This is a genomic window from Burkholderia sp. BCC0398 (genome assembly GCF_902833245.1).
Classification (GTDB): Bacteria; Pseudomonadota; Gammaproteobacteria; order Burkholderiales; family Burkholderiaceae; genus Burkholderia; species Burkholderia sola.
In genome coordinates, this window is sequence record NZ_CADFEM010000019.1 from 1 (window position 1) to 57,379 (window position 57,379).

General features: G+C 62.8%; 53 protein-coding genes (1 of these 53 cut by a window edge). 23 read left to right on the top strand and 30 right to left on the bottom strand.

The features are described 5' to 3' along the window. Positions 1–85 precede the first annotated feature (85 nt). Positions 86–1,036: an IS481-like element ISBcen26 family transposase gene (locus HWX76_RS31310; protein ID WP_089487672.1), complete on the top strand. Its 951-nt coding sequence runs from the start codon at positions 86–88 to the stop codon at positions 1,034–1,036. Between the two features lie 90 nt (positions 1,037–1,126). On the opposite strand, the gene HWX76_RS31315 is transcribed toward HWX76_RS31310, so the two are convergent. Continuing rightward, on the bottom strand, positions 1,127–1,831 hold the full coding sequence (locus tag HWX76_RS31315) for an IS110 family transposase (protein ID WP_175810128.1): 705 nt from the start codon (positions 1,829–1,831) through the stop codon (positions 1,127–1,129). Positions 1,832–1,985: 154 nt separating this feature from the next. On the opposite strand from HWX76_RS31315, the gene HWX76_RS31320 reads away from it, so the two are divergent. After that, a protein-coding gene (locus HWX76_RS31320; RefSeq protein WP_085962303.1) for an IS3 family transposase occupies positions 1,986–3,073 on the top strand; the annotation gives its coding sequence in 2 pieces (ribosomal slippage) (positions 1,986–2,247 and positions 2,247–3,073; 1,089 coding nt in all). An 846-nt stretch (positions 3,074–3,919) separates the two neighbouring features. Here HWX76_RS31320 and HWX76_RS31325 read toward each other — a convergent pair. Next, positions 3,920–4,792, bottom strand: a complete 873-nt coding sequence (locus HWX76_RS31325; RefSeq protein WP_089484717.1) for a slipin family protein — start codon at positions 4,790–4,792, stop codon at positions 3,920–3,922. A 327-nt stretch (positions 4,793–5,119) separates the two neighbouring features. Between HWX76_RS31325 and HWX76_RS31330 the strand changes: the two genes are divergently transcribed. From HWX76_RS31330 to HWX76_RS31345, 4 genes are all read left to right on the top strand, one after another. Continuing rightward, on the top strand, positions 5,120–5,572 hold the full coding sequence (locus tag HWX76_RS31330; protein ID WP_089484734.1) for a type II toxin-antitoxin system HicB family antitoxin: 453 nt from the start codon (positions 5,120–5,122) through the stop codon (positions 5,570–5,572). 60 nt (positions 5,573–5,632) lie between these two features. Continuing rightward, on the top strand, positions 5,633–14,257 hold the full coding sequence (locus HWX76_RS31335) for a glucoamylase family protein (RefSeq protein WP_089484718.1): 8,625 nt from the start codon (positions 5,633–5,635) through the stop codon (positions 14,255–14,257). A 155-nt stretch (positions 14,258–14,412) separates the two neighbouring features. Then, positions 14,413–14,637: a glycine zipper 2TM domain-containing protein gene (locus HWX76_RS31340; RefSeq protein ID WP_012328540.1), complete on the top strand. Its 225-nt coding sequence runs from the start codon at positions 14,413–14,415 to the stop codon at positions 14,635–14,637. Between the two features lie 88 nt (positions 14,638–14,725). After that, complete coding sequence (locus HWX76_RS31345) at positions 14,726–15,907, top strand: fatty acid desaturase (protein ID WP_089484719.1); 1,182 nt, start codon at positions 14,726–14,728, stop codon at positions 15,905–15,907. A gap of 64 nt (positions 15,908–15,971) precedes the next feature. Here HWX76_RS31345 and HWX76_RS31350 read toward each other — a convergent pair whose 3' ends face one another. Together HWX76_RS31350 and HWX76_RS31355 are read right to left on the bottom strand one after the other, a co-directional pair. Further along, entirely contained in the window at positions 15,972–16,151 is a 180-nt protein-coding gene (locus HWX76_RS31350; RefSeq protein ID WP_080001072.1) for a hypothetical protein, read from the bottom strand. A 67-nt stretch (positions 16,152–16,218) separates the two neighbouring features. Beyond that, positions 16,219–16,491 carry a hypothetical protein gene (locus HWX76_RS31355; RefSeq protein WP_089484720.1) on the bottom strand — a complete coding sequence of 91 codons (273 nt, stop codon included), beginning with the start codon at positions 16,489–16,491 and terminating at the stop codon, positions 16,219–16,221. Positions 16,492–17,018: 527 nt separating this feature from the next. On the opposite strand from HWX76_RS31355, the gene HWX76_RS31365 reads away from it, so the two are divergent. After that, positions 17,019–17,354 carry a hypothetical protein gene (locus tag HWX76_RS31365; RefSeq protein ID WP_089484735.1) on the top strand — a complete coding sequence of 112 codons (336 nt, stop codon included), beginning with the start codon at positions 17,019–17,021 and terminating at the stop codon, positions 17,352–17,354. 115 nt (positions 17,355–17,469) lie between these two features. On the opposite strand, the gene HWX76_RS31370 is transcribed toward HWX76_RS31365, so the two are convergent. Beyond that, positions 17,470–17,646, bottom strand: a complete 177-nt coding sequence (locus tag HWX76_RS31370) for a CsbD family protein (RefSeq protein WP_012328536.1) — start codon at positions 17,644–17,646, stop codon at positions 17,470–17,472. Between the two features lie 314 nt (positions 17,647–17,960). On the opposite strand from HWX76_RS31370, the gene HWX76_RS31375 reads away from it, so the two are divergent. Further along, positions 17,961–18,548: a YSC84-related protein gene (locus HWX76_RS31375; RefSeq protein ID WP_089448655.1), complete on the top strand. Its 588-nt coding sequence runs from the start codon at positions 17,961–17,963 to the stop codon at positions 18,546–18,548. Positions 18,549–18,609: 61 nt separating this feature from the next. Further along, positions 18,610–18,756 (top strand): DUF3096 domain-containing protein, encoded by a 147-nt coding sequence (locus HWX76_RS31380; protein WP_006413561.1) that lies wholly within the window; start codon positions 18,610–18,612, stop codon positions 18,754–18,756. Here the strand turns inward: HWX76_RS31380 and HWX76_RS31385 are convergent. Further along, positions 18,705–19,049 (bottom strand): DUF2252 family protein, encoded by a 345-nt coding sequence (locus tag HWX76_RS31385; RefSeq protein WP_089484721.1) that lies wholly within the window; start codon positions 19,047–19,049, stop codon positions 18,705–18,707. The genes HWX76_RS31380 and HWX76_RS31385 overlap by 52 nt on opposite strands. A 43-nt stretch (positions 19,050–19,092) precedes the next feature. After that, entirely contained in the window at positions 19,093–19,299 is a 207-nt protein-coding gene (locus tag HWX76_RS31390) for a hypothetical protein (protein ID WP_089484736.1), read from the bottom strand. A gap of 559 nt (positions 19,300–19,858) precedes the next feature. Here HWX76_RS31390 and HWX76_RS31395 point away from each other — a divergent pair. After that, positions 19,859–20,017 (top strand): DUF3309 family protein, encoded by a 159-nt coding sequence (locus HWX76_RS31395; protein ID WP_089448652.1) that lies wholly within the window; start codon positions 19,859–19,861, stop codon positions 20,015–20,017. Between the two features lie 127 nt (positions 20,018–20,144). Here HWX76_RS31395 and HWX76_RS31400 read toward each other — a convergent pair whose 3' ends face one another. Continuing rightward, entirely contained in the window at positions 20,145–21,434 is a 1,290-nt protein-coding gene (locus HWX76_RS31400) for a cation:proton antiporter (RefSeq protein WP_089484722.1), read from the bottom strand. A 382-nt stretch (positions 21,435–21,816) separates the two neighbouring features. On the opposite strand from HWX76_RS31400, the gene HWX76_RS31405 reads away from it, so the two are divergent. Both HWX76_RS31405 and pgm read left to right on the top strand, forming a co-directional pair. Beyond that, positions 21,817–22,035: a hypothetical protein gene (locus HWX76_RS31405; protein WP_089484737.1), complete on the top strand. Its 219-nt coding sequence runs from the start codon at positions 21,817–21,819 to the stop codon at positions 22,033–22,035. A gap of 166 nt (positions 22,036–22,201) precedes the next feature. Next, positions 22,202–23,878 (top strand): phosphoglucomutase (alpha-D-glucose-1,6-bisphosphate-dependent), encoded by a 1,677-nt coding sequence (gene pgm, locus HWX76_RS31410; protein ID WP_089484738.1) that lies wholly within the window; start codon positions 22,202–22,204, stop codon positions 23,876–23,878. 23 nt (positions 23,879–23,901) lie between these two features. Here pgm and tkt read toward each other — a convergent pair whose 3' ends face one another. The 5 genes from tkt to HWX76_RS31435 form a co-directional block, all read right to left on the bottom strand. Beyond that, entirely contained in the window at positions 23,902–25,977 is a 2,076-nt protein-coding gene (gene tkt, locus HWX76_RS31415) for a transketolase (RefSeq protein ID WP_089484723.1), read from the bottom strand. Between the two features lie 80 nt (positions 25,978–26,057). Next, complete coding sequence (locus HWX76_RS31420; protein WP_089484724.1) at positions 26,058–26,843, bottom strand: PRC-barrel domain-containing protein; 786 nt, start codon at positions 26,841–26,843, stop codon at positions 26,058–26,060. Positions 26,844–27,193: 350 nt separating this feature from the next. Continuing rightward, entirely contained in the window at positions 27,194–27,457 is a 264-nt protein-coding gene (locus HWX76_RS31425; protein WP_226248740.1) for a hypothetical protein, read from the bottom strand. A gap of 133 nt (positions 27,458–27,590) precedes the next feature. Beyond that, positions 27,591–28,079 (bottom strand): Spy/CpxP family protein refolding chaperone, encoded by a 489-nt coding sequence (locus tag HWX76_RS31430; protein WP_089484725.1) that lies wholly within the window; start codon positions 28,077–28,079, stop codon positions 27,591–27,593. 742 nt (positions 28,080–28,821) lie between these two features. Continuing rightward, on the bottom strand, positions 28,822–29,541 hold the full coding sequence (locus tag HWX76_RS31435; protein ID WP_089484727.1) for a Crp/Fnr family transcriptional regulator: 720 nt from the start codon (positions 29,539–29,541) through the stop codon (positions 28,822–28,824). A gap of 859 nt (positions 29,542–30,400) precedes the next feature. Between HWX76_RS31435 and HWX76_RS31440 the strand changes: the two genes are divergently transcribed. From HWX76_RS31440 to HWX76_RS31475, 8 genes are all read left to right on the top strand, one after another. Beyond that, on the top strand, positions 30,401–33,337 hold the full coding sequence (locus HWX76_RS31440; protein WP_089484728.1) for a Tn3-like element ISBusp1 family transposase: 2,937 nt from the start codon (positions 30,401–30,403) through the stop codon (positions 33,335–33,337). Positions 33,338–33,717: 380 nt separating this feature from the next. After that, a complete protein-coding gene (locus tag HWX76_RS31445) occupies positions 33,718–34,350 on the top strand; it encodes a hypothetical protein (RefSeq protein ID WP_143750924.1) in 633 nt (210 codons plus the stop codon). Positions 34,351–34,416: 66 nt separating this feature from the next. After that, positions 34,417–37,197, top strand: coding sequence for a type VI secretion system Vgr family protein (locus HWX76_RS31450; RefSeq protein WP_176016859.1), 2,781 nt, complete (start codon positions 34,417–34,419; stop codon positions 37,195–37,197). Positions 37,198–37,218: 21 nt separating this feature from the next. Continuing rightward, on the top strand, positions 37,219–39,447 hold the full coding sequence (locus HWX76_RS31455; protein WP_089484730.1) for a DUF3274 domain-containing protein: 2,229 nt from the start codon (positions 37,219–37,221) through the stop codon (positions 39,445–39,447). Then, complete coding sequence (locus tag HWX76_RS31460) at positions 39,444–40,943, top strand: virulence factor (RefSeq protein ID WP_176016860.1); 1,500 nt, start codon at positions 39,444–39,446, stop codon at positions 40,941–40,943. Before HWX76_RS31455 ends, HWX76_RS31460 begins: the two co-directional genes overlap by 4 nt. Positions 40,944–40,960: 17 nt before the next feature. Beyond that, positions 40,961–41,278, top strand: a complete 318-nt coding sequence (locus HWX76_RS31465; RefSeq protein WP_143750925.1) for a hypothetical protein — start codon at positions 40,961–40,963, stop codon at positions 41,276–41,278. A gap of 100 nt (positions 41,279–41,378) precedes the next feature. After that, the gene (locus tag HWX76_RS31470) at positions 41,379–41,636 is read left to right on the top strand and encodes a PAAR domain-containing protein (RefSeq protein WP_089484732.1); all 258 of its coding nucleotides are present in this window, start codon (positions 41,379–41,381) and stop codon (positions 41,634–41,636) included. Between the two features lie 64 nt (positions 41,637–41,700). Continuing rightward, positions 41,701–42,441 carry a CPBP family intramembrane glutamic endopeptidase gene (locus tag HWX76_RS31475; protein WP_176016861.1) on the top strand — a complete coding sequence of 247 codons (741 nt, stop codon included), beginning with the start codon at positions 41,701–41,703 and terminating at the stop codon, positions 42,439–42,441. 297 nt (positions 42,442–42,738) lie between these two features. Here HWX76_RS31475 and HWX76_RS31480 read toward each other — a convergent pair whose 3' ends face one another. From HWX76_RS31480 to ligD, 17 genes are all read right to left on the bottom strand, one after another. After that, complete coding sequence (locus HWX76_RS31480) at positions 42,739–42,942, bottom strand: hypothetical protein (RefSeq protein ID WP_089487601.1); 204 nt, start codon at positions 42,940–42,942, stop codon at positions 42,739–42,741. Between the two features lie 289 nt (positions 42,943–43,231). Beyond that, a complete protein-coding gene (locus HWX76_RS31485) occupies positions 43,232–43,903 on the bottom strand; it encodes a DUF2971 domain-containing protein (RefSeq protein WP_089487602.1) in 672 nt (223 codons plus the stop codon). A 500-nt stretch (positions 43,904–44,403) separates the two neighbouring features. Next, positions 44,404–45,288: a DUF4238 domain-containing protein gene (locus HWX76_RS31490; RefSeq protein ID WP_089487604.1), complete on the bottom strand. Its 885-nt coding sequence runs from the start codon at positions 45,286–45,288 to the stop codon at positions 44,404–44,406. 115 nt (positions 45,289–45,403) lie between these two features. Beyond that, a complete protein-coding gene (locus tag HWX76_RS31495; RefSeq protein ID WP_176016862.1) occupies positions 45,404–46,096 on the bottom strand; it encodes an ATP-binding protein in 693 nt (230 codons plus the stop codon). Then, positions 46,093–47,949, bottom strand: coding sequence for a phage integrase family protein (locus HWX76_RS31500; RefSeq protein ID WP_089487605.1), 1,857 nt, complete (start codon positions 47,947–47,949; stop codon positions 46,093–46,095). Before HWX76_RS31500 ends, HWX76_RS31495 begins: the two co-directional genes overlap by 4 nt. A gap of 3 nt (positions 47,950–47,952) precedes the next feature. Beyond that, a complete protein-coding gene (locus tag HWX76_RS31505) occupies positions 47,953–48,294 on the bottom strand; it encodes a hypothetical protein (protein ID WP_089487606.1) in 342 nt (113 codons plus the stop codon). Positions 48,295–48,340: 46 nt separating this feature from the next. Then, complete coding sequence (locus HWX76_RS31510) at positions 48,341–49,018, bottom strand: hypothetical protein (RefSeq protein ID WP_089487607.1); 678 nt, start codon at positions 49,016–49,018, stop codon at positions 48,341–48,343. Between the two features lie 9 nt (positions 49,019–49,027). Next, on the bottom strand, positions 49,028–49,282 hold the full coding sequence (locus tag HWX76_RS31515) for a hypothetical protein (RefSeq protein ID WP_089487608.1): 255 nt from the start codon (positions 49,280–49,282) through the stop codon (positions 49,028–49,030). Positions 49,283–49,317: 35 nt separating this feature from the next. After that, the gene (locus HWX76_RS31520) at positions 49,318–49,935 is read right to left on the bottom strand and encodes a hypothetical protein (protein ID WP_089487609.1); all 618 of its coding nucleotides are present in this window, start codon (positions 49,933–49,935) and stop codon (positions 49,318–49,320) included. Between the two features lie 100 nt (positions 49,936–50,035). Next, positions 50,036–50,503: a hypothetical protein gene (locus tag HWX76_RS31525; RefSeq protein WP_089487610.1), complete on the bottom strand. Its 468-nt coding sequence runs from the start codon at positions 50,501–50,503 to the stop codon at positions 50,036–50,038. Positions 50,504–50,526: 23 nt separating this feature from the next. After that, complete coding sequence (locus HWX76_RS31530) at positions 50,527–50,733, bottom strand: hypothetical protein (RefSeq protein WP_089487611.1); 207 nt, start codon at positions 50,731–50,733, stop codon at positions 50,527–50,529. A gap of 26 nt (positions 50,734–50,759) precedes the next feature. After that, complete coding sequence (locus tag HWX76_RS31535; RefSeq protein WP_244138041.1) at positions 50,760–51,458, bottom strand: helix-turn-helix domain-containing protein; 699 nt, start codon at positions 51,456–51,458, stop codon at positions 50,760–50,762. 140 nt (positions 51,459–51,598) lie between these two features. Beyond that, positions 51,599–51,772, bottom strand: coding sequence for a hypothetical protein (locus HWX76_RS31540; RefSeq protein ID WP_176016863.1), 174 nt, complete (start codon positions 51,770–51,772; stop codon positions 51,599–51,601). Positions 51,773–51,817: 45 nt separating this feature from the next. Next, on the bottom strand, positions 51,818–52,177 hold the full coding sequence (locus tag HWX76_RS31545) for a hypothetical protein (protein ID WP_244138042.1): 360 nt from the start codon (positions 52,175–52,177) through the stop codon (positions 51,818–51,820). Positions 52,178–52,476: 299 nt separating this feature from the next. Further along, on the bottom strand, positions 52,477–52,887 hold the full coding sequence (locus HWX76_RS31550; protein WP_006482112.1) for a type II toxin-antitoxin system VapC family toxin: 411 nt from the start codon (positions 52,885–52,887) through the stop codon (positions 52,477–52,479). Further along, positions 52,884–53,126 carry an AbrB/MazE/SpoVT family DNA-binding domain-containing protein gene (locus HWX76_RS31555; protein ID WP_089487614.1) on the bottom strand — a complete coding sequence of 81 codons (243 nt, stop codon included), beginning with the start codon at positions 53,124–53,126 and terminating at the stop codon, positions 52,884–52,886. The genes HWX76_RS31550 and HWX76_RS31555 overlap by 4 nt, the downstream gene beginning before the upstream one ends. A gap of 123 nt (positions 53,127–53,249) precedes the next feature. After that, positions 53,250–54,218, bottom strand: a complete 969-nt coding sequence (gene ligD, locus HWX76_RS31560) for a non-homologous end-joining DNA ligase (RefSeq protein ID WP_244138043.1) — start codon at positions 54,216–54,218, stop codon at positions 53,250–53,252. A 516-nt stretch (positions 54,219–54,734) separates the two neighbouring features. Here ligD and HWX76_RS31565 point away from each other — a divergent pair. The 3 genes from HWX76_RS31565 to trfA all read left to right on the top strand — a co-directional run. Next, positions 54,735–55,406, top strand: coding sequence for an AAA family ATPase (locus HWX76_RS31565; protein WP_089430219.1), 672 nt, complete (start codon positions 54,735–54,737; stop codon positions 55,404–55,406). Further along, entirely contained in the window at positions 55,406–56,371 is a 966-nt protein-coding gene (locus HWX76_RS31570; protein WP_089487616.1) for a ParB/RepB/Spo0J family partition protein, read from the top strand. The genes HWX76_RS31565 and HWX76_RS31570 overlap by 1 nt, the downstream gene beginning before the upstream one ends. Positions 56,372–57,127: 756 nt before the next feature. Further along, positions 57,128–57,379: the start of a plasmid replication initiator TrfA gene (gene trfA, locus HWX76_RS31575; protein WP_089487617.1), read on the top strand. 606 nt of this gene lie beyond the right edge of the window; only the first 252 of its 858 coding nucleotides appear in the window; it begins with the start codon at positions 57,128–57,130; its stop codon lies beyond the right edge, outside the window.

Genomic DNA, 57,379 nt, shown 5'->3' on the forward strand with positions numbered 1-57,379 from the left:
CAATAGGTTGTATCGATGGTTCATCCGGACTGAGTCTGGGAGACTGGAAGTCGCCAAACACCCAACCTTCCAGGAACCCAGCCGGATGAACACCCATAAGAATGCCCGACTCACTTTCGCACGTCGACTTGAGATGGTTCAGGAGATCACCGAATCCGGTTCGAGCGTGTCGCAAGCGGCGGCCGATCACGGCGTGACAGCACCGACTGTGCGCAAATGGCTTGGACGCTACCTAGCCGGCGGTGCGGTTGCGCTGGCTGACGCTTCTTCTCGACCGGCTCGCTCTCCACGCGCCATCGCCCCGTCGACGGCCTTACTGATCGTGGAATTGCGCCAGCAGCGCTTGCTGCAACGTCAGATCGCTCGACAGGTGGGAGTGTCGGCCTCGACCGTCAGTCGGGTGCTGGTGCGTGCCGGACTGTCTCGGTTGAGCGACCTGCAACCGCGTGAACCGGTTCAGCGCTACGAGCACGAGGCGCCGGGCGATTTGCTGCACATCGACATCAAGAAGCTTGGCCGTATCGCGCGTCCTGGCCATCGTGTCACCGGCAATCGGCGCGATACAGTGGACGGCGTTGGCTGGGAGTACCTGTTCGTCGCAGTGGACGATCACGCCCGGATTGCCTACACGGCAATGCATCCAGACGAGACGAAACGCAGTGCCGTGCAGTTCCTGCGCGATGCAGTGGCTTGGTACGCCGGACTCGGCGTGCGTGTGCATCGCTTGCTAACCGACAACGGTTCGGCGTTTCGCTCACACGAGTTTGCGCGAGCCTGTCAGGAACTGGGTATCCGGCACAAATTTACGCGGGCGTATCGTCCGCAGACCAACGGCAAGGCCGAACGCTTCATCCAGTCAGCGTTACGCGAATGGGCCTACGCATGGACATACCAGAGCTCGGCCCATCGCATCGAAGCCTTGGCGAGTTGGCAGCACCACTACAACTGGCATCGTGCCCATAGCGCCATCGGCGGCGTTGCGCCGATGGCCAGACTTCCCGCGTCGAGAAACAACCTCTTGACGCTTCACACCTAGCCCGCTTTTTTGACCAAGGCTTACAGCACGCCAGTCAACTGTTGCGTCATCTCGATTCCACGTCCCTGCAAACTTGAGGTCGGTTCGGTTCTAAAAGCGAGGATCCATTTTTTCGTACAGGGCCCCCGGACGCGTGAGCACAACCCACGCGACGCGAGCAAGTTTGTTCGCCAGCGCTATCACGACCTTGTTGTGATGCATCCTGCTCTCGAGCGTATCGATCCATCGCCCGAGCCGATCTCTTGAGCGATCCAGATGCATCAGACAGGACTGAGCGCCCAATACAAGTAGGCGGCGCAGGTACGTGTTGCCGCGTTTGCTGATGCCCAAGAGCGTTGGCTTGCCGCCGGTCGTATGCTGACGCGGAACGAGGCCGATCCACGCAGCCAAGTCACGTCCGCTGCGGAACTGCTTGCCGTTTCCAACGGCTGCGCACAGAGCGCTTGCCCCAAGCGGGCCAATTCCCGGAATCGTCGTGAGGCGCTGTACAACGTCATCGTGCTTGGCGGAGGCTTCGATCTGACTGGAAAGTGCGATGACGCGCTCATCGATACGCAGGAAGTCAGACCACAGATCCGTTAGCAGCTGTCGCATACTCGGCGTCAGATCGTTGGAATCGTCCGCGAGAATGCGAATCGCATCGCGTCGGAACATGCCGATGCCGGTGTGGATTTCGCATCGTTCGCTCAACGACGACCGACGAAGTGACATCTTTCCTTCGCAAACGGTGACAACTTTCCTTTGGTCTACGAGTTTCGCGAGCGCGGCCCTCTCTAGGGGATTGACAGCTCCCACCGCGGCGATCGAAAAGCGGTGCGGTCATCGTTGCGGCGCCCTGTGTTTCTGGCGCGGGCGAGGACATGCCGGTGGGCGGATTCATTGGGGGTAATCCCCCCGCAGAACCGGCGGGATCAGAAGTAGAATTTTCTCGTTGAGGGAGTTCTACAGAATGAAGAAGTCGAGATTCACGGACAGCCAGATCATGGATGCGCTCAAGCGCGTGGAGGCGGGGCTGGCGGTACCGGACCTGTGCCGGGAACTGGGCATCAGCACGGCGACGTTCTACAAATGGCGCTCGAAATATGGTGGCATGGATGTGTCGCTGATCGCACGGATGAAGGAACTGGAGGCTGAGAATGCCCGGCTGCGCAAGATGTACGTCGAGGAGAAGATCAAGGCAGAGATCGTCGCGGAGGCACTCGCAAAAAAGGACTGAGGCCATCTCGCCGGCGCGAGATGGCCAAGCATGCGGTGTCCAGTCGAGGCGTGTCGATCCGGCTGGCATGTGAGGCGTTCGGGATCAGCCAGACTTGCTATCGGTACGCCAACGTGCGCGATGCCGAGAACGACGAGATTGCGAACTGGCTGCTGCGTCTGACCGACAACCACCGGAACTGGGGCTTCGGGTTGTGCTTCCTGTACCTGCGCAACGTGAAGGGCTTCGGCTGGAATCACAAGCGGGTGTACCGGATCTATCGCGAGCTGGAGTTGAACCTGCGGATCAAGCCGCGCAAGCGGCTGGTCAGACAGGTACCTGAGCCGCTGGCGGTACCGTCTGCCGTCAACCAGGTCTGGTCGATGGACTTCATGCACGACCAACTGGCCGATGGGCGCAGCATCCGGCTGTTCAACGTGATCGACGACTTCAACCGCGAAGCGCTCGGAATTGAGATCGACTTCTCCTTGCCGTCGGAGCGGGTGATCCGTGCGCTACGGCAGATCATCCGTTGGCGTGGCAGGCCGAAAGCGATTCGGTGTGACAACGGCCCCGAGTACCTAAGTGCAGCGATCACCGAATGGGCCCGGCAGTACGACATCAAGCTCGACTACATCCAGCCGGGGAAGCCCCAGCAGAATGCGTATGTCGAGCGATTCAACCGGACCGTGCGATACGAATGGCTGTCGCAGTACCACTGGGAAGACTTGGACCACGTGCAGCGCTTCGCGACCGACTGGATGTGGACTTACAATCACGACCGCCCGAACATGGCCCTGGGCGGATTTACGCCGAAGCAGCGGCTGGCCATGGCCGCTTAGTTTCTACTTCTGAACCCCGTGGAAAACGGGGGGATTACCTGCGGACGCGTTGTACTAGAAAATCGACGATCGCGAACAATTCACATGCAGCGCGTCGACACGCTCGCTTGGATGCTAATTTTATAGACCGTCTTGATGCTCCGGCTCATGGACATCGAGGATTGAAGGTGACACGATCGCGGCGCGCAAGACAAACGCGGTGAGCTCGCGCGCCCGCTCGGCATCGATCGTTCGGGGTAACCTTGATTTCCGTGGAGTTCTCCGGTTAGAGCGCACTAGACTGCATGCGGGTTTGCGACCCAGCCCCATTAAATATTGGTTTAAAATCAAATGATTGTTGTCTGGGTGCCATGCTGGCGGGTTCGAGGCATACCGTCAAACAAACCGTGAATAAGAAATGAAAGCCCGGAAAAGGGCGCGCGAGTCGCCCGCAAGGTGATGCACCGTCATCGCAGTGCATGTCGGGTCAGTTGCCGACGCGAACCAGGCGAACTTCGTAGCAGCAGTCGCATGGCGCGTCGGCGGCACCGTCTCGGTGACGAACCAGATGCAATTCGAGGATCAGCCTTTGCGATATGAGCGCGGCCACTACCTTCTTGCCATGACACGTTCACGCAGGTTCAGCAATCGACGCTATATCAGGATCGACGGCCGATCTGGAATGAGTGTCGGACTGACCTTCGCCGCGACCATCCCCGCGTTGTAACGTGGTGAAGCGATTTCTGCCTCCTGCCCATGGTGGAGTATTCGCAACAGACTCGTCATCAAATTGTCGGTGAACCCCGTTCTGGCAATGTCCGGGCGATCTGTGCAAGGCGTCGCAGGGGAGTGAATACGAGCTAGCGATTACGCCGCTGTCTTGAGCGCAGGCACGGGCGCGGCGCCCGCCGCCTCATGCCCGGCAATCGCAAGCGCGAGCACAGGATTCAGGCTGTCCACCATGGCACTGGGAATCAGGATCGTCGCTCCGCGTTCCTTCGTCGTTTCGTAGATGATGTTCATCGCCCGCAACTGAAGCGCACCTGGATGATTTTCGTAGACCTGCGACGCTTCGACGAACTTGGCGGCGATTTCGGCCTCCGCCGAGCCGAGGATCACCCGTGCCTGCTTTTCGCGCTCGGCTTGCGCCTGGCGCGACATCGAATCCTGCAGCGCGACCGGGATCGCGACATCGCGGGTCTCGACCGAGCGGACGGTCACGCCCCATTCCACGGTCTTTCGGCCAATCTCGTCGCGCAAATGCATGTCGGCCGCCTTGCGATCCGACAACAATGCAGCCAGCATCGATGCCCCGATCATTTCCCGCAGGGAGGTTTGTGCAACGCGGTCAATGGCTTGCCGGTAGTCGGTGATGGCGAGCGCGGCTTTCTGCGCGTCATGGACGTGCCAGAAAATCACGGCGTCGACGTTGACAGGAACGGTGTCTTTGGTCAGCGCTTGTTCGGCGTTGAAGGCGGTGGTTTGAATACGTTCGTCGATGATCGCGACAACGTTGTCCAGGATTGGAATGATCATGAAGAAACCGGCACCCTTGACGCTTTGCAACTTGCCAATCCGAAGGATCACGAATTTTTCCCAGACGTTGGCGACCCGCACGGACAACGCGATCAGGACCGCGACGATAAAAAGGGAGACCGCGAGATACAGGTAGCCCCACGCGCCGGCGGCGAATGCCGCGAGGACGAACGCAGCCGATAAAACGAGTGTGATGGGATTCATGGTGAGGCTCCGTTTGGGTGACAACGACCTGTCGGATGAGCGATGAAGCGCGCCGCATTCAGGTCGTCTTGGGCATTCTGGCAACAGGGACAGAGGCCCTTGATGTGAGTGTGCGCGCCATTGCAGTGCCGATCGGTACGGTGCCGTACCTCGATCGAGCGAGTTGTGCCTGACTGACCGGGTGGCGAGGCATCGGGCGATCCGGGGTGTGAACGGCGGGCAGGTCACCACGAAACGTGCCCCGCAGACTGTTCTTCAGCGTACCGACTCGTCGGGCCGCCGCGACGCATGATGACGTTCGTCGTCATTTTCTGTCGGGAGCGGTTCATGAAATATCCGGTCTATATCACGCATCACGGGAATCCCCGCTATCGCGGCGCGCTTCCGGATTTTCCGGAAATCGATGTGGAGGGTGACTCGTATGGCGAGTTGCAGGCGGCTGCGGCGCGACAGGTCATGGCCTGCTATGACCGCTCCGCGCGTCTCGTGCCGCCGCCGACCACGGACATGGCGATGTTGCAGGCGTCGGATGTCGACCTGGGTAACGGAATCTGGCGGTTCTTCGATATCGACCTGACCGGCGTGACCTCGAGTTCCGTGCGGATCGCGCTGTGCCTGCCGAAGCGCATCGTGCGCGACATCGACATGACGGCGAGCGCGCTGCGCATGACTCGCGATGCGTTCGTGTCGATGGCGTGCACGAACGCCGCCGATCGATCCGCGCAGCATCGCGACGTGCGTTTTGAACCCGTCGCGAAATCGCTGTCGGAAGCGGGTTGATGGTGCGACGCACCGGGTATGACGCCGGACGGGTGGTGCGGTCATTGGGGAGAAGGTGCCTTGAAGATTCACGTTGCGCGTGTTTCGCGACGCCGGACATCGCCATGGAGCAATGCACGGCCGATTCGCGAGGAGTTCTTCGGCGATGAACGGCTTGCGCAGCATGCGGGCAGTCTGGCGCGTGCGCAGAAGGTACTTCCCAGTGCGCCCTCTGGCCCGTCTTTGGCGACGCGGCTGAAGGACAACGCGGATCATCTGCTGAAGGCGTACCGGAACACGGTGGCCGCGGATGCGCGCGGCGAGGAAATCACGCCGGCAGCGGAGTGGCTGCTCGACAACTACTATCTCGTCGCGGAGCAGGTGCGGCAGATCCGCGACGATCTTTCTCCGCGCTATTACCGGCAACTTCCCAAGCTCGGCAACGGGCCGTTTGCCGGTTATCCGCGCGTATTCGAGATCAACTGGTCGTTCGTCGCCCATACGGACAGCCGTTTCGATCCCGATATGCTATGCCGCTTCATGCTCGCCTATCAGGCCGTGGAACCGCTGACGATCGGCGAACTGTGGGCAGTGGCGATCACGCTGCGGATCGTCTTGATCGAAAACCTGCGGCGGCTCGCGGATCAGATCATCGACGACCGGCGCGCGCGACTCGACGCCGACGCGCTCGCGGATCGCCTGCTCGGCGAACGCGGGCAGGCGCGGGTGGAAACCGAGCCGCTCGTCGCCCGTTATGAGCAGGCCGTATTGCACGATGCGTTCGCGGTGCAATTGATTCAGCGGCTGCATGATCCCGATCCGGCCGTCGCGCCGGCGCTGGCGTGGCTGCATCGGCACCTGGCGGCGCGCGGCGCGACACCGGACCAGATCGTCACCTCCGTCAACCATCAGCAGGGCGCTGCCAGCCTGACCGTGCGCAACGTGATCACCAGCATGCGGCTGATTTCGGAGGTGGACTGGACCGATCTGTTCGAGCGCATCAGCCTGGTCGATCAGGTGCTGCGCAGCCATCCGGGCTTCGCGGAGATGGATTTCCCCACGCGCAACCTGTATCGCGACGCGGTGGAAGCGCTTGCCCGCGGCGCGCCCGTCAGCGAACTCGAGATTGCCCGCCGCGCCGTCGCCGATGCAGCGGCGCAAGGGGCGAGCCGCGTGCCGGCCGCCGGCGCGGTGCCGGCCCGCGAGACGGACCCCGGTTACTACCTGCTGGCGGACGGCCGCACCGCGTTCGAGGCGGAGATCGGCTATCGGCCGCCCGTTGCGTTGTGGTTGCGACGCCTGACGCGCCACGCCGGTCTCGGCGGCTATCTCGGCCGTATCGGGCTGATTGCGGCACTGCTGCTCACGGCCATGCTGGCGTGGCTCACTCGCATCGAGCCACCCGGTCACTGGTTGATCTGGCTCGGCGTCGCCGGCCTGCTACCCGCGCTCGATGCCGCGGTCGCGCTCGTCAATCGCGGCGTGATGCGCGATGTCGGCGCGAAGATCCTGCCCGGCCTCGCATTGCGCGACGGCATTCCGCCAGGCCTGCGCACGATGGTCGCCGTGCCGGTGCTGCTGACGACGGAAGCGGCGCTCGGCGAGCAGATCGAGCAACTGGAAATTCATCATCTGGCGAGCCCTGACGGCGCGCTTTACTTCGCATTGCTTTCCGACTGGGTGGACGCGCCCACCCCGCACGCAGACAGTGATGACGAACTGCTGGCATCCGCGACGGCGGGCATCGACCGGTTGAATCGCCTTTATCCGGCGGCGCCTGGCGAGGGCGAGCGCTTTCTGCTGCTGCACCGCAAGCGCGTGTGGAACGGCGGCGAACGGTGCTGGATGGGCTGGGAGCGCAAGCGCGGCAAGCTGCACGAGCTGAACCGGTTGCTGCGCGGGTCGTTGGACACGACGTTCGTCGCGCTGGCAGGCAGGCCGCCGCGCGTGCCGCCTGACGTGCGCTACGTGATCACGCTCGATGCCGATACGCGGCTGCTGCGCGATACCGTGCGCCGCCTGATCGGCAAGATGGCGCACCCGCTCAACCGGCCGATATTCGATTCGGCGAGCCGGCGCATCGTCGAAGGCTACGGCGTCCTTCAGCCGCGCGTCACGTCGTCCCTCGCAAGCGGCGACGAGGGGTCGCTGTTCCAGCGCGTGTCGTCGAGCGCGCACGGCATCGATCCCTACGTGTCGGCCGTATCGGATGTCTACCAGGACCTGTTCGACGAAGGCTCCTATGCGGGCAAGGGCATCTACGACGTCGATGCGTTCGAGGCGGTGCTCGCCGGCCGCGTGCCGGAGAACACGGTGCTCAGTCACGATCTGTTCGAAGGCATTTTCGCGCGGGCCGGGCTGGCGTCGGATGTCGAGGTCGTCGAAGCGTCGCCGTCCCGCTACGACGTCGCGGCGGGACGCCTGCACCGGTGGGCGCGCGGGGACTGGCAGCTCCTGCCTTGGTTGATTTTCGGCCACGAACGGCTGACGGCGGTCGGCCGCTGGAAGATGCTGGACAACCTGCGCCGCACGCTCACGGCGCCCGCCATGCTGATCGCGCTACTGGTCGGATGGATGCTGCCGCTCCCCGTATCGCTCGGCTGGAGCGCCTTCGTGCTGGTGACGATCGCGTTGCCGTTCCTGTTGCCCGTATTGAGCGGACTGGTGCCGCGCTGGCGGCGCGCGCATGTCAGGATGACGACGCGCAGCGTGCTCCATGCGTGGTCGATGGAGCTACGCTTCGCGTTGACGCGGTTCGGCCTGTCGATCGTCATGCTGCCGCAGCAGGCGTGGTCGATGGGCGACGCGATCGCGCGCACGCTGTTTCGCTTGGGGATCAGCCGTCGCCACCTGCTCGAATGGACGACAGCGGCCGCAGCGGGCGCGAGCGACCGTCGGACCCTCGCGTCCACCTATCTGCAAATGCGCGGCGGCGTGACGCTCGCGCTGCTTGCCGCGGCTGCCAGCCTGACGGCGGGCTGGCGCTTCGATCGTCATACGGGCTGGCTGGCCGTGCCGTTCGTACTCATCTGGCTTGCCGCGCCGGCGGTCGCGTATTGGCTGAGCCGTGCACCACGGCCGGCAGGCGAACTGGCGGTGACCCCGCACGATGCGCGTCAACTGCGGCGCGACGCGCGCCGGACCTGGCGTTATTTCGAGACGTTCGTGACGGCGGACGAGCAGATGCTGCCGCCGGACAATTTCCAGGAGGACCCGAAGCCCGTTTGCGCGCACCGGACATCGCCCACCAATATCGGGCTGTACCTGTTGTCCGTCGTCAGCGCCCGCGAGTTCGGCTGGCTCGGCACGCTGGACGCGGTGTCGCGGCTGGAGGCGACGCTCGCGACGATGCGGCTGATGTCGCGCTATCGTGGCCATTTCTACAACTGGTACGACACGCGCGACCTGCGGCCTCTCGAGCCGCGGTATGTATCGTCGGTCGACAGCGGCAATCTTGCCGGGCACCTGATCGCGCTCGGCAACGGTTGCCGGGCGTGGGCGAATCAGCCCGCTGGCGTGGGACGGCAGGCCGCGCACGAAGGGATCGGCGATACGCTGGCGCTGTTGCGCAAGGCCGTGTGCCGAAATGGCAACGCCCGGACGGCCTTGCACGGCGAATTCGAGCGGGCCGCGACCGAGCTTGAGGACACGCTCGCCGCGACGGATGGCCGCGCCGCGACGGAATGGAACGCGATCACGATCCTCGCTGCGACAGTCGCCGACGTCGCGCGCGCCCTGATGGACGAGGTCGGCCGGGTGCGGGGCGGCGACGTCGACGACGTGCTGTTCTGGGCGCAGGCGCTGGAGCACGGGGTGCAAGGGCATTGTCGTGACGCGACGCGCACGCCGGACGAAGCGGACGTGCTGAACAAGCGTCTTCAGGTGCTGGCCGATTCCGCGTTGCAGATGGCCTATGCGATGGAGTTCGGCTTTCTGCTCGACCCGGTGCGGAACCTGCTTTCGATCGGCTACGCCGTGGCCGACGGGCAGCGCGATCCGGGCAACTACGACCTGCTGGCGTCGGAGGCTCGCCTGGCGAGCTTCGTCGCGATCGCGAAAGGGGATGTCCCGGCGCGCCACTGGTTCCGGCTAGGCCGCCTGGCGACGCCGATCGGGCACGGCGCCGCGCTGGTCTCGTGGTCGGGATCGATGTTCGAATACCTGATGCCGTCGCTCGTGATGCGCGCGCCGGACAGCAGCCTGCTCGCGCGGACCAACCACCTGGTGGTGCGTCGGCAGATCGCCTACGGCGACGGGCTGCGGCTGCCGTGGGGCATGTCCGAGTCGGCGTACAACACGCGCGACATCGAGCTGACCTATCAGTATTCGAGTTTCGGCGTGCCGGAGCTGGGGCTCAAGCGCGATCTCGACCAGAATCTGGTGGTCGCGCCCTATGCGACCGCGCTGGCGGCGATGGTCGCGCCGCATGCCGCCGCGTGCAACTTCGAACGGCTGCGCACGGCCGGCGCGTGCGGGCGCTTCGGCTTCTACGAAGCACTCGACTATACGCCCGCGCGCGTGCCGGAAGGCGTGCCGGTTGCCATCGTGCAGGCGTTCATGGCGCATCACCAGGGCATGTCGATCGTGGCGATCGCCAATGCGTTGCTGGGCGGGCGTATTCGCACCTTCTTCCATGCGGAACCGGCCGTTCGAGCCACCGAGCTGCTGTTGCAGGAGCGGGTGCCGGGCCGGGTCGCGGCAGGGCGGCCGCGGGTCGACACGCGCCCCGCCGGCAGGATGCATGGGATCGATGCCGGCGTCGCGCGGCGCCTGCTGTCCGCGAACGATCCCGCCCCCGTCACGCATCTTCTGTCCAACGGCCGCTATGCCGTGATGCTCACGGCCGCGGGGTCCGGCTACAGCCGTCGCGACGATCTGGCCGTTACGCGCTGGCGGGAGGACGCGACGCGCGACGATTGGGGCAGCTATCTGTATCTGCGAGACGCCGAGAGCGGCGACGTGTGGTCGGCCACGTGGCAGCCCACTGGTGTGGTGCCGGACAGCTACGACGTGACGTTCACCGAGGATCGCGCCGAATTCGTGCGTCGCGACGGCACCTTGACGACGTCGCTCGAGGTGGTGGTATCCGCCGAGGACGACGCAGAGGTGCGTCGGGTGTCGGTAGCCAACACGGGCACCCGGCCGCGCGTGATCGAATTCACGTCGTACGCGGAAATCGTGCTCGCGCCGGCCGCCGCCGATCACGCGCATCCCGCATTCTCGAAGCTGTTCATCGAGACCGAGTACATGCCGGCGTCCGGCGCCATCCTGGCGACGCGCCGCAAGCGCGCGCCGAACGAGGCGGAGGTTTGGGCCGCTCATCTGGCGGTGACTGCCGGCGAAACCGTCGGCGCGGAAGAATTCGATACCGATCGATTGCGTGTCATCGGACGCGGACGCAGCGTTCGCTTGCCGCTTGCGCTGACTGAACGGCGTGCACTGAGTGCTTCCGAAGGCGCGGTGCTGGACGCGGCGTTCACGTTGCGGCGGCAACTGCGCATCGAGCCGGGCGCGAAGGCGAGCATCGTCTACTGGACCATCGTCGCGGATTCGCGCGCGCAGTTGCTCGATCTGGTCGACAAGCATCGCGACGGCGAATCGTTCGCGCGTGCGGCGATGCTCGCGTGGACCCAGGCGCAGGTGCAGCTGCGGCACAGCGCGGTGAGCCTCGACGAGGCCGCGTTGTTCCAGCAGCTGGCCGGATACATGCTCTACAGCGATGCGTCGATGCGGCCGGGCTCCGCGGCGCTGCTGCGCCATGCGGCGGCGATATCGGCGGCGGGAGGCGTGGGCGCGTCGCCGTTATGGACGCATGGCGTATCGGGGGATCTGCCGATACTGCTGGTCCGGATCGACGACATCGAGCACATCGCCATGGTGCGGCAGTTGATTCGCGCGCACGAGTACTGGCGGATGAAGCGGCTCGAGGTCGATCTGGTCATCATTAACGAGCGCGCGGCGTCGTATGTGCAGGATTTGCAGGCGGCGCTCGAGGGGCTGGTGCGGCCCCGGCAGCCGTCGGGCGAAGCCGGACGCGGCAGTATTTTCGTGCTGCGCGAGGACCTGATGGCGGTGGCGGCGCGCGCGCTGTTTCCCGCCGTTGCGCGGGCCGTGCTCGCCGCGCGCAATGGCCGGCTGGTGGATCAATTGCGGCGCCTCGGGGCTTCGCCGCTGCCCGCGCGCCCGGATGCCGCGAGCCCGCCGCTGCTACTGCCCGCGATTCCGTCACCGAATGGCGCACAGGCCGGCGCCGGTCTCGAATACTTCAACGGCATCGGCGGTTTCGCGCGCGGCGGCCGCGAATACGTCGTGATCCTGCAGCCCGGTCAATGCACGCCGATGCCGTGGGTCAACGTCGTCGCGAATCCGTCGTGCGGCTTCCTGACATCGGCGGAGGGGGGCGGCTATACCTGGGTGACGAACAGCCGCGAGCATCCGCTGACGCCGTGGTCGAACGACCCGGTCACCGATCCGCCGAGCGAAGTGTTCTACATCCGCGACGACGAGACGGGCGTGCGCTGGGGGCCGCAGGCGGGTTCGATCGGCGACGACGCGCCGAGCGCGAGCGCTTTCGTGGCGAGTCATGGCCAGGGCTACAGCCGGTTTGCGCATTCCGCCGTCGACGTCGCCGTCGAGTTGCTGCAGTTCGTGCCGCTGGCCGATCCTGTCAAGATTTCCCGCCTGACGTTGCGCAACCTGTCGAGTCGGCGCCGCCGGCTGTCCGTCGCCACCTATGCGGAGTGGGCGCTGGGGGCGTCGCGCAGCGCCGCGGCGCCACACACCGCGAGCGAGATCGATCCGCCGACCGGCGCGCTGTTTGCCCGCAACGACTGGAGTCAGGTGTATCGCGGCAGAGTGGCGTTCGTCGATTTATGCGGGCTGCAAACCTCGTGGAGCGCGGACCGGCGCGAGTTCATCGGCCGCAATGGCGTCCTGAGCGATCCCGCCGGTTTTCCGGGCAGGGCCGGCGCGTCGCCGTTGTCGGGCCGCGTCGGCACCGGGCTCGACCCGTGTGCCGCGTTGCAGACCACGGTCGATCTCGAACCCGGCGGCAGCGTCGAAATCGTCTTGCTGCTCGGCGAAGGCGCTGACGCGGCAACGGCGCGACAGTTGATCGCGCATTACCGTCAGGCGGATCTCGACGCGATATTCGCCGCCGTGACGGCGTTCTGGGACGAGACGCTCGGCGCCGTTCAGGTCGAAACGCCCGATCGCGCGATGGATCTGATGCTGAATCGCTGGCTGCTGTACCAGACGCTGTCGTGCCGGATCTGGGCGCGTGCGGGCTTCTATCAGGCGAGCGGCGCGTACGGTTTTCGCGACCAGCTGCAGGACGGCATGGCGCTCGCGGTCGCCCGCCCAGCCCTGACGCGCGAGCATCTGCTGCGGGCGGCGGCGCGCCAGTTTCCCGAGGGCGACATGCAGCACTGGTGGCTGCCCGAAAGCGGCAGCGGCGTACGCACGCGGATCTCCGACGATCGCGTCTGGCTCGCCCATGCGGTTGCGCACTACGTCGACGTCAGCGGCGACCGCGCGATTCTCGATGCGTCGATCCCGTTCATCGACGGGCGACCGCTGGCCGCCGACGAGCACGACGCGTTCTTCATTCCACGCGTCTCGGAAACGAGCGCGTCGCTGTTCGAGCATTGCGTGCGCGGGCTGGAGTCGAGTCTCGCGCAGGTCGGCGAGCATGGCCTGCCGCTGTTCGGCACGGGCGACTGGAACGACGGCATGAACCGGGTCGGCGAGGCCGGGCGGGGCGAAAGCGTCTGGCTCGGGTGGTTCCTGCATGCGACGCTCACGGCGTTCGCTCCGCTCGCCACGGCGCGCGGCTCGGGCGAACTGGCGGCGCGCTGGCTGACGCGCGCCGGCGTGTTGCGCGAAGCGCTTGCCGATGCGGGGTGGGATGGCGAGTGGTATCGGCGTGGCTACTTCGACGACGGTACGCCGCTCGGCTCGGCCGGCAACGCCGAATGTGCGATCGACGCGATCGCGCAGTCGTGGAGCGTGCTGTCGGGCGCGGCGGACCCGGCGCGCGCCGCGCAGGCAATGGACGCGCTGGAAGCGCGGCTGATCCGCCGCGACGATGGCTTGGCATTGCTGTTTGCGCCGCCGTTCGATCAATCGCCGGTCGATCCCGGCTATATCAAGGGTTATCCGCCGGGCATCCGGGAAAACGGTGGCCAGTACACGCATGCGGCCACGTGGTCGGTGCTTGCGTTTGCGCAAATGGGTGACGGAGATCGCGCCGCGAAGCTGTTCGCGCTGCTCAATCCGGTCAATCGCAGTCGCACGCGCAGCGGCGCGAATCGTTATCGGGTGGAACCGTACGTGGTCGCGGCCGACGTCTATTCGGTCGCGCCGCATGTCGGCCGTGGCGGATGGACCTGGTACACCGGCTCGGCGGGCTGGCTATATCGTGCGGGCATCGAAGGCCTGCTCGGCCTGCGCAGGCATGGCGACATGCTGTCCATTCAACCGTGCATACCGCGATCCTGGCCGGGCTTCAGGGCAACGCTGCGCCACGGGGCGTCGCACTACGACATCGTCGTCGAGAATCCGGACGACGTCAGCGGCGGCGTGTCCCGCCTCGTCGTGGATGGCGTGCGGCTCGCCGCCGGAGAAGCGATGGTGCGACTCGTGGACGACGGTCGGCGTCACAGCGTGGTCGTGACGCTGGGGGCGGCGCAAGCGGTGCTTCTGTGAGGCGCCGGGGCGGCATCCGGGCCGGTACGTTAGCGGACGGACTGCGCGCGATTCACCGCCCATCATGAACCGACGTCCCGAATTTCATCGGGATGTCAGCGCATGGGCTTCCGTGCGTCGTGCCGGATCGGACGGCGCGGCGGCAACCCGAGGGGATGATCATGAGAAAGCTACATTCCATGGCAGTCGAGATGGCGATCGTCACGTTGACGATCGTCGTGCTGGCGGGTTGCGGCGGTATGTCTCGCCGCGGAACGGATACCGTGATCGGGGCGGGTGTCGGTGGCGTCGCCGGCGCGGTCCTGACGGGCGGCAGTGCGTTGGGCACGGTGGGCGGCGCGGCCGTCGGCGGCGTTGTCGGCAACCAGGTCGGGAAATAGGCCGGCCGACGGGTAGGGAATCGGCACGCGCACTCGCCGTCGCGGCGAAGCGCGCGCGGATACATGCGTGACCCGGAGTGCGACCGGTATGTCGGCATTTCTCCTGAACGGCGAGCTGAGGCTGTCCTGGTGGCAGCTTGCGGGGGTCGTGTTCGTGCTCACGCATGTCACCATCATCAGCGTGACCGTGTACCTGCACCGCTGTCAGGCGCATCGGGCGCTGGATCTGCGCCCGTGCGCCAGCCACTTCTTCCGGTTCTGGCTGTGGTTGACGACCGGCATGCTGACCCTGCAGTGGGTCGCGGTGCATCGCAAGCATCACGCGAGAAGCGAGACCCCGGAGGATCCGCATAGCCCGCGAACCCGTGGCCTCGCGACCGTGCTGCTTCGCGGCGCGGAACTGTACCGGGAGGAAGTGCGGAACGAGGAAACGCTGCGCCGGTATGGATCGGGTACGCCCGACGACTGGCTCGAGCGCCACGTCTATGCCCGCTATCCGAATCTCGGCGTCGGGCTGCTCGCCGTGATCGACGTCGGGTTGTTCGGGCTCCCCGGCGTGGCGGCGTGGGCGATCCAGATGATGTGGATTCCGTTCTGGGCCGGTGGCGTGATCAACGGTTGCGGCCACTTCGGCGGTTATCGGAATTTTGCGACGCCCGATGCGAGCACCAACATTTTCCCGCTGGGCATCCTGATCGGCGGGGAAGAACTGCATAACAATCACCACGCATACGTGACGTCCGCCAGGCTGTCGAACCGATGGTTCGAGTTCGACATCGGCTGGCTGTACATCCGCCTGCTGGCGGCGTTGAGACTGGCGACCGTTCGGCGCGTCGCTACGAAGCCGCGCCTGCTCCCGAACAAGGCAGTGGTCGACGACGCAACGCTGCAAGCGGTCATCCGCAACCGGCATGCGGTGATGGCAGCCTATGCGCGCATGCTCGAACCCGCCTGCCGGCGCGAACTGCGCCGCATCAAGGACATGAGCCGCGACGACAAGCGCGCGTTCGCGCTCGCCATGAAACGCTGGTTGCGCCAGGCCTGGGGCCATCGGGGCAAGCCCGATCTGCGGCCGCTGACGAGCCAAAATGCCAATCGGCGAATGCGCGTGTACGTCGATATGTACGAGGCGTTGCTCGAGCTATGGACGTGGTCGCACGCATCGCACGAGCAATTGCTGGTTCAGTTGCAGGATTGGTGCCGTTGCGCGGAGCAGAGCGGCATCAAGGCGATTGCCGATTTCTCGATGCGCCTGCGCCGGTATGCGTGATCCCGGCATGCCGGTGACCCGCCATGCGGGACCGGCATGCCACAGCGTGCGGCGCAAGCGCCGCTCATCTCGCCCGATTGTCTGGGTGCGAATAACGCCACTTGCTTGCATTGGAATTGATGCCGGCATCCTGGCGGATGCGCTTTTCGGCGCGTTCGACGTCGGCACGGGCCAGATCATCCCGCTGCTTTTGCCGGGTCGCGTCATCGCGCCGATCGATTGAGGTGCCTGAGTGATATTTCATGGATCGCTCCTGAGTGAGGTGTGCTCGCGTCGCAAGACGTCGCGTCGAGCCGGATGTGGCGGACGGATCAGATCGCCGTGGGGGCGATCTTGCCGTCCACGATGTCCTTGCCGAATTGCATCGCCAGGTCGAGTGCGAGCGCCGCCGTTTGCGGAGCGCCATGCTCGAAAATGGTCGAGTAACGCGGTGCCGTTGCGGAGGTTGCCGGAATCGTGTCGATGCGCACGACTGAAGCAAAACGCTTCGGGCCGGGAGCGTGGGGATCGCCGAACGGCGGGAAAAGCATTTGTGAATAGACGCGGAGTTCATGTCCGCGATATTCGAGCGTGGGGATGGTCATGATTTGCTCCTGACAGAGCAACGATTGGCGCCGAAGGATTCAAGGGCGCCGATGCCTTGACAACAAACCGGCAGGTATCTTCAGTGTGCGCGCTCGACAATGGTTTCGCAATAACAATATCGGATACCGAAGCATATTTTCGATGCGGGTCAATCAGCGAGTTGCGGTGCGGTTGCGGAAGAATTCGCTTCCAAATAGTCGATACCGTACAGACCGACGCGCGTCGCCCGGGTCACGATGAACTCAACACCGAGGAGGCCGCCATGTGCATCCCACTTTCACCCGAGGTCGTCGAGACCCTCAAATCGCTTGATCGGGTTCGCGATTGCCAGGCTGATATTCCACGCGCCATAGCCGATGAACTGCTGACCCACGGGCTTGCATACGAGTTGCGCACCGGCGGTTCGATCAACATGACGGCGGCAGGCCGTCTGTGGCTGAATCGGTGTGCGGATTTGCGCGCATGCGTTGACCAGGCGAGACCGGATTTTGTCCTGTACAACGATCCATGGATCCATGAGGCAATGATGAAAACCCAATCTACACGATGGTTTGCGCTGGACCAATACGCGCCCATTCGCGACGGATGGTATGAAGTGCGACTGGTGAGCGGCGACACGGCGTTTGCGAAGTTTGGCGATGGCGAATGGACGGAAAAGCCGATGCTTACCTTTACGCGCTGGCGAGGCTTGCGCTCCGATCCAGCCAAGTCGGGCGATGCAGTGGATGCGACCGCAGATGCGACCGCGGCGAAAGGTGTCCGGGACGCGTGGGACGCGTTCTTTCCCGGCGTGGGAAACGAGCAGCACAAGCCGCTTGCCGCTGCGCATGGCGACCACCCCCGACGCATTGAGGCATCGTGACGGTCAGTCGGGAAGCGGGTATCGCCGGATGTTGCCTGCACGCGCCGTCAACATCCAGTGAATCCGCATCACGTTGCCCGATCGCGCGGCGCTACGGAACCGTTCGAGCGCCCCCCTACGGCCGCTTCCTGAATTGCTCTTTCGCGTCACCGAATGACGCTTGTGTCTTTCCGACGACCTGCTCGACCGTGCCCTGCATTCTGGTCGATCGATTTCCCATGATCCTGCCGACCATTTCCTTCAGTCTGCCTTTCGCTTCCGCGATGCGGCCTCTCACCTGATCCCTGTTCATCACACTGCTCCTTGACATGGGTCGCCTGCTTGATCGGTACGAAACCTGGAACCATCGAAGCGTCGTATCGGGCGCTTTACGCGGAACAACCGGTGCGCCCGAAGACACACTGAGCGCAATCGCGATGGAAGTCGGTACGATGCCGTACGCGGATCGCCGCCGGTGCGCCAGCGTATGCATGCGGGCGGCGGTTGGATCGATCGCCGCGAAGCCAGGTTGAGAAGGTTGTCTGTTTTTGCAGGCTTGGTACGCTTTCGTACCGCATTCGCCTGTGTGTAGCGTCAGGGGTATCCACGAACAACCTGGGGTGAATCATGCAGCGACGAACATTTCTATGGGGTACGCCGGGATCGATCCTGGCTATCGGCCTCGCGGTCTCGGGATGCACGACGACCGGTACATCCGACGCCAGTGGTCACCAGACCGACAAGCGCCACACCATCGATGCAGGCGTCGACTCGACCCTCGCACGCCTTTACACGACCGCCAAAGGCTCGCGTGAACTCGTCGGCAAGGCGCGCGGCGTGCTGGTATTCCCGTCGGTCATCGCGGCCGGCTTCTTCGTCGGCGGCCAGTACGGCGAAGGCTCGCTGCGCGTTGCCGGCAGCACGGTCGGTTACTACAGCACCACGACCGGCTCGATCGGCCTGCAGATCGGTGCGCAATCGAAAGCCATCATTTTCCTGTTCATGACCGAGGATGCGCTTGGTCGCTTCCGTAACAGCGAAGGCTGGTCGGTGGGCGGCGACGCATCGGTGGCAGTACTGAAAGTCGGCGCGAACGGCAATGTCGACACCAGCACCGCGACCGCGCCGATCGAAGCATTCGTACTGACGAACAACGGATTGATGGCCGGCGTGACGCTGGAAGGCACGAAGGTCACCCGGCTCAAGTCGCTGTAACGAGCGGCGGACGCGGGGCGGCTTGGTCTTCATTGGTTGTTTTCATTCTTGCGGAGGGCGTATGCACATTCTCACGAGCGCGGGCCCACTGGTTTCGCTGATCGCCGGCATTCTGATTCTGGTGGTGCCCCGTCTGTTGAATTACATCGTGGCGATCTACCTCATCGTCATCGGGTTGCTCGGGCTGTTCGGAGGACATCTCCACTGAACCGAGCCTCTCGCGAAAAAGCAGGTGACGAAACTCGCGGGCGGCGCCCGCGATCTCCGACTGTCGACGTGCCCCTGAGCGTTCGCGACGGGGCCCGGATTGCCTGCGTGGCAGTTGCCGCCAATCCGGACCGGGGGTTCTTCCGGTAACGTGCGGCGCTCCAGGCTCTCGAGCCATGCGTGGAATCTGACGGTATTGCCCCGGACATAGGCGCGGGCCGACCGCGCCATCTTCACGCTCCGGAGCGCAACGAGGGCAGCCTGCCACCCGCTGACGGGCGTGGGCCGGCGCATCGCACGACTCTGAGCGCGTGGTGGCTGAAGCGGGCTGCATGCGCTATGGAGTCGATCGGCATGCCGTTCCCGGACGCGGGCTCGCGTCGGAACGCTTTTGCTCCGCGGTGCGCGGTTGCTCGCGCGCGTTCGGGTTCGTCAGCCTCGGCTTTTCGGGGGCAATGGGCATTCCGTCATCGGTCGCGGTATCTTGCGCATATTTCCGATGCTGTTGCGGCGTGCCGCGGGCTTTCCGAGTCAGGTCGTTCATGAGCTTCTCCGGTGAATGCCGCTTCGCATGGATCCGGCCGCTCGAACCGGAGCACGGCGAGACCATCGGCAGTGTGTCGGCGCGTTGTGGCGCCGAGCGCGTATCGGCATCGGCAGCGCATGCGCGCGTGCCGACCCAGAATGGACGAGCGAACAGCGGAAGTCGGTACAGTGGCGGCTGGCGTCGCTTCGGACCGGCACGCCGATGATTTGCGCCGATGTCCGCGATAATCCGCACGCGTCCGGTACGTTGCCGGACAGACTCCATGCGTGCGTCCGCCTACATTGATTTCGAAAGAGTCGATGCACGTCCCGAACCGGGTGCATCGAGCACGTGTCCTGCATGTAGGAGCAGGACGACTGACTCCCCGGCTCCTCCGGCATTCGAGATACGGCACCGCCCATTTCGACGCGACAGGCGGCGAACGGCGCGTGCGCGCGTCGACGTGGAAGCGCACGGGAGCGTATCGACGGACACATCGGTTCGATTGCATTCGATGGCCATCGTTGCGAGCGCACTGCGCCATGACCCGCCGGATGATTGATTGAGGAGAGACGACATGTCACTGGGACTTCTTCTACTGATCGTTGTCGTGCTGCTGATGGTCGGGGTGATCCCGACCTGGCGCTACAGCAACGGCTGGGGGTATGGTCCAAGCGGATTGCTGGGCTTGGTATTGGTCGTGTTACTCATCCTGATGCTGCTGGGCAGGCTGTGACGCGGGACATCATCGGCGCTGCAGGTTCATGGGAAGACTGCCGCCCGACACCGCGAGTGTCGGGTGTGGCATCCCGCCGAATCGTTCGACCCGCGTACGCATCGCGCCACCGCGCCCGCGCTGGATCTCACGCATAGCGACGCATGAGCGGCGCGGCTGAAATGCCGTGCAGCACGATCGACATGGCGATGATGGCCAGTACCCATGGAACCAGCGGCAACAGTTGCGCACGCGGCCCTTGCTCGAGGGCCAGCATCAGGTAATACAGGGAACCCACGCCGCGAATGCCGAACCAGCTGATCAGCCGGCGCTGGTGGCGCGACGCCTGGGATCCTATCAGCGCGAGCCCGGTGGCCGCCGGCCGGATGACGAACAGCAGGGTCGCGACCACGGCCGCGTCGGCCCAGGTGAGCATGTCAACCCAATAGCGGGAGACGAGCGCGCCGATCAGCAGGATCAGCACGGCTTCGGCGATGTGTTCGAGCTCGATCGTGAATCCCATGACCGACTCCGCGACGAAGGCATGGGCTTTGTCGGGATCGGTGGCGGTGGCCTCGACATCCTCGCTGTCCACGATGCCGACCGTCTCCTTCGACGTCTTCCGGCCGCTCGTTCGATGCTCGACACGCCGCATCGCGACGCCCGCGGCGAACACGGCCAGGAACCCGTAGCCATGAATGGCGAGCGTCACGCCGTACGACAGCATGATCAGGCCCAGCGCGAAGAACCCTTCGAGGCCGAGCGCCTGTCCGTGGCGGCTGCGCAGGAATGCGACGAGCCGGGCGGTGGCGAAGCCGAGCAGCCAGCCGGCGCCCACGCCGGAGGTGATACCCCATGCAATGCCGCCGAGCATGCTCCAGTGAAGCTCCGACATCGTGCCAGACCCGCACGCAAGCAGGCCGATCACCGCGCAAGGGTAGGCGGTGCCGTCGTTGATCCCGCCTTCGCCGGACAACGAAAAACGCACCAGTTCGACGTCACCCGCGTCGCGTACGCCGACGTCATGAGCGAGCACGGGATCCGTCGGCGCGATCATCGCGCCCAGCAGTACCGCGACGCCGAGACTCAAATGCAGCACCAGCATGCCGAGCGCGGCGATCGACGCGACGGTGAAGATCATCGCGACGACGCCAAGCCGAATCGGCAGCATCCAGCGGCGATCGGCGGGCGGGACACGCAGCCTCAGGCCGATCGCGAACAGCGAGATCAGCAAGCCGATTTCGGCCGCGATGCGCAAGTGCGTGACGTCGTCCGGCAATGTCAGCGACAAGAAGCCGAGGCCGGCCGGTCCGATCAGAAAGCCGATCCCGAGATACACCATGGCCGCGCTCAGCGGCAGACGCTTGAGCGACGACCCGATGAGTCCCATGAAAATCAGCAGGGCTCCGAAGATGAGGCATCCGATGGTTTCGGTCAATTTGAATGTCCTGCGTGGGTAACGTCGCGCTCGCCGCGCGTCGAGCGTCGAACGCAGGTCGCCATGCGGTGTCGTTCAGGCGGCACGCGGCACGCGCGGGACGGCACACACCGGACTGGGCGTCGATGCCTTGCATTCGTCGCACAATATCGCTCCGGTCGTACCACGTTCGCAGCGAGTCGATTCGGCGTCTGTCCGATGGCGGACAAAGAACCGGGCGCAACCGTCGCAACCATCGCGATCGAAATGACGCGTGGCCGCGGCTGACGCAGCCGGGAAAGTGCACACGAAGCGGCATGCACCCATGTACGGTAGCGGGCAGAGCGGTGCAGTGCTTCGTCATAGATTGTTCGCCGATCCTCGTGACAACTGGAGCATGGCCATGGCGCATACAGCAATCGAGGGAGATCTGCGTTCACTTGAACGACTCGTTGCACGCGTCACGCTCGGTGAGCCTGCGCCATGGGCTCTCTGGCGCATTCGGCTGGAATCGATCCTGGAACACGGCTGCGTGACACCCTCGGAGCGCATGCATCTCGTCAGCATCATCGCCCTTCTCCTCATGCTCGAGCGTCGAGCGGGCAAGCTGGCCGCGCATTGAGCACGGCCGCCGCGTCGCGCGTTCGAGGGGGGCGCGGCGGCGCCCGCCATCCGCCGGGCGCGTGGCGGTAGTCATGGTTCGCGCTCGAACGAGAATGGCGGCTGGGGCCCATACAGGAGGCATGTTGAATCCCGCTACATCCGACCCGCCGGGCGCGCCAGCCGCGATGCCCGTCAGTCCGCTGGCAGGCCGGCTCGCGCCTTACGCGCTGTGGATCGACGTTCCCCGCCTCGTGACCGCGTACTACACTGATATGCCGGACCCGGCAGTCCCGGCGCAACGCGTGACGTTCGGCACGTCGGGACACCGGGGTTCCGCGTTGACCCGCAGCTTCAACGAGTGGCATGTCCTCGCGATCACGCAGGCGATCTGCCGGTATCGACGTTCGCACGGCATCCACGGTCCGGTGTTTGTCGGCATCGATACGCATGCGCTTTCCGAACCGGCGCAGGCGAGCGTGCTTGAAGTGCTGGCTGCCAATGGCGTCGAGGTCATGCTGGCGCCACCGGGTGAATACACGCCCACGCCGGCCGTTTCGCGCGCGATCCTGACGTACAACCGGGGACGCAATGCCGGGTTCGCCGACGGCGTCGTCGTGACGCCGTCGCACAATCCGCCGGACAACGGCGGCATCAAGTACAACCAGGCGACCGGCGGCCCGGCCGGGGAAGCCGTCACCCGATGGATCGAAGCGGCCGCGAACGATCTGCTCGAGGCGCGGCTCGCGGGGGTGAGCCGCGCCTCGTTGTCGACGGCATCGAATGCCGCCACGACGCACCGGTACGACTTCCTCGCGGCGTATGTCGACGACCTGGCCAGCGTCATCGACATGGACATCCTGCGCGGCGCGCCGATCCGGCTCGGCGTCGATCCGCTCGGCGGCGCCGGCGTGCACTACTGGGGTGCGATTGCCGAGCGTTACCAACTGAATCTCGCGATCGTCAGCGAGGAAGTCGATCCGACTTTTCGCTTCATGAGCGTCGACTGGGACGGGCGGATCCGCATGGATCCGTCGTCGCCGTATGCGATGCAGAGCCTGATCGCGCGGAAAGACCAATTCGATGTCGCGTTTGCGTGCGATACCGACCACGACCGGCACGGGATCGTCACACGCAGCGACGGTTTGCTGCCGCCCAATCACTATCTCGCGGTGCTCGTCGACTATCTGCTCGCGCATCGGCCGAAATGGCCCGCTCGCGCGGCGGTCGGCAAGTCGGTCGTCTGCAGCGAGATGATCGATCGTGTCGCCCGCGCACACGATCGCGCAATCTACGAAGTGCCCGTCGGCTTCAAGTGGTTCGTCGGCGGATTGCTCGACGGCACGCTGGGGTTCGCCGGCGAGGAGAGTGCGGGGGCCACGTGCCTGCAGCTCGACGGGCAACCCTGGACGACCGACAAGGACGGCATCGTTCCCGCGTTGCTGTCGGCCGAAATCACGATCCGAACCGGCCGCGATCCGGCGGAGCATTACCGTGACCTGGCGCACCGCTTCGGCGCGCCCGCCGAACGGAGGGTACAGGCCGCAGCCACACCTAAGCAGCGCGCGCTGCTGGCGCGGCTAACGCCGCATCAGTTCACGCAGACCGAACTGGCGGGAGAGGCGATCGTCCGGATACTCGATCGGGCGCCGGGCAATCGGGCCGCGATCGGGGGCATCAAGGTGATGACGGAGCACGGCTGGTTTGCCGCGCGGCCGTCAGGTACCGAAGATCTCTACCGGATCTATGCGGAGAGCTTCAACGGAGAGGATCACGTGGCGCGCATCGTGTCCGATGCGCAGTCGATGGTCGACGCGGTGCTCGAAGCAGGCACGCGCAATGCCGGTGGCGGCTCGAACGCCTGATACGCGCATGGGCCGCCCAACGGTCACGCGAGCAGTTTCAGTGCGCGGTCGCAGACGTTCTCGACCGTGAAGCCGAAATCGCGCATCAGCTCGGCGCCCGGCGCCGACGCGCCGAAACCCGCAATGCCGAGTACGTCGCCACGATCGCCGACATAGCGGTGCCAGCCTTGCGACACGCCCGCTTCGATCGCCAGCCGCGCACCGACCGACTTCGGTAGCACGGCGTCCTGATACGACTGGGGCTGAGCGTCGAACAATCTCCAGCAGGGCAGCGACACCACCCGAACCGCCACGCCGCGCGCGAGCAACTCGGCGTGCGCTGCCAGCGCGAGCCCGACTTCCGAGCCTGTCGCGATCAGGATCAGCGCGGGGCGACCGTCGGGGGCATCGGCGAGCACGTAGCCGCCGCGCCGCAAGCCCTCTGCCGGCGCGAACCGGAGGCGATCGATGGTCGGCACGTCCTGGCGGGTCAGGATCAGCGCGGTCGGCCGTTCTCGCGCTTCGAGCGCCACGCGCCACGCGACGGCCGTTTCGTTGGCATCGGCCGGTCGAATCACCAGCAGGCCCGGGACCGCACGCAGGCCGGCAAGCTGTTCCATCGGCTGATGCGTCGCACCGTCCTCGCCGACGGCGAGGCTGTCGTGCGTGAACACGTAGATCACCTGCAGACGCATCAATGCGGCGAGCCGGATCGGTGGACGCATGTAGTCGGAAAAGATCAGGAAGGTCGCGCCGAACGGCACGATGCCGCCGTGGGCCGCCAGGCCGTTCAGGATCGCGCCCATTGCATGCTCGCGCACGCCGAAATGCAGATTGCGGCCGCTGCGGCTCCAGCCGCCGCCGTCGGAACCTTGCCGGTCGAGCGCGTTCATGCCGGCGGCCTCGAAATCGCCGTGCCCGGTCAGCGCGGTGAAGGTGGAGGGATTCAGATCGGCGGAGCCGCCGATGAGCGACGGGACGCGGGGGGCGAGGGCGTTCAGCACCTTGCCGGATGCGACCCGCGTCGCCATGCCTTTCGGATCGGCCGGAAAGACCGGGATATCGCGGTCCCAACTGTCGGGCAGCGCGCCGCGCACCGAGCTCAGCAGCATCTCCGCCAGCTCGGGAAACGCGCGCGCATAGGCTGCGAACAAGGTGTTCCAGTGCGCTTCCCGTATTTGCCCCTCCGCCAGCGCCCGGCGAAAATGCGCGAGCGCCGGTGCGGGGATATGAAACGCGGGATCGGGCGGCCAGCCGAGGTTGTGCTTGGTCAGACGCACCTCGGCGTCGCCGAGCGGCGATCCGTGAGCCTGGTAGGTGTCTTGCCGGTTGGGCGAGCCGTAGCCGAGATGTGTGCGCACGAGGATCAACGACGGACGCCGCTGCTCGGCACGTGCGGCGAGCAGCGCCGCGTCGATGGCGGCAAGGTCGTTGCCGTCGTCGACCGTTTCCGTATGCCAGCCGTAGGCGTCGAACCGTTGCGGGCGATCTTCGGTGAAGGTGATCGCGGTGCCGGCGGATAGCGTGACGCGATTGTCGTCGTACAGGCAGATCAGCTTGCCGAGCCGGAGATGGCCGGCAAGCGATGCGGCTTCCGCCGCGACGCCTTCCATCAGGTCGCCGTCGCTGACGAGTACATAGGTGTGGTGATCCACGATCTCGAAACCGGGGCGGTTGTAGCACGCGGCGAGCCGCGTTTCCGCCATCGCCATGCCGACGGCGTTGGCGAGGCCCTGGCCGAGCGGGCCGGTGGTCGTCTCGACGCCCGGCGTGAGGCCACGCTCCGGATGGCCGGGCGTGAGGCTGCCCGATTGCCGGAAGCGGACGATCTGATCGAGCGGCAGGTCGTAACCGGTGAGGTGAAGCAGGCTGTACAGCAGCATCGAACCATGTCCGGCCGACAGGATGAAGCGATCGCGATCGAGCCACGCCGGATTGACGGGGTGATGCTTGAGATGGCGCATCCATAGCGCATAGGCCATCGGTGCGGCGCCGAGCGGCAAGCCTGGATGTCCGCTCGCTGCTTTCTGCACGGCATCGATCGACAGGAAGCGCAGCGTATTGATGCAGAGCGCATCGAGTGCCGAACCTTCGGTTGGCGGGAAATCGGTTGAGGTCATGCAGCTGCTCCCTGGCGTCCTGTCACGCGATATCCCGCATGGAAGGGGGTTGCGTTGGCTACCCGTTGCGCGGGTCAGCGTTATCGGTCTCCGTGCCAATAGCCGTGCTTGCCGTAGAACTCGTGCAACTCGATCTCGTAGCTGCGATGAACGAGCTGCGAGTCGTCGTATGGAGGGCTCTGGCGGATCGCGTCGCGCGTGAGCGTGGTCGATACCGTTTCCGTGGGCCAGTCCACCTGGTCGAGCCAGTGAGTCGCGATCAGCACTTCCTTGCCGGTCGACCACCAGCTCGACGTGTCGATTGCCAGATAGCGGATCACCCAGGCTTCATCGTCGTAAATGAAGTCGGACACGTGACCGATATGTCCGTCCTTGGCTTCGAGCCGATATCCGTCGACCTCGCCGGTGCTGCGCAGATGCGTATCCGCCGCTGTGCCGGCCGGCGCGGTGTGCGGGAGAAGCGGATCGCCCGCGTCGGCGTCCTGCGACGGCCCGGCGGGATCGAAAGCAGGGTATGCGCCCATTCCCCAAAGGTTCGGGCCACCCCAGTAGGTCGGGTAGTTGTAGTAACGCAGGTACTCGATCTCGTGCTGGCGCGATACCGGCTTGTGCGTGTCCACATTCGGACTGTCCCTCACCTGCTGTTGCGTGAGGCTGACGTATAGCGTGCGGGTCTCGGGATCGGCATGCGTGACGGAATATGGCGAGACCAGCACTTGCCTGTCGTGCAGCCAGTCGCCCGTCTCGACGACGAGGTAACGGATGCACCAGTTGCCATCGTCGAAGTAGGCCTGGTGGATGTGGCCGATATCGCCGTCCTTCGCTCGAACCGTGTCTCCGTGCAACCTTCGAATGCTTCGCAACATGATGTCCTCGCCAGAGCGATGCCCGGCACGTCGGTGATCCGGCTGAACTGCCTGTCACACCGTGGCATCCAGTCGTTCGTCCGTTGGTGCCGAGCGATTCCTGCCGATCGCGTCCCCTCGGATGGTCGGCATGGTTGAAACGCTACACGCGCCGAATGGCCGATGCGGTACGAAACCGTACAAAGCATGCACCCGCTTGAGCACGGGGGTGATCCATCCGGCGGCGAGCCGTCCTTCCCGATATGTCGCGGAACATTCTCTCGGTCTTCGTCGTCAGGATCGCGAAGCAGTTAGGATCAACACGTCGACGGGCTGCCGGGCGACCGAGGCTGCCGGATTCGGTTCGTGTCTCAGCGCAGCCGCAGCGGCATGAACAGCGAGATGCCCGGTGCCGGTACCGGCGCGTAAACCATCGGAGGCGCGCCATACGCATACTCCTCGTCGCCGTCATAACCGTCGTGGCCACCGTTCCGGTAATGGCCGTAGTGACGACCATCCTGATGTGTCATGCGCGCGTGATTGCCCTGGTCCAAACCGTGATTCATTCTCTCCGCATGCAACGGCGGTGCGGCGAAAAGGCAGCCGATCGCGACTATCAGGCCGACGAGTCGCATGCCCGATCTCGGCGCCATTGTGGTTCGACGTGCATGTCCGATAGAAACGTCCATCATGTTCTCCTGTGTACGAATCCGGAATCCGCTGGTCAGTGACTGCCATCGACAGCCGGTATCGGCGGACGGTCCGGAACTATTGTTTCTTGATCAGGTGGTGGTCGTTGCCACGGAAAATCGCATCCGCGTTCTGCTTTTGCGTATTGGACATGCTGTCGTACAGCGGCTGAAATGCCGTGGTCAGCTTTTTGACGCCATCGGCGTGCACGTTGGCGACATCGCCATAGGAGTGGAGATCGTCCATCGCGCTCATGCTGCTCGCATGATCGCTACGGATCTTCCTGAGCGTTTCCATCGCTTTCGCGTTGTCCCGCATCGCCTGCGCGACTGGCTGCCACAGGGATTCCTGGCCGGGTGTGATGCCAAGTCGCTGGTGCAGGCTCTTGATGCGCCCGTCGACCGACTTTTGTGCGGCCACGGTCATGACGTGGGGCGGTGACCGATCCGGTGCGGGTCCGGCGGCCTTCGAGAGTTGGGGGAAGACGGCTGCGCCGAGGGCGACTGTCGCCGCCAGGGAGAACGCGTAGCCAATCTTTCGGGGGGCGGCGAGGAGAGCGGGTGTCATGGCGGATCCTAATGAAATTTCTGAAGGAGTCGACGTGCCGCGACTCACTCGGTCGACGGAAAATTCGGCGCGATAGCTTAGGTATGCGCGGGACGCGTGGCTCAGTCTGTCCGATGCCGGACGGTTTGCCGGTGCGCGTGGCTCGTCTCCCGATACGCGGCGCTTCGCGGTGGCTCGCGATCCGCGTCGAGCGGCATTTTCAAATCGGGCCTATGCTGGGGTCGTAATCGGCGGGATTCCACGCTGACTGGCCGTCGATACGCCGGTCAGTCGAAGCGGCCAGCCTCGTCCGACACTCAGCGCCACGGAGGCGGTTATGCGCAGCAGGTATCGAGAGCAGCATACGAACGGCGGCAAGAGCGAACGCAATGTCGACGAGGCAGTCGAGGGGACATTCCCCGCCAGCGATCCACCGTCGGTCGGCGGTGTCACCAGGATGATTTCCCGCCCGGCCCATCGAAAGCATCACCGGAAGGTGTCGCACGTCAGGCACCGTTAGCGCGGGTTGCACGGCGCGGCGCGGGGCCGCGCCCTGCGTGACCGCGATCCATCGAGTCGTCGCCGGTATTCAGCGATATCGCTGATCGCGGAAGTAACGATCGTGGCGATGGCGCGCCGATGTACCCGGTGTACAGGGTAGCCGGATGAGACGATGTCACGGAGATATCGGGTCGCTTCCACGCCTTCGCGTGGCGCCAGGGGCACGTGCGGGAAAGGCCGGTACGATGCGGCGTAGTAGCGGCTAGAGTCGCTTCAGATCGGGAAGCAGGCGATCGAATTCGCGTTTGACCACGCTGTAGCATTCGCACACGCGTTTTTCGAGCCCAGGGCGATCCAGCACTTCGATATGGCCGTAGTTGTAGCGGATGAGGCCCGCGTCCTGCAGCTTCAATGCCGCTTCGGTCACGCCCGACCTGCGCACGCCCAGCATGTTGGCGATCAGTTCCTGCGTCATGCGCAGCTGGTTCGAAGGCAGGCGGTCGAGGCTGAGCAGCAGCCAGCGGCAAAGTTGCTGGTCGATCGAGTGATGCCGGTTGCACACCGCGGTCTGGGCCATCTGCGTGATGAGCGCCTGGGTATAGCGCAACAACAGGCGCTGCATCGCATTGCCGCGTCGGAATTCTTCTTTCAGGATACGCGCGTCGAGCCGGTAGGCCTGCCCCGCGCTTTGCACGACGGCGCGGCTCGGCGTCGTTTCGCCGCCCATGAACAGCGACACGCCGATCATGCCCTCATGGCCGACGATCGCGATTTCAGCGGATGAGCCATCCTCCATCACATACAGCAGCGACACGATCGACGTGGTCGGAAAATAGACGTGATGCATCTGGCCGCCCGACTCGTACAGCACGTTTCCCAACGGCATGTCGACAACGGTCAGGTGGGGGGCGAGGTGAGCGCGTTCGTTTTCCGGCAGTGCGGCAAGCAGGTGATTTTCGGTAATGGGCGGGTTGTCCAGCATGCGTGGCTCCTGCGCTCGCGCCCGGCAGATGATGGAGAATCCGGCCGATATGGGCGCAGCGGGAATCGGCGGGACGAGACAACGATCATACTTTACCGATCCGACGACCGGACGGGCTGCCGGCGCCAATGCGTCCTTTTTTCGACGAGTGTGGAATGACCGTTCGAATGCGAATCTGCCTTCAAAAATTATAGTGTCGGCACATGCCTCATCAAGGTGCGCGCAATCACGCGCGCTCGATATGGAACCGATATTTCACTGCGCGGTTGACGGAAAATTCCCGGCCTTGAACACGTGATGCAACGGCAGGCGCGGATTGACCCGTTCGATGAATTGCGCGGCCGAGATGACGGGCATGAACGCGGACACGTAACTTTTCCGATATGAACCGGTAGAGAGTTCGGGATGGATGAGCCCGAGGGGCCGCAGGGGATCATGCTGGCGGCATCAAAGCCTCTCGTGGGCCGTGGATGATTCGGCATTCAGCCAGTAGCCATGCTTGCCGTAAAACAGATGCAGCGCAACTCGCCTAGTATTGGTCTCGCATGGGTATGGTGGGAGGATTGAGACGGCGTGCGGTCGAAGGTTATTGGGCGCACGAGCACAACATTTGACATAAGCTAAACTAGCGACGTTTTAGGGTCGCAAGAAAATTCTGCATCGAGCAAGCTCCTTGTTGACGCACGCCACCTGGTCTCAACGACGACAGCTCGCGCAGCTTGAGCGCCTCGGCTCGTTTTCGTTCCGGCACCATTCTTAGGCGATCGACAGCTGCAGCTGCCATCCCGACTTTCCCCGTAGCACCTCATTTTTTGCCTCGCTACGCTGGGCCGCTCTCGTCATCGATGCGGAGTCGCTGATGGACCACTGGCGATTGGCTTATCTCGGGATCCGACAGGTGCCGCGCGAGCTGAGCGAATTCGAGCTCGCGACATTCTTCACGTTCTCCAAGCGCGAGCGTGTTGCCATTGATTCGAGACGCACCGATCTCTTTCGGCTCGCGGTGGCGTTGCACATCGGCTTTCTGCGCATGACCGGCCGGCCGCTCGGCTCGTACAAGCAGATCCCCACAGTTCTCTTGCGACATCTTGGCCGACAGCTGAATGTAAAGCCGCCAGACCTAGGCACGTTACGTTCACTTTACGATGGCAACCTCAAGACCTTATCCGACCACCAGCGCTTTGCTCGGGACGCCATCAATTTTCGCGCCGTCGCGGAACATCAACGTCGGTATGTCATCCGTTGGCTCAAAGAACAACTCTCCGGTCGCCCGGAACGCGGCCAGTTGACGAACGATCTCAAACGTTGGTTCTACGACCATCGCATCGTGATACCACCGGAGCGCATGCTCAGGCAGTTTGTCGTCCAGGCTGTACGCGACATTGAGGGGCAATTGCACGGCGCGCTCGAGCAGGCTGTTGGTATGGAAAAACTCGAGAGTTGGGCGCGAGTTCTGGCTCAGCCCCATGGAGAACATTCAAGTCTCCAGCGATGGCTGTGGGCCGTCCCGCTGCGCAACTCGACCCATCAGATGAGCGAGATCCTCGACAAAGTCAACTTGCTCACGATGCACGAGGTGGCAACGCGTTGGCCGGTTGAATGCAACGATGCCATGGTGCGCCACTACGCCCGCCGTTGTGCAAGCCGCCCGCCATCGATCAGTAAGCGAATCGAACCCCAAAGCCGACGAATCGAAGCCGCCTGCTTCATGCGATATTCCCTCTGTATTGCGACTGATCAGGTACTCGAGATGCTCCGGCGATGGGTACTGAAGGTTGTCAACGACACGTCACGCGAAGTGGATGCGATGCGGATGAAGGCCGCGGATCAACTCCGCGAGTTCGCGCTTGCCGTCAAAGCACTTGCCAATGATGAAACCCTCTCGCGCGAACAGCTCGGGGAGAAGCTTTGTCTGCTTGCAGACGATGTTTTGCAACCGCATCCCACCAGCCGTCGGAGCCAGATCCGGCAGTGCCTGGTCCGAAAGCGGTACTACGCCCGTAACCTTTTGAATCGGATCGTGCAGTTGCCGTTCGAGGCCGAGGGTGCTCATCCTGTAGTCGATGCTCTCTCGTTACTACGTGTGCTATATCGACGTCGCGCTTATCTCCTGCCCGACGGGGTCAATATCAGGCTTGGGCGCGCGTGGCGCGAGGCGATCGATGGTTACGATCGGCTGCGGGCCATGGTTGCTTTCGAGTGGGCCACCCTCTTTGCGCTCCGTGTCGCCCTGCGCAACGGCTCGGTTTTCATCAACCACAGCTTCTCGTTCAGAAGTCAGTCGCATATGCTGATCTCGGCCGAGCAGTGGAAGGCAAAGCGTAACAATCACTATGGACACCTCGGCCTGCCCCAAGACCCGAACGAATTTCTCGGACCAATCCTTGAACAGCTCGAACAGCGCCTCGCATTACTCGATGATGCCGTGGTCAATGGTTCGATCCGGGTTGATACTGCTGTCCACCTCGAACCGATTGCTGCGCAGGATCCAGACGCAGAAGCCGATCAACTTCGCCGTCAGATCTTCGAAGCTCATCCGCCAGGCCAATTTCCCGAGATCATCCTCGAGATCGATAGTGCGACACGCTTCAGTTGGATCCTGCTTGGACGCGAGCCGCGGTCACGCACCGAGTTACTGATGGTGTATTCGGCGATACTGGCTCACGGCACCTCGCTGACGGCAGCTGATATTTCTCGGATGGTCCCGGAAGTGTCAACTGAGGCGATTCGCCAAATGATGAAGCGTCTCGCGGACGAACGAATGCTGCGTACAGCGGCCGACGCCGTCCTTGAATTCATGCACGAACACCCGATCGCCGCCCACTGGGGTCGAGCCGATCTAGCGTCGTCGGACATGATGTCGCTGGAGACAACCCGGACGATTTGGCGAGCGCGTGCGGATCCACGTCGCCGGACTGCATCCATCGGGATGTACACGCATGTGCTGGATCGTTGGGGCATTTTCTACGACCAGCCCATCATCCTGAATGAGCGACAAGCAGGCGCAGCAATCGAGGGCGTCGTCCGGCAAAGCGCAACCAAGGACATCGCTCAACTCGCCGTCGATACGCACGGTTACACCGATTTCGCGATGGGCGTGTCCCGGGCACTTGGCTTTGATTTATGCCCTCGCCTGTCACACCTTCGTGACCGACGTTTGCACGTGCCTCGCAGTCAGGTGGTGCCGGCGCGGCTCGCAGGGGTCACGGATCGGGACGTCCGACTCGGTCTCATCGTTGACGTGTGGGACGAGTTCGTGAGGATCGCCGCATCGATTCGCTCTGGCCAATGCACGGCTGTCGAAGCGATTGCCAGATTCGGATCAGCTGCTCGAGGGCAGGCTGTGTACGATGGCGGCGTTCACATCGGCCGCTTATTCCGAAGTATTTTTTTGATCGACTACTTCACAAATGCCTCTTTCCGGTCGGAGTTGCAACATGCCCTGAATCGGGGAGAAGCGGTGCATACCGTGCAACGCGCGATTCACATCGGTCGCATTCCGGTGGAGCTAGCTCGGCGCCAAGAATCGCTCGCGGCAGTGTCATCGGCGTTGACCCTGCTCTCGAACATCTTGATGGCTTGGAACACCACCCACATGCAACGAGCCCTGGAGAACATCGAAGCTAGTCGGGGGCAGCCGATCGCGACCGAGCAACTCCGGCGAATCGCCCCAACTCATATCGAAGGCATCAACTTGCGCGGCACCTTCAATTTTCCCGTGTCACTGTACGCAAAGCGGATCTTGCCGAGCATCGCGGCCGACAACCCCATTCCGTCAACCAGTCGGAGCGCCTAACGACGGGGTGAACTTGCGCCGCCGGTGAAGGGACCTCTCATCTTCGATTCACCTCGTCCGGAGACACCCTCTGCTTCGATAGCGGAGGGTAGACACTAAGCCATTGTTTTATCGGAATTAATATTTAGGGCCGCAAGGCAAGGCCTTGCCAGGCCTAAAGGCGTCTAACCGGAAAAGCGCACGGAAATCAAGACCACCCCTCTACGGAAGGCCGGGGAGTATGGCACTGGCACCAGCGCGAGGAGCAACCGAGCGACGTAACAATGCTTGACGTTCTGTCTGGAGCTGCCCGCCTAGAATGACTTGACCAAATCGTCTTATGATCTAATGACCGAATTTCGTACGTTTTGATGTCGAGTCCGGGCCATCTGTTCGACGCCATGAAGACGCTGGAGCCGGAGCAGCCGGTTTTCGTCCTGACGACGCCAACACCGGTGGATGTCTCGTCGGTTTTGGCTGATCGCTCGAGGTTCGGCCCAGCAGTCCGCTGCTTTTTGTCGCCGTTCGACGCACTGCTGGAGATGGTGTTCCTGCGGCGCCAGGATTCCGACGCAGTCGAGTCGGTTCTGCAGTCGAGCCGCTTGCCGGTGGGCATCTTCTTTTCGAACACGTTTCGGCAGCGGCCGCTGACCGTACATGTAGCGTGGCTGGCTCACGAGAATCGGCTCGTTGCGCATCAGGATGGCCATCTCATCCGGGCGGCTCGAGACCAGGCGGCACGGTGGCGCGTGAGCCCGCGGCGCCATAAGGTGATGGCGATCGAAGCTGAGACGTGGGCGATACTCGATCGATTACACGAGCGCGCCGGGCTGTTTGCCTGGCGAGACACGTTGCAGATCGCGCGTCGGTGGCTCGCTTCGCCGACGGTCGAAGAAAGCTCGCTCCGGCGGGCAGTCGCCGCGCTCGACGCTGTCGCTCCGATAGTTGTGCCGGCTGGCGAGGCCGAGCAATTGGCGCTGTACGACCCGGAGGCCGGGTGTTGGCACTTCGTGCCGCGCGACGTAATCGCCTGACGCCTCGCAGGCCTTCGGTCGACGTCGCGATTGGCAGGACATGAACAAGAAACAGAGAGGGCCGAAGTGAGCATCAGCGAAACACTCAGTAGCTTTGCATCGGGCGCGGTCGACTGGAACCGGCGCCCGGTCGCATTGAATTTCGGGCGGCTGCAAGGAACGCTGGGGCGTCTCCTTGCGCTTCAGCACGCAAACGTTCACGAGGGGCTGATGACCGGGATTCACGGGCATCTCACCTGCGTTTCGCCCCGACACGACCTACCGCCAACACTCTTTATCGGCGTGCCGGTCTCCGTGCGACTGGTGACCGACCGCGGCCAGTTGCACACGATCAACGCGATTATCCAGAACGTGCAGATTGGCCAGAGCGATGGCGAACTTTGCGTTTACCAGCTGACCATTTGTGATGCGCTCTCGCTGATGGACAAGCGTACGAACTCGCGCGTTTTCCGAAAGCAAAGTGTTGTCGACATCCTCGCCGTGATGTTTAACGAATGGCGCCAGCGCAGCCCTGCCCTCGCCCGCGCTTTCGAGTTTGACCTGTCCTTTCTGAATCGCGATCGCTATCCGCCCCGAGAATTGACTCGGCAGGTGAACGAGTCGGACGCCGCGTTTGTGCGGCGTCTGGTGCGTCGCGAAGGGATTTCGATCTTCGCGAAGTCCGGCCCCGCAAAGGGCAGCTCGAGCGGCCAGGACGATACCCCGATCCATACGCTGATCTGCTGCGACAATCCGGACTCGCTGCAGGAAAGCGTGGCCGGAACAGTCCGTCTTCACCCGCGCGACGCCGGCACCGAAGAGCGCGATACCGTTACGCTGTTCGCGCTGCACGCGCGCCTGGTACCGGGCACCGCCAGCCGTCCTTCGTGGGACTACAAAAAGGCGCGCATCGACGAGTCGACGGTCGCCGGTAGTGTCGACCAAGGCGACGCCGGCAATGACCTCGCCAAGCTCCTGACCGACGTCGCGATCGATGTCCCGCACGCAGGAGACTCATGGGACGATCACGATCGACTCACCCGCTCACGCATGCTGGCTCATCAATTCGAAGCTGAACAGTACGATGGGGCGAGTGGGATTCGTGATCTCGCGGTCGGCACTTGGATCACGCTGACGGGCGATCCTGAACTGGACATGCAGGCGGCCGACAAGCGGCAGTTCGTCATCACGTCGATTCGCCACGACGTCTCCAACAATCTGCCAAAGGGGCTGACGGAGCGCGTGCAGATGCTGTTCGCTGCGAGCAAGAACCTGGTGTCGCCTTCGCCGGCCCAGCTCGCGCCCTCTTCCACTGAATCGGATACGCGTTACGAGAACACGTTCACATGCGTGCGGCGCGGCGTACCGATCACGCCCGCGTACGATCCGAAGATCGACCTCCCTCCGGTTCATCTTCTGACCGGCGTCATCGTCACACGGGACGGCGATGAAGTTGTGACCGACGAGCTCGGTCGAGTCTATGTGCGGATCCACGGCCTGGATCCCGCTGACCATTCGCACGCACAAGGGGCCGGCACGAACGACAATGCCGGCGACAGCGCACCGGTCCGAGTGGCGTCGAGTCTGGCGGGCACGCAGTTCGGTGCGTCGTTTCTTCCCCGCATCGGCATGGAGGTCCTGCTCGGCGCGATCGGCGGGGATCCTGACCGATTGGTGATCATTGCGGTCCTCGGCAACGGTGCGAATCCACCCGCAGCATTCACGCACACCGGTTCGCTGCCAGGCAACCGGTATGTGTCGGGTATCAAAACGAAGGAAATCAAAGGCCAGCGTTACAACCAACTACGCCTCGACGACACGCCAGGCCAGATTTCCAGTCAGCTGGCGAGCGAGCACGCGCATTCGCAGCTGAATCTGGGCTACCTGACGCAACCGCGCCAGGACGGCCAAGGAAAGGATCGTGGCGAAGGCGCGGAGTTGCGCACCGACGCGGCCGCAGCGCTGCGTGCGGCACAAGGCATCTTGCTGACGACCTACGCTCGTTCGCAGGCGAGCGGTGGCCAGCTTGATCGCGACGAGCTGCTGCAGCTGCTCGGCGAGTGCACCGAATTGTTCAAGTCGCTGGGGGACTATGCGGGCGAGCACGGCGGACAGGCGACCGACACGGCCGGCCAGCAGGCCGTCGCATCAGCGTTCAAGAGCTGGACGCCCGCGGGTGGCGCATCGGGGACTGGTGCCGGCGAAGCTGGTGGCTCGCAGGCGCTGATGGCGTTTGGCGCTCAGGCCGGCTCGGTTGCGATCACCCCGAAGACGCACGTGACGTACGCGGGCGAGAACATCGACCAGGTCGCGCAGCAACATGTCCAGTTGACCAGTGGCCAGCGCATCAACCTGCACGGTGGCCGCGGCGTTGCAATGTTCGCCCACAGCGATGGCGTATCGGCGATCGCGAATCAAGGCAAGGTCATCCTGCAAAGCCAGGCCGACGACACGCAGATCGATTCGGCCAAGAACATCCAGTTCTCGGCGGCCGACGGCAAGATCACCGGCATGGCGAACGACCAGGTGGTCTTCACGACGTCCGGCGGGGCCTACCTGAAGCTGCACGGCAGCGACATTGAGCTCGGATGTCCGGGCAAGTTCACCGTGAAATCGGCCGGCCATTCGTGGCAAGGCCCGGCCAGCATGAGCACGGACATGCCGAAATTCGACCATGCGCCGCTCGGGCGGGTGCCGAAACTGGTGCGGGCCTCCGACGGCAATCCGATCGAGGGTTACGTCGGCGAGGTCCACAAGGCGTCGGGTGAAATCGTGAACGGCCAGACAGACAGCGCCGGCACGATGCCCCCGATCGACCACAACCAGTTCGAACAGGTGGTCGTGAAATTCTTCAAGAAAGACGCATAAACGAGCTACAGGGTACGGGTCATGCCAACAACACCACGCAGTCCAGCCGCGACCGCCAAGGGCACTCTACTGCCCAACAAGAAGAAGGAACTCGTTGCAGTCAAACCGATGCCGTTGCCAGGCGTCGTGATCTTCGTGCACGGGGTCAACTCCGAGGGGGAGTGGTTCGGCCCGGCCGAAGAAGGTATCTGCCGAGGATTGAATCGGCGCCTTGGGCGGCTCGACGATCAGATGATGTTCAAAGGCCCCGAGGGCGGACAGCTTACCCCGGCTAAGTACATCAAGTTCCTGACGAATGACGGCTTCGTCAATCCGAAGATGACGCCGCAAACCTACGTGCAACCCGACCCTTCGTGGTCACCGGTCATCCATTTCCGGTGGGGACATAAGGCGAATAAGGAAGAGCTGCAGGAGTTTGGTGGGAACATTTTCCTGAACGAACAAAACTACTGGGGGGGCGGCCCATTTGCAAACGGGTGTTCGAGCCTTCCGGACTTGTGGAACGTCGGGGTCAACGACCGACTGTTTCTGTGGCTGCAGATCCAGGATTTGAACCCCGTTGCCGCGCGGATGGTGTACTCAACACCTAATCGTCATTACGGGGTAATGGCTGCCCTGCGTCTCGCTAAATTGATCGAGTCGATTCGGAAAAAGCAAGCGGATTGTCCGATCACTGTGGTTTGTCATAGCCAAGGCAACATCGTCGGGATCACGGCCGCGTTTCTGGGCGACCAATTGCCTGATGTGAAGGATGGCCAAGGGAAATCCGGCCATTGTGTCGCCGACGCCTATGTGCTGGCCAACGCGCCATACAGCTTGGTTGACGACCTCAAGACCGATTCCTGGACTCAACGCACCGCAAAGGATTCAAAAGGCCGACGCGGCCGTGAAACGTGGGAAGCTCGCGTACACACTCTGTCCAACTTCTTCGACATTATCCGGGCTCGGTTCAGCCAAGAACCGACACCAGAGGATATCGATCCGGAAATGTCGAATATGTGCACGTCGTCAAAAGGCAAACCCTACAAGGCAGCAGACGATCGACAGGCGCACGGGCTTCAGGTATGGGGTAAAACCTCCATGGGACCGACAGGTTATGGAAACACGTACCGTACCTACGGTCGGGTTACCCTCTACTGTTGTCCGCACGATCAAGTGATCTCCGCGACGACCGTCCAGGGGATCGGTTGGCGAGGATTGACCCCATATGAAATCGAAGTCACGGGCGGCGCTGATTGCTTCACGCAACGTGTATTCGCCTCGGGCTACCTTGTCGGCCAGAAGCCCGGGGAGCTTTACGATTACACCAAGAATGACTGGCGCTACAAGAAGGGAAAGACGAAAGGCTTCTGGTATCCCCCGTCGCCCGAAGCACAGTTCTCGATCATCAAATCGTTGCAAAGCCGAACGACCCTTCGAGACATGTGGGGGATCTGGAAGATGCGAGGTATTGGAACGCTCGTCAACATCGGACGGCCGGCGGTCAATGCGACGCCACCCGACTGGTGGGCGATTCCGATCGACGCACCCAAGCTGGATCACCCTTTCACCCCGGTCGCAATGAAATACGGTAGTCCGATGTCGCCCGTCCATGACGGCCCGGCAGCAACCAGCCTCTTTAACGAAGGCAATGACCCGGTCGCCGCTGCGCGCGACAAGAGCAAAACTGCTGCGGAAAAGAAGTCGGGCGATGCAATCGACAACTACGGCGGTGCCACTGCGCTGGGCAACGAAGACAGCGAAGCGGATATGCGCTACGAAATGCACGCGATCGTTCGCCAAACCGTTCGGCATAACGAAAAGACAAACAGCGCGTTGATGGACGGAAACGGCAACGTCATTTCAGAGCAACCAGGCTTCAACTCGAACGGCGAGGCAAAGCAGTACTCCGGGGCCACCGTAACGGCTTACCTTGGTGAGACGGAGAAGAACAACCCGACCAATCACTCGACGATCATGACGAACGCGATGCATGCGGAGCACGCTCTCGCCTATGATGTCGCGATCGGCTTGTGCAAGCTGACGCCGGACGACTGGAGGGATTTGCGTATTGAAGCCGACTGGCGCTTCGGAAAGGGGCTGGATAAAGCCAACCCTCACAAAAAATATGCGGAATATTTTCACGAAGGCAAGATGAACGGAAGCTTTCTTACTCGCTGGATCAAAGAAGATCCCGATGCGCACATGCCGAAGAAAATCGTTGATGAAAGAGACGGCTGGATGATTCTCGACGCGGCTCATTCCTTATGAGCGCGCTCATTTCGTCTCGGCCGCGACGTGTTGCCGTCGCGCTTGCCATCTTGCTGTTGTCGGTCGCGATAGCGGCGACCTGGACGTATCATGCTCAGCAGGCTGCACCGCAGCCGCTCTCGGTTGAGGAATGGATGAAACGATTGATTGTGTTGCCGCTGTTGGTCGTGGTCGCTGTGTTGGCGCTCTGGACGGGACTTCGAAAATCTGGCGGAGAAAAAGTCGCGGCAACCACGGTTGGCACAGGGGCTAGCGTCGCCGTGGCAGCCCCAGTCCCCAATCAACCGTTTCGCGCGCAAGTCGTTGGGCTCGCGTGGCTCAATCCGCTAGAACGGCGCGACTATCCGACCGAATGGCAGCTGCTTTGGACGATGGGTCTCGTTCAGCCCAACGAGCACGATGACATGGTCAAGGAGGATCCGAAAGGCTTCACCACCTTGCAGCCAGTCGCCGGCGTAGCCTATGGCAATGATGGCCGCGAGACGTTTGACGGGTTTTATGAGAAGTACATCGATCAACTTCTCGTTTTATTCGGCGAAATTTACGTGATGAGCCCGGTGTATTTCTACAACGTCCACTCAAAGGAACGAAAGGGGTGGCGAGAGCTGGCTGGAACCCACATCGAGTTTGCAATTCCGGAAAAACGCCTTGATCCGGAGGAATCTCGAAAGTACTTGGTCAAGCAGTTCGTGTCGATGTTTGAGATTGGCAATCAGGATGCACCAAGTTTGTGGAGCAAGGATACTCCGCCAGACGTTCACATCACGCCCGGTGGTCCGAACGCGGGCTTCACTTCGCTGAATCGCGCACTCGACTATCTGCAAGCACACCCCGACCAGAGCGTATGGGTGATGAACTGGGATGCGCCGAGCTTCCCGCCGAAAGACAACCAGATGAACGAGAACATGGTTCTGCTCGTTCTAACGGGTCCGGACTTCAAGACGGAGCGTGAACCGCTCGCATGGGTCGGGCGCGTAGCTGTCGGCAACGTGAACGACTTCGAGAAGAAGTCCGGGACGACGCGCGCAGTGCAGGCGTGGAAATCGACCATCGAACAGGCGGCCCATAATGCAGGTGTGACGACGGCGGACCTGCACTACGTGGTCCACGACGCCGGCAAGGGCAGCGACGTTGCGTCTGCACGGCTTGGTGCGCTGTCACAGACGTTGACCGAGGTGCTGCCCGAGTACGACTTCAAGAAGCAGACCTTCAACACGCCGGCGCTGCTTGGCGAGATGGGTGCCGGTACCGCGCTGACCGACGTGGCACTCGCGATCGGCCGCGCGAACCATCTCGGCGGGAATACGCTGGTTGCCGGCACGAACGATGCCGAACACCCGATGGCCGTTGTCGTTGTTCCTCCTGCGAAGCTGAATCCGGTCGATCCAAAGAAGCCATGGTTCCGCGCGGCCGGCGAAGGCAGTGCGTATCTGCCCTGGTGGGGAAAGCGGCACGACGTCGATTACAGTCGGTCCGGGCAAGGCTACAGCTTCTAAGCTAACCGCAGCGTGACATGGAGCAACGTGGACGACGCGCGGTGCGCGCGTCATCCGTTTTCGACGTGAGGTTTGCTATGGGACTGGGGGCGTACAAACCCTCACGCCATCATCAATTGTTGGGGTGGGGCGTTGGGTTAATTGGCGCGGGAATTGGCCTTTTCTCCGTTCTTATTGTGTTTCTGGCGATTGGTGCATTTGACCAGTGGCATATGCAAAGCAATGCTCAGTTGAGCTTCGTTTTCTCCATGCCGGTTCTCATCGTTGTAATCGGACTCACCCTGGTTATCGTGGGTTTGGTCAAAGCGATCAAAGCGTTCAGAGCACGCAAATGAAGCGATATGGCGTCTGCACGTGAATTGCCAGCACGATGGAAAATCGATGTGACCGTGCGGCAGAGTCTACGTCGGTCTTGAACCAGTAGCAGGAGCTTTCATGCGCGGTGTAATTCGGGTTGGAGACGTACACAGTCACGGAGGACGCGTCGAGTTAGGCGCGCCCAACAGCGAAGTCATGGGACGGCCGGTCGCACGAGTCGGCGACCGCTGCACCTGCCCTATCCACGGCGAGTGTGTGATCGTGGAGGGTGATGCCGATTTCAACGTGGAGGGTAGTTTCGCATCATTCGACGGCCACAAGACCTCATGCGGTGCGGTGCTCATCACTTCACTTCCGACATCCGGGCGCACGTAGTTTCCGGGTACAAGCATCAACCAACTAAGCAGATCATCACCTCCTACCCTAGAGACTAAACCCGATGGCCACTACGATTACTGAACCCAGCTACCCTCCCCCTCGCAGCGCGAAAGCGTTTGCCAAAAGCTGGCGCTGGGCCTTGCTGTTCGGATTTTTCGTCTATTGGGGCTATCGACTACTCGAGCTTGTTCTGCTTGGTGTGGTGGTAGAACAGTTCGGGCTGACTTCCGAAGCCAAGTCTTACACGATCCTCTTCGCATACGTCCCCGCGCTCGTATTTCTTGGCGGCATGTTCTACGTCCATCGGCGCCTGGTGTTTCCCGACATTCAATTTGTTGGGGCGTTCAAGCGGCGAGACGTGGTTACCGGCATCGCGTTGGTCACGCTCGTGTATCTCCTGGGATACGGGCTCGCATGGCTAACACACCAGCCGCGTGAACCGATCATGGCTTCGCTCTTTCAGTCCAAGACGTCCCTACAAATTGTCGTGATGATCGGTGCGATGCTTTTGCTTCCGCCGGTAGTCGAGGAGTTGGCCTTCCGCCATTTCCTGCTATCTATGCTCCCCTTCCGTGCGAGCTGGTGGGTCGCAGCGGTCGCGGTATGTGCAACCGGGTTGTTCTTCTCGTACGTCCACGCTTACCAATACTGGACGACGAACTTGACGATTTTTCTTGTCGGCGTGGTTTTCGCAGTGGCGAGAATTCGTTCGAACGGCATGACGTTGCCCATAATGCTTCACGCCTATGCGGTCGTGCTGGCGCTTGTGCTGGACCAGCTGATGGCCGCAGCTATCGGGTAGCTTGCCGCGTCGTCCGCAACGGTTCACTGCACTCGCATACCGAAGTCATCAGGAATGCCAACGTCGTGAAGCGAGGGCTGCAGCTATGGCCCACGCGGCACCCCTCTGGGTCTCAAGAGGTTCGGTTGTCCCTCGCCAAGCGAGCACAAGCGACGGACACCCTCTTGAAACTTGTCAGCATCGTAGCATGCAGGTCGCGGACGGATTGGAATCCCGTGGTCAACGAGATCGCGCTTCTCCCTTTTTGGTCAGTCATCACAGCGGTCGACCTGGTCGTGTTGTCGCCGGTGACCGGGACTACAGCAACGACAATTGATTGCCGCTGGCCGTTGAGGGTTCGCGATCATGCTCCGGTGCCGCCATTTGCGGTTGCTCCGCGACAGGCGAACTCGCAATGGCATCGCCCCCCCGCTCGTTCCGGCAGCGCTCGCGGCCCCATTCGGGGCTCAGGACATCGGACGAGAACAGTACGCCGGGGGCAATCTGAATCAGCAGCGTCATCGACGAGTCCTCCCATTGAATGCCGTGATATTCACAAGGCTGGCGTTGCGCGCCAGACTGGACCAACCACCATGCACCATCGTCGTGATCGTACGGCACTTGTGGCCGTTGCTCTACCTCGATCGCAACAGACTGCCTGCGGTCGTGGGGGTGCGTTCAGCACCATTTCTCGGCGGTCGCGTGCAGCGGTAAGCGCGTTTATCACAATGGCACGATTGTCGGCTCGCTTGCTCGCCATATCGCGTAGCGAGTGCTGACGCGTCCGCTTTGTTTGCCGTGCGTATCCATTCTATTCCGAATGGCGGCCAGTCACGAGAACAGGCATATTTCTCTGTTCGACGATTTTGAATTCTTTGAACGCCAACCGTGCTTTTCGGACCTCTACGTCGTGGCCAATGTCACCGATCCAGGACGCAACCTCCTCTTGTGGCGTTTCGCAGCGCACGCCGATGACCACCTCGCGCAACGCGAGATGGTCACCAAATTCCGCGTAGTAGTGTCCATCGTCATCCCGGTCCTGAAGGTCAGCCATTACCCGATACTCGCCTTCGTATCGCCACGCATCGAACTTCGTTAGCAGCATAGCTTTCACCATGTCGGGGGTAACCCCAGCGTTGTGCGCATTTAGGTCGATGTCGAAATTGAGTCGATTTGGTTCGTAATTGATCTTCATCGCCCATTCATCTGGTACATCGAACCCAAGACACATGCCGTAGTGTTTGTTGCCGTAATGTGCCCACATGACCGGACTTTGCCAATGCGTTGAAAAACAGATAACACCACGCTGTTTGGATAGATGCTGGCGAAGCACCTGAGCAACCCTTCGATGCTGTTGAGTAGGGAGGATGTGTGGTAACAGCTCAAAGGGGTCGTTAAGTTCTTCGAAAAGCGAGATTTTCATGCGACGTTCGTCGATAATCTTCTTCGCCCATTTTTCTGCTGTCAGGTAGTAGAGTCGCATGGTCGGTCAGGATGGAATTGACTTGTGCATTGTATCGGCTTCCGGTAATGGATCCGGTATTCCGTAGAGGTCGGCTCCCGAGCGACTGCGCGCGTGGACATGAGCCTCGGGCTTTCTGATTCGCGCTATCGTATGAGTCTCCGCTTTGGTTTCTTTGGTCAATCGTTGTTCGAAACGGCGTAGTACAGGTGCCACCACCAAGCTGTCCGCGACTTCACGGCCTTCGTGCATTTCCATGCATCAGTGTCGCCAGCACTCATGGCCTTGAGCGTTCCATTCATATTCGGACACGCTCCGAGCCAAAGCGCGTATCGCTCGTTCTCGACGCGGACAAGGGCTTTCCCAAGCGTGAAGACCACGGCCAGCAGAAGCAAGATGAGTAGATTGCGAATCGCGACTCTCCCCGTTTTCCTATGACTTTTTACATTCTCTAGCACCACGCTCGACGTGTACTCCGTCCACGTAGAAAGCTAGGTAATGAATCCAACTTAGCATAATCGTCAGGCTCGGTCGATGTAGTTCGCGGTAATGCTTGCGGCCATGCAGTCGTCAGGAAAGAGATTGACGCGGAACCGCGGTTGCAATCGCGAATGCATATATTGACGTTCGCTGTAGGCAACGAAGCAACGGGTCCAATCATGCGCGATCACGAATCGACGGCTGTGCGCCAACGCCGTCAGATTGATGATCTTCATCACGTTCGGCCGTGCGACGTCGATGTCTGACGCGCCGAGCAAGGCCAAAGTTGGAGTGAGCGGTATGTAGAAGGTCGCCGGCGTATCGGGCACGAGAAATTCCCCGGCGTCCGGGCTCGCCTGGCACAAGCGCCACTCCAACGCACCGTGCGTCCTCATGGCCATCATGATTCCAGCGTGGATATGAAGCCCGGTGGCTTGGCGACTCGGTAGCGAGTTGTCTTCGTCGATGTATGTCGTGTGGCAAGCCTCTAGACGTTCCTTAAAGTCTCGGGTGAGGTCTGGAGTGCCTCGGCCAGCATTGAACTTGACTGCTGGTTCGGGGTTGTCGGCGTATTGCGCTCGGCCTTGCCATAGTGCGTGGAACTGCGTGATGAGCCGATGATTAAAACTCAGCCACCGCGTGTCCCCCTTTATCAGCCTCTCGGCGAGGGACTGAAAATCGCGTTCGATGCTTGCACCGAATCCCCCTTCCGCCCGCTGGTCCCACACATGGTTGGCGCAAAAGAGCTTGTTTCGGGCATCGATATTTCGAATAATTTTTTTTGCAGCGAAACTTAGCGCAGACAAGCCTGTTTTCGGATTTCGGAACCGCTCAATGCTCGCGCGCGGGAAAATGTGCTGGTTTCGCGTGAGCTGGTGCGGATTTCCCGGTTGGACCGGCTCGGGCTTGTGCTTGGTCTGTTCCATGGCTAATCGATGATCGTGTGTACGGCCAAGTTTGGCGCATCGGCCTGGCATCACTGCAAAGTCTCGCGACGTGTCGGAGAGCCCCCTTAGGAGAATGTCGAGGTCCTCGCCGCAATCAAGGCTGGGGACGGAGAATCAGCATCGGCCTGTGTCGCCGCTCGTCGTGGCTGATCGTTACTCGCTCGAGCGGCTCAGCGATTGTCCAGCCAGACATGCCGGCGGCAAGCACGGTGAGTCGCACGGTGTGGGCGTCACAGTCGTGGATTCGCGCTTCGCTCTGGGAGCGCGCGCCGGGCGCGTGCGTCGGATTGTCGAAGCGTCGGCCGATTGCTTCGATGGTGATCGGCTGATCTCTCATCCGCAGGATTGCTCCGGCCTTCTCATTGCGACTCGCAATAAGCTTGTCGAATTGCTCCGCAGACGCCTTAACCGACTCCGAGCCGACTCTAACGTATGCCGGCCCGGTGAAATGAGGCCGACCGTCGCTCGAGCTGACCACGACCGCCACGATCGTCTTTTCGTCGACCGTGAATGCATGAGACTCGTAGCTACGGATTGGCGGGTAGCAGTCGTTGGCAGCCTCGCGCACGCGTTTCTGGACGCTGTCGGAGTTCGGTACGCCCGTGATCATGCCGCCTTTGTCAGCGACACCAATGAAAAGAATGCCGACGCGGCCCGCCTGAATGGTGTTGGCAAAAGCGCTCAGCGTCTGCCGCAATTCGTCTCCCTTTACGCCTTCTGATTTACGCTCTACCAGCTGATCTTCATGGTCGCCGAGGCGTTGCCGCAGTTCGTCATCGGTCATCATCGACGCTCTCCGTTGTCACGAGCCAAACGTGCATGATATTTCGCCGCCTCGCGGCGCATCCGTGCCTCTTCCGGCGACACGTAGATCGAGGTCGTGCCGAGCGACGCGTGGCCGAGCGTGCGTTGCACGACCTCGAGCGCGACGCCGGCGGCCAGCATCTGCGTGCCAACCGTGTGGCGGAATGCATGGGGCGACGTGCTGGCCAGCTTGCGCCGCTCCGGCTCCGTCAGATCGGACATCACCTCGAGCAGCTGCACGACCGCCCATTGCGTGAGTCCGCGCGCGCCGCGCACGGAATACCCGCCACCCGCTGCTGCTGCGGCTACCGCTTCGTCAGTGTCGACCGGTTCACCGAATTTCTCGCGGGCCCGCGGCGTCGGCGGGATGACCAGCGGCGCCACCAGCGGCAAACCGGGCGGCTTCGCCGCGGCCGCTGCGTCGAGATCCTGGCCGCGATCGCGCCAGTGCGCGCGCAGCGCGTCGACGCACTCGTCGCTGATCGGCACGAAGCGTTGCTTGTTGCCCTTGCCGATCACCTCGAGCAACCAGCTAGCCGGCGTGTCGTCCTCCGCCGGCATCCAGACGAGCGCCGCACGCCTCGCTGCGGCCGCCTCGGCGATCCGCAGGCCGCCATCCCCCATCATCAGCAGCAGCGCGCGCGCGGCGCGCCAGCGCGGCCCGCTCGGGCCCTGCAGCTCGCTTCGTTCGGCCAGCGTCGCGCGTACGCGCGTCCAGAGGTTGAGTGGGAGCGCTCGCTCGACCTGCAGCTTGCGTACACGCCTGACGACACTGGGGTCCGAGACGGCCGCCCAAGGGTTGCCGGCCAGATAGCGCACCGCCACCAGCCACGTGAATGCCGCGCGAATCGCGCGCACCGCATAGCGCTGGCTTTCCGGCGCCAGGCCGCCCGGCGCGAACGGCCGCCATAGGCTACTGGTGCGCGCGACCGGCGGCCCCGTGAAGCGTTCGCCCGGCGCGGCGAGAAATGCCTTGTACGCCTCGCAATCCTCGACCCGCATCGACGACAGCGCCACGCCCCGCTCGGCCACGCACCACAGCACGAGGCGCTCGAGTTCCTTCTTGTAGACCCGCTGCGTCGCGGGCCGGTCGTCGTAGCGATGCAGGTACGCCCGCACCGCATCGAGATCGTGCGCCGCGCCGAGATACGCGAACACGGGCGCCCGATTCGCCCCGTGGGCGCCGGACAGCTCGACGGGCAGCGCCAGGCGCTCGAGCGGGGCCAACTGCCCGGCGCCGACGGTGACGCCTGCCGACGTCGGCGCGAGCGCGTCGCCGGCGTCGACGTCCACCTCAACGGCCGCGCCGATCGACTCTGCGTGTCGCCGCAACCAGGCGACCAGCACACGAGCGCGGCCGACGCCGACGCGCGGCACCGATCGCCACCACTGCCCACCGCGGCGGTTCACGAACGCTACGAGCTCGCCGAGCGTGCGGATGCCCTCGCCTTCCAGGCGTGCCGCGACGAGCGAGCGGAACCATCGGCCGACCGGATGCTCGGCCCGTGGCGTCGCGACCGCCCACTGCGCGGCGACCTGCTCGATCAGCTGCAGCGACACGGGCGTCAGGCGCGGCTCGCCGTATTTCTCGATCGCCGCCTGCAGATGAGATTTCAGTACCGGCGAACCGTCGCGCAGCGCGGCCGTGACCAGGTCGTCGCGCATCGTGCGCAGCAGCTGCGCGACGTCGACCGGCTCGGCGTCTTCGCGGTCGAAGTACAGTCGCTCGATCGTCTCGATCGGCAGGCCCTTCACGCGCGCGCGCAGCGCGGTGAATTCGGTGCGACTGTAGCTGCGCAAAGGCATCTGGGCCAGCTGCTGGGGACGATTGGCCATCGTTCAGGCGGTCGCCGGTTGGAGTTCTACGCCAAAGGCCTCGGCCCACGACGCGTCCGTGACGGCATCGAGGGTTGCGATCGCCCGCGCGCGTGCCGCGTCGAGCGTTTCCGCCTCGCTGTTCGGCACATGTCGGCCCGTGAGGACGTCGGATACGGCGTAGACCGGCGCTGTATCGATCGGCAGACCGACGATCGCGTGGGTGGCCCACGTCCGGTCACGGTGTTCGAACGGAATGCCGATCACCTCGACGTCGCCGGTCTGCATCGCGACCGAAAACACGATCGCGTCGACGCGACGCGGCGCCGGCCGCGCCGGCGCTTTCTTGGAAGAGGAACGGGCCATGGTGTCTACTCCAACTGGGAATGGGATGTTCGATGAATCGCCGTGGCTACTGCTTCGCTTTGGATCGCGTTGCAACATCCTGGACCGATATCAAGCCATCGTCGGAGAACGCCCAGCCGACAAATCCGAGCAGAGAGATCGCTTGAAGCGAGAACAATTCGCTACCGTAATCCAATTGCCGCCCGTGAAGCACTTGGTGTCTGTTCAGAAAGCCGGGCCGCGGCTTTGCCATCGGGTGGCTCTCCATCAGCGCCGATAGAAATGTGATGCCGTGATAGCGCTCGGGGTTCTTATCGATCCAGCCGGCGATTTCTGGGCGGTTCCGATGAACATTGAACAACGACTTACCTGTGTCGTCCCACCCGATCCCTTCGGCGGTTGCCAGCATTAAGGGAATGCTGGCCAGATAGCGGCCTGCTCGGTGGAGTTCGAAAGCTTCGCTGACAATATGGGCACGCGGCGGAAAGTCGTGGGCGGTCCGGTGTTCGATGTCCGCGAGGAGCGCGCGAGTCGATTCGGACATCAATATGTCCAGCTCGGCCACATTGGAACGGCAGTCGTCGATTTCCTCAAACAACCGTACTTCCGACTCCGGTTGAATGAACCAGTTGTGTGCAGAGGCGTGTCGGATTGCCCGCTCGTGGGCGCCATAGAACGAGTCCCATCCCTGGCCACCCGTGAGAATCCACTCGGCTTTCGCAAATATATCGCGCGGATCAGTCATGTCGTTTTCCTATGCTCCGGGGCGCGTCATTCTCGCCGCGTTTCGAATACGCGTCGCTGCCATGCGCGGGGTATCGTTGACGCTCGTCCAGTCGTGGTGCCACCATGCAATCAGCTCCGCGGCGATGGCGATCGTTCGTGCTGCGACGACGTCGCGAACTTCGTCCGCGACCTCATCCCACCAGGCCGCGCCTGCGGAGTCGCTGGCGCTGGGATCTATTGCCTGTCGATAGATCGCCTTAGCCGTTTCGAGCGTGATTTGCATCGCGTCTCCCTATTCCGTTTCCCGTCGTTAGCGCATCACCGGCCTCGCTGAGCGTCCTCGAGGATCGCGACCACCGCAGGGCTGCGCAGCGCAGCGCCGAGCACAACGTAGTCGGGATGGTCGCCCCGGGTCTCAGAAAACACGCACTCGCTGGACAAACCCATCGCGAACGCCATCGCCTGCGCCGGCGTGCTCTGGTCGAGCACCGTGCTGGCCACGACGTCGGCGATCACCGCCTGCTCGTGCGGCAGCGGCGCACGGCCCAGCTTCGGCTTAACGGCTTCGCTCACGCCGGTGGCGACCAGGCTGATCAGGTCGATGCGCGGCAGGTAGGCGGCCAGCTGCTCAGCCATGCCTTCTTCAAGCGCCAGCGTGAAGCCCTCGCGGAACAGCGGCGCACGCTCATACGCGATGCGCAGGCAGCGCATTTCGTGCGCGTCGACGGCGATGTCGGCCAGCTGGAACTCGTGCCGAACGTCGTACGCCTCCAGGCGCACATTCCGATCGTCCCCGGTCAGCGCGGGGCGCGCCAGCACGCTGACGATTACGGTGGGCGAACCGAGCGAGTCGGCCGAGCTGACCGGGATCAGCTGGATGATGTAGTGCGGACCTTCGAGTGAGACGCCGGCCTGTAGGCGCTGGACTTCGATCATGGATGGTTTCCTCGTTGTGTGTTGGTCAATGCCGCCGCTGTCCTCTTTCCGAAAAAGGGTGCCCTGGTTCGCAACGAACGGCTAGTGGGCCAATGCTCGGTCAGTTCGCCGGCGTCTGCCCGGCTTTCTCGTAGAACGAGTCCACAATCGCGAGCAGCTCGCGCAGGCGTGCAGCGACGCGCGGCGTCACGAACAGATCCACGTCGGCGGTGCGGGCGTAGTACGCCTTGGTCGGCCCGACACCATCCGGGCCACCGCCGATATCGAGCAGCCGCAGATCGACGGTCGGATCGGTCTTGTCGGCGTAGAGCTCGGCGGCGCTGTAGATGTTGTAGATGGCGCCATCCTCGGCCCAGTCTTGCGTGTCGACACACCATGCGTGCGCCAGCAATCGTTGCAGGTGGGCGGCCTCATCTGCGCCGCGCGGCGCTTCGAAGAACACGGTTCGTTCCTCGTACGAGCCTCGCGATTGGCACAGGGCATCCGGCAGCACGACGAACGCGCGGTACAGCGTACCTGTCGTGAGGGCCGTGGTCAGAATCGGTCGTTCGACTGCTTTCAGGCTCATCGTTTTCTCCGGTTTTGAGGCGCTTAGGCAGCGCCGATCTTGGCGGCGTACGCTTCAGCCAGAGCGCGCGCGTCGGCCGCCCACGAGGTCGCGCCGGCCTCGTCTGCCGCGTTGCGCAGAAAGTGCGCGGCGTCTTGCCAGTCGCCGGCGGCCACGGCTTTCCAGGCGAGCCGGCAGCGCGTCACCTGCTCGTCGGGGGCGTCCAGTAGCAGGTCGTAAGCGGTTTTCATCGTCGCTCCTGGTGAAGGCGTTTCGTTCAACTGCGCGGCACGCGCTGCTCGAGGTGGATCACATTCGCGCGCACAAAGGTCACGCGCTCGCCGACGCAGAAGCCGGCGAATTCTTCTTCTCCGGGGGCGTCCGGGAATTCCGTGATACGCGCGCCATAACGGTTGTCGGTCAGCGCCGTGTCGCTCACTATCGCGAGAAGACGTGGCCCGATCTTGGGCTGCAGCTCGACCGCGTCGCCTCGCTCGATCGTGTCGCGGGCGACGTCGCGCGCCGTATCCCAGCCGCGCGTGAGCGCCGGCGCGATCGTGAAGTCAGCGGGATCACGATAGCCCCACACGCGGCGCAGCAGCTGCCAGGACGCGATCGGCATGGCGCCCTGTCCGGCCTCCCAGCGCTGCACCTGACGCTCGGTGACGCCCAGGCGCTCGGCCATCTCAGCCTGCGTGCGTTCGTTGCTGGCGCGCATCTGCTTCAGTTCGGCCGGCGTCGGTGCACCACGCCGCACGGCGACCTCCAGCGTGACGCCGCCATCCCATTCCAACGTGACGGGGCCACCGCACTGCGCGCAGGTGGCCGCCTCGCCGTCGTGGCTGTCGTCCGGAAGCCGGACCTCGCCGTTGTGGCGACATTCGAAGCAGCGGTACACGTACCGCACGCCGTCCTTGCCCTTCTCCATCCGCGCCCCCTGGCAGAAGCCGACAAAACGTCGGGTGGTTTTCAGCATAGCACGACATTTTGTCGTGTCAAGGACAGGTATAACCTACCCTCCGGGGTTTTGGCATATTAAACGCAATGCCGATAAGGAGAGTTATCGGCATTGACCGCGCGCCACAAAAACCCGGCCGCAGCCGGGTTCCTCGTCGCTCAGCGGCGCGTAATCAGGTACACGACCAGCGGCAAGCTAGCCAGCATGGCGATCGCCGCCAGCGGGTGATACAGCCCGTAACTGGCGGGCCAGAGAGCCGACAGCCCGCGGTCTATCGCCGCCAGCCCTACCAGCCCCGCCGCGACCGCCAGCAGCCCGATTCCTGGGTTCATTTCCGATCTCCTCTCGGTAGTGGTCGATTCTATCGCGGCAGCCACTCACGCAGCTGGCTCACCGTCCGGCAGCTCGGGGTCCGGCAGGAACGACACCTGGCCGGGCGGGATGACAAAGCTCGGCAACCAGTCGTCCAGGGCCGTACACACGCGCTCGTAGGCCGCGTCGAGCCCGGAACCCTCCGGTGCGTTCGGCGCGTCCGGAAACAGGCGCCGGCCGGTCTCGATCATGTCGTCGCAGAGGAAGCCGTACCGCCCCTTCTGCAGCATGGTCCACAGCGCATCGTAGCGCTCGGCCTCGAGGGACATCAGGCCGACCGACATCGCATCCGCGATCCGGAATTTCATGTAGCCGATGCACCACTCGAGGAACATCTGCTGGACAGCCGTCATCGGCGTTGTCACTTCGCCACCTCCTTCGCCACGCCCACGTATCGCAGGACGGCGATCGGCATACCTGGTTCGCCCGGCGGTCGGCCCGCGCTTATTGCTCGCCTCGGGACGCGTTGACCGTGCACACGATGCACGCGGCGAACGTTATTACCGCCGGTACGTTCCAGCCGAGCGCGAGGCACCCGACCGTCAATGAAAAGGCAAAAATCGCCGCACCGCCGTATCCGTTCATCCCCGCTCCCATTCTGTTGTCAGGCGCACTGTCGTGCGTCGGTGGCTCCGATCGTGCCGCCTGCGGCCGCCACGCCGCATTACGTCGCCGGCCGCAGCCAGTTTTCGACCGGCAGCCCCGCGACGCGGGTGAATTCAGCCGTGTTGTCGGTGACCAGCACGGCGTCGACGGCCAGCGCATGCGCGGCGATCAGCATGTCGTTGGCGCCGATCAGCTGACCTTGCTTTTCAAGCTCGGCCCGCAACCGCCCGTAGCAGCGGTCCGCGTCCGGCTGCAGCGGCAACACCGTCAGGCTTGCGAGCAGCTGCTCGACGCGTTGCGCGAGCGTTGACGAGCCACGCTTCCAGACGCCGAACCGTAGTTCCGCCGCGACGACGATCGAGGTGCACACTTGCTCCGGCGGGGTTTCGCCGATCCGGGTGGCGCATGCGCCGCGCGGGTCGCGGATCACGTTCGACAAGATGTTGGTATCGAGCAGGTACAGCGTCATTCGATGTCGACCGGTTCAGGCGGCAGGTCCTCGATGTCCGGAAAGGACTCGTCCAGCGGGGTCCACTGGGCGAACAGCTCGCGCAGGGGCGCGGCCTCCACGGGCTCAATGATCAAGCGGCGGCCTTCCCGGTGGATGGTGACCTCCGAGACCGGCAGCTCGAACTCGCGCGGGATCCGCACGGCCTGGCTGCGCCCGTTGCGAAACAGGCGCGCGTGGCGGGTGTCATGGGTTGGCATCAGGACGGCCCCTCTTCAATCGGGTTAGCATATGCCACAGCATATACAAGCCGACGCGGATTCGCAATGCGCTCGTGATCATGCTGGCGCGCCGATCGATTGGGCCGTTCTGCTTTGAGGAGATCACTTGCTGTTGTGGGGGCGTTTCGGTTCGCGCGGGTCTTCGCGAATCACGCTCCGTGCCGGCTTGTCGACGCGCAGCCCGCGAAACGACGGATGACGCAGCTGGCCGGTCCGCGTCCATTCAAGAAACGCCACTTCGGCGACCAGATCTGGATTCAGCCAGTGGAAGTCTCGATCCCTTTCGGGTGTAGGGACACTGACGAACGGTGACCGGTTGCGGCCCATGACTGCGAGCTGACTTTCGAATTCCCGCGCTTGGCGGGGCGTGAAACGCGGCGCGACCTGCCCGACGTAACGGAGTCGACCACCTTCCTCGTACACGCCTAAGAGCAGTCCGCGCACGCCCGCTGTTGCGCCCTTACGGCGTGAAAATCCGCCGATGACGAACTCCTGGCGTTTGCTGCATTTGAGTTTGATCCAGCCGTCCGATCTTCCCGAGCGATACGGCGCGTCCGCCAGCTTGCCCATGATTCCCTCTAGACCGAGGGCACACGCCGAGGCCAGCATGGCGTCGGGGTCGGCGTCGATCGCCTCAGAGAAGCGCACCTCGTTCCCGAGAATTTCGGCAACGAGCTTCGTCAGCGTGGCGCGGCGTTCACGCCACGTCCACGGCCGGAGATCATTGTTGTTAAGCCACATCAGGTCGAAGACGACGAGCGAAATCCCTGCAGTTCGACGTCTGTCAAACGCGTTCTGCAGGCCGTTGAAGTTTGGCCGCCCTTCTGTATCGAACCAGACGGCCTCCGCGTCAAGCCACGCACGGTCGACCGGCAATCGTTCAAGGACGGACCTCAGGTGCGGAAGTCGGGCGGTCCAGTCGTGGCCGTTCCTGGTGAAGATTCGGACGTCACCAGCGTCGATACGCGCGAGCATCCGGTAGCCGTCGAATTTGATCTCATACCCCCACTCTCCCGTCGTTGGGGGTTCTGCAGCAAGCACGGCCAGCGACGGCTCGATGAATTCCGGCATGCGACCATTTTCGGGTACTTGCGTCCGGGCACGGATGCCGCGCTCAGTTGTCCACCGCCCCATATGCCCTCCTCGCTTTGTAGGTATGTGGGCAATCTATATGCCCGTTGCGTGGGGCGTTTGACCAGGACAGACGATCTTGGCTCGAGCCAAGACCGGTCGACCAGAGGGTGAATGAACTGTTCAGGATCGGCGGCAATCGTAACCACGGCAATCTCAGTGAGCTACTTCCGCGAGATCTTGGCTCGAGCCAACTCTTGGACATTTTGTGACACTCCCTATGGAAATCCGTCTTGGCTCGAGCCAAGACCGTTCAGAAGTGCGGTCCATGGCGAATCATTCAACATCGGATTGCGATCTTGGCTCGGGCCAAGACGGTGGCATTCTCGATCCGAATCGTTGTTACCTGACCACATTTTATAAAGATCACAAAAAAATATGGTGATTTGATTGACTTATTTTGACTGAAGAATAAAACTCCGAGCGTTGAAACAAACACTTTCCAGTGGAGGTGAAATGGTCATCACGATTGGGGCGGAAAAAGGAGGTGTTGCTAAGACGCGGTTAGCAACGCACATAGCAGCTCTGGCTGCCGCGGAAGAAGTGGATGTCGTTCTTCTCGATACTGATAAGCAGGGTTCTGCGATGAGTTGGTCGCGAATTCGAAACGAAGAGGGCGTTACACCAGCCATTCCAGTGCTCGCTCTCCCGGCAAATCCGGCCCGCGAACTGGCAAACCTTGCCAACAAGTACACCCTCGTCGTGGTTGACATCGGCGCGCAGAACTATCGGACGATGCTGGAATGCGCACTGTTATCCGATCTCGTGCTGGTGCCGTGCGGGCCTGATCAACAAGAAGTGGAGTCGACGTTGAATGTCTTCGCGACCCTTAAAGACATGGGGCCGCGGCATGAAAGCGGTGAGATCCCCGCATACGTGGTGCTCACTCGGGTGTCGCCGGTCGAAGGATCGAAGGCGACTGCGGAATTGCGGGCATATTTGAAGAGCGAAGACATTCGACTTTTCGATTCCCAGATTCCGCAGAGAGAAGCTTGGCGTGCGACCGGCAAAACCGGCCGGGCCGTTCATGAGCTGAAGGGCCGTGATCGGTCGAAGAAGGCGATCGATGAGATGGAGGCGGTCTATCGGGAAATCATCGAACGGATCAACGGTGCGGAGGTCAAGTAATGGCTACTTTTAAGAAAAAAGCAGTGGCGGTCGAGCGAGTTGCGGCGGTGGAGGATGCCGCTTCGTTGGCTCCCATCGTGGGCGATCCGCGGATGGCGCCGCCAGTGGCAACTATCTCCCAGCTTCGTGGGGGCGGGGTTGGCTCGAGCCAAGAGCCTCCTAGATATGAAATCGGGCAAACGTATGAAGTTCCGGTTGGCAAAATTAAATCGAATTCTGTCAATCCAAGGGCCATCTATACAGCCTCTTCTGTATCTGAGATGGCTGAGTCGCTCGCGGCCCGAGGGCAGGGGCAGTCTGCGAGTGCGTATCAGGATGAAGCGGGCGACGTCGTACTCATTGACGGAGAGAGGCGCCTTCGCGGGGCTCGAACGGCAGGTCTTCCTACGTTGCGGCTTGAGATTCGCCCCAAACCAGCAAGTGAGCGGGAACTGTATGAGGAAGCCCGCGCTGCGAACGTAGAGCGCAAGGATCAAAGCCCGCTCGATGACGCGATCAAATGGAAGGAATTGATATCGCGGAAGATCTATCCGACACAAGCGGCTCTGGCCAAAGCGCTGAGGCTCGGGGAAGATCATGTTAGCCGGACTTTGTCGCTTGCCCAACTGCCGAGCAAGATCGTTCAAGCCGCCGCGGAATATCCGGAACTTCTCTCACTCAAAATGCTGAACGCAATTCGAGAATTCTGGGAAGTGAAAGGGGAAGAGGAGACCCTCGACCTTATCGCCGAAGCGGCTAAAAGCGGGATGGGTTACCGCGATGTCGCTGCTCGCCGTAAAGCTGCTGCGAAAGGGACGGTTCGGCGGCCCAGGTCGACGCGCGAGCAACTGACCTTCCGTGGAGCGAAGGGCGAGTTCAAGTCGTTTGAAGAAGATGGCCGGATCGAGTTGAAGCTGAAGGGGTTGGCTCCGGACGTCGCGGCAGAGATCAGCGAAAAGATCTTGGCTCTATTTCCGAAGGAATAGGGCGGTTGCTCCTCCGCGTAACGGGTTGGGGTCGATATCGGAGTGGGCCCCTGGATGACGCTGGGGCGCATTGCTCTTGTGATGGGAAGGTGCACGGGCAGGGGACACGACTATCGGTTATGGAGCGATGGAAGTCAGCGTGGTCCTGTAGCGCGGACTCGTCTCTGGAGCGATGGAGGGTAACGTTCCTCCAGCGATGCGCTATATGGGACGGGCGTGAGCGTGAGAGTGTGTACTCACCTTGCGTCGGGGCAGCTTGGCGGTATCGTGTCGTTCTTCCAGCGATGCTGATATGGCAGGGTCGTCTCTCCAGCGATGGCCGCGACGGCCTCTTTGTTCAACACTGTCGTTCTTCCAGCGATGATCTACCGTGTCGGCGCTGCACTTTTGGCGCGGAGGTATCGTGCTTACAACGATGGACAGGTCGATTAGAAAAAGATTAAAAGAAGATTAGGCTCTGTGGACAACAGCGGTAGCCATTTGATTGCAAAGGTGTTTTTTGAAAGGCCTGCTCGCTGGAAGAACGATAGCGGCATCGCTGGCAATACGAGTGTTACCTCGCTGGAGGCACGATTGACCACGCTGGAAGCACGATAGGGGCATCACGCTGGAGGAACGAGGAACATCGCTGCAGTGACGAGTGCGCTGTGATACCTCGCTGGAGGCACGATAGTCCCGTAGTTTTTTTGCTGAACCATCGCTGGAGAGACGAGACAAGGGTCTTGATGGCGAAATTCACGTACTTATACTTCTCGCATGGCAAATTCCATCGTCGACCAGGTGAAAGCGATCGCAGCACGCGCTAGCAGCGCGGGTGTGGAAACGCAATCTCATCCGACACAGATTCCACTGTGGCCGGCGAACGTTCGTGGGATGCCAAACGCCCTCGCGCGCTCGGCTCTGTTCAACGTGAACAAATCGAACGCGCCGCGTATCCGAATGGAGAAGGCGCTTATCGCAAGCGTTGATGGCGTCGAAATTTCGTTTAGCGGGGAAGAACTGAGACAG

What these genes read in the sequence shown, in the direction of transcription:
- HWX76_RS31310 (WP_089487672.1), top strand. Translation starts at nt 86, where the DNA reads ATGAACACCCATAAGAATGCCCGACTCACTTTCGCACGTCGACTTGAG.
- HWX76_RS31325 (WP_089484717.1), bottom strand. Translation starts at nt 4,792, where the DNA reads ATGAATCCCATCACACTCGTTTTATCGGCTGCGTTCGTCCTCGCGGCA.
- HWX76_RS31330 (WP_089484734.1), top strand. Translation starts at nt 5,120, where the DNA reads ATGAAATATCCGGTCTATATCACGCATCACGGGAATCCCCGCTATCGC.
- HWX76_RS31340 (WP_012328540.1), top strand. Translation starts at nt 14,413, where the DNA reads ATGATCATGAGAAAGCTACATTCCATGGCAGTCGAGATGGCGATCGTC.
- HWX76_RS31345 (WP_089484719.1), top strand. Translation starts at nt 14,726, where the DNA reads ATGTCGGCATTTCTCCTGAACGGCGAGCTGAGGCTGTCCTGGTGGCAG.
- HWX76_RS31350 (WP_080001072.1), bottom strand. Translation starts at nt 16,151, where the DNA reads ATGAAATATCACTCAGGCACCTCAATCGATCGGCGCGATGACGCGACC.
- HWX76_RS31355 (WP_089484720.1), bottom strand. Translation starts at nt 16,491, where the DNA reads ATGACCATCCCCACGCTCGAATATCGCGGACATGAACTCCGCGTCTAT.
- HWX76_RS31365 (WP_089484735.1), top strand. Translation starts at nt 17,019, where the DNA reads ATGAAAACCCAATCTACACGATGGTTTGCGCTGGACCAATACGCGCCC.
- HWX76_RS31370 (WP_012328536.1), bottom strand. Translation starts at nt 17,646, where the DNA reads ATGAACAGGGATCAGGTGAGAGGCCGCATCGCGGAAGCGAAAGGCAGA.
- HWX76_RS31375 (WP_089448655.1), top strand. Translation starts at nt 17,961, where the DNA reads ATGCAGCGACGAACATTTCTATGGGGTACGCCGGGATCGATCCTGGCT.
- HWX76_RS31380 (WP_006413561.1), top strand. Translation starts at nt 18,610, where the DNA reads ATGCACATTCTCACGAGCGCGGGCCCACTGGTTTCGCTGATCGCCGGC.
- HWX76_RS31385 (WP_089484721.1), bottom strand. Translation starts at nt 19,049, where the DNA reads ATGCGCCGGCCCACGCCCGTCAGCGGGTGGCAGGCTGCCCTCGTTGCG.
- HWX76_RS31390 (WP_089484736.1), bottom strand. Translation starts at nt 19,299, where the DNA reads ATGAACGACCTGACTCGGAAAGCCCGCGGCACGCCGCAACAGCATCGG.
- HWX76_RS31395 (WP_089448652.1), top strand. Translation starts at nt 19,859, where the DNA reads ATGTCACTGGGACTTCTTCTACTGATCGTTGTCGTGCTGCTGATGGTC.
- HWX76_RS31405 (WP_089484737.1), top strand. Translation starts at nt 21,817, where the DNA reads ATGGCGCATACAGCAATCGAGGGAGATCTGCGTTCACTTGAACGACTC.
- pgm (WP_089484738.1), top strand. Translation starts at nt 22,202, where the DNA reads ATGCCCGTCAGTCCGCTGGCAGGCCGGCTCGCGCCTTACGCGCTGTGG.
- tkt (WP_089484723.1), bottom strand. Translation starts at nt 25,977, where the DNA reads ATGACCTCAACCGATTTCCCGCCAACCGAAGGTTCGGCACTCGATGCG.
- HWX76_RS31420 (WP_089484724.1), bottom strand. Translation starts at nt 26,843, where the DNA reads ATGTTGCGAAGCATTCGAAGGTTGCACGGAGACACGGTTCGAGCGAAG.
- HWX76_RS31425 (WP_226248740.1), bottom strand. Translation starts at nt 27,457, where the DNA reads ATGCGACTCGTCGGCCTGATAGTCGCGATCGGCTGCCTTTTCGCCGCA.
- HWX76_RS31430 (WP_089484725.1), bottom strand. Translation starts at nt 28,079, where the DNA reads ATGACACCCGCTCTCCTCGCCGCCCCCCGAAAGATTGGCTACGCGTTC.
- HWX76_RS31435 (WP_089484727.1), bottom strand. Translation starts at nt 29,541, where the DNA reads ATGCTGGACAACCCGCCCATTACCGAAAATCACCTGCTTGCCGCACTG.
- HWX76_RS31440 (WP_089484728.1), top strand. Translation starts at nt 30,401, where the DNA reads ATGGACCACTGGCGATTGGCTTATCTCGGGATCCGACAGGTGCCGCGC.
- HWX76_RS31445 (WP_143750924.1), top strand. Translation starts at nt 33,718, where the DNA reads ATGAAGACGCTGGAGCCGGAGCAGCCGGTTTTCGTCCTGACGACGCCA.
- HWX76_RS31455 (WP_089484730.1), top strand. Translation starts at nt 37,219, where the DNA reads ATGCCAACAACACCACGCAGTCCAGCCGCGACCGCCAAGGGCACTCTA.
- HWX76_RS31460 (WP_176016860.1), top strand. Translation starts at nt 39,444, where the DNA reads ATGAGCGCGCTCATTTCGTCTCGGCCGCGACGTGTTGCCGTCGCGCTT.
- HWX76_RS31465 (WP_143750925.1), top strand. Translation starts at nt 40,961, where the DNA reads ATGGAGCAACGTGGACGACGCGCGGTGCGCGCGTCATCCGTTTTCGAC.
- HWX76_RS31470 (WP_089484732.1), top strand. Translation starts at nt 41,379, where the DNA reads ATGCGCGGTGTAATTCGGGTTGGAGACGTACACAGTCACGGAGGACGC.
- HWX76_RS31475 (WP_176016861.1), top strand. Translation starts at nt 41,701, where the DNA reads ATGGCCACTACGATTACTGAACCCAGCTACCCTCCCCCTCGCAGCGCG.
- HWX76_RS31480 (WP_089487601.1), bottom strand. Translation starts at nt 42,942, where the DNA reads ATGACGCTGCTGATTCAGATTGCCCCCGGCGTACTGTTCTCGTCCGAT.
- HWX76_RS31485 (WP_089487602.1), bottom strand. Translation starts at nt 43,903, where the DNA reads ATGCGACTCTACTACCTGACAGCAGAAAAATGGGCGAAGAAGATTATC.
- HWX76_RS31490 (WP_089487604.1), bottom strand. Translation starts at nt 45,288, where the DNA reads ATGGAACAGACCAAGCACAAGCCCGAGCCGGTCCAACCGGGAAATCCG.
- HWX76_RS31495 (WP_176016862.1), bottom strand. Translation starts at nt 46,096, where the DNA reads ATGATGACCGATGACGAACTGCGGCAACGCCTCGGCGACCATGAAGAT.
- HWX76_RS31500 (WP_089487605.1), bottom strand. Translation starts at nt 47,949, where the DNA reads ATGGCCAATCGTCCCCAGCAGCTGGCCCAGATGCCTTTGCGCAGCTAC.
- HWX76_RS31505 (WP_089487606.1), bottom strand. Translation starts at nt 48,294, where the DNA reads ATGGCCCGTTCCTCTTCCAAGAAAGCGCCGGCGCGGCCGGCGCCGCGT.
- HWX76_RS31510 (WP_089487607.1), bottom strand. Translation starts at nt 49,018, where the DNA reads ATGACTGATCCGCGCGATATATTTGCGAAAGCCGAGTGGATTCTCACG.
- HWX76_RS31515 (WP_089487608.1), bottom strand. Translation starts at nt 49,282, where the DNA reads ATGCAAATCACGCTCGAAACGGCTAAGGCGATCTATCGACAGGCAATA.
- HWX76_RS31520 (WP_089487609.1), bottom strand. Translation starts at nt 49,935, where the DNA reads ATGATCGAAGTCCAGCGCCTACAGGCCGGCGTCTCACTCGAAGGTCCG.
- HWX76_RS31525 (WP_089487610.1), bottom strand. Translation starts at nt 50,503, where the DNA reads ATGAGCCTGAAAGCAGTCGAACGACCGATTCTGACCACGGCCCTCACG.
- HWX76_RS31530 (WP_089487611.1), bottom strand. Translation starts at nt 50,733, where the DNA reads ATGAAAACCGCTTACGACCTGCTACTGGACGCCCCCGACGAGCAGGTG.
- HWX76_RS31535 (WP_244138041.1), bottom strand. Translation starts at nt 51,458, where the DNA reads ATGCTGAAAACCACCCGACGTTTTGTCGGCTTCTGCCAGGGGGCGCGG.
- HWX76_RS31540 (WP_176016863.1), bottom strand. Translation starts at nt 51,772, where the DNA reads ATGAACCCAGGAATCGGGCTGCTGGCGGTCGCGGCGGGGCTGGTAGGG.
- HWX76_RS31550 (WP_006482112.1), bottom strand. Translation starts at nt 52,887, where the DNA reads ATGACGCTGTACCTGCTCGATACCAACATCTTGTCGAACGTGATCCGC.
- HWX76_RS31555 (WP_089487614.1), bottom strand. Translation starts at nt 53,126, where the DNA reads ATGCCAACCCATGACACCCGCCACGCGCGCCTGTTTCGCAACGGGCGC.
- ligD (WP_244138043.1), bottom strand. Translation starts at nt 54,218, where the DNA reads ATGCCGGAATTCATCGAGCCGTCGCTGGCCGTGCTTGCTGCAGAACCC.
- HWX76_RS31565 (WP_089430219.1), top strand. Translation starts at nt 54,735, where the DNA reads ATGGTCATCACGATTGGGGCGGAAAAAGGAGGTGTTGCTAAGACGCGG.
- HWX76_RS31570 (WP_089487616.1), top strand. Translation starts at nt 55,406, where the DNA reads ATGGCTACTTTTAAGAAAAAAGCAGTGGCGGTCGAGCGAGTTGCGGCG.